Annotated in this window: 45 protein-coding genes, 1 tRNA gene and 1 other RNA gene; 25 read left to right on the top strand and 22 right to left on the bottom strand. The window is 59.1% G+C overall.

The window, feature by feature from the left end; translation table 11 throughout:
* Positions 1–264 precede the first annotated feature (264 nt).
* Entirely contained in the window at positions 265–966 is a 702-nt protein-coding gene (gene cysE / locus ACTQXO_RS05455; protein ID WP_441033618.1) for a serine O-acetyltransferase, read from the bottom strand.
* Positions 967–1,189: 223 nt separating this feature from the next.
* On the opposite strand from cysE, the gene ACTQXO_RS05460 reads away from it, so the two are divergent.
* Positions 1,190–1,837: a VTT domain-containing protein gene (locus ACTQXO_RS05460; RefSeq protein ID WP_154517831.1), complete on the top strand. Its 648-nt coding sequence runs from the start codon at positions 1,190–1,192 to the stop codon at positions 1,835–1,837.
* A 90-nt stretch (positions 1,838–1,927) separates the two neighbouring features.
* Here the strand turns inward: ACTQXO_RS05460 and ACTQXO_RS05465 are convergent, their stop codons facing one another.
* Complete coding sequence (locus ACTQXO_RS05465) at positions 1,928–2,740, bottom strand: DUF6591 domain-containing protein (protein ID WP_441033622.1); 813 nt, start codon at positions 2,738–2,740, stop codon at positions 1,928–1,930.
* Positions 2,741–2,908: 168 nt separating this feature from the next.
* Between ACTQXO_RS05465 and ACTQXO_RS05470 the strand changes: the two genes are divergently transcribed.
* Complete coding sequence (locus tag ACTQXO_RS05470; RefSeq protein ID WP_441033625.1) at positions 2,909–3,532, top strand: hypothetical protein; 624 nt, start codon at positions 2,909–2,911, stop codon at positions 3,530–3,532.
* Between the two features lie 12 nt (positions 3,533–3,544).
* Complete coding sequence (locus tag ACTQXO_RS05475; RefSeq protein ID WP_441033628.1) at positions 3,545–4,741, top strand: SPFH domain-containing protein; 1,197 nt, start codon at positions 3,545–3,547, stop codon at positions 4,739–4,741.
* Positions 4,742–4,811: 70 nt separating this feature from the next.
* On the opposite strand, the gene ACTQXO_RS05480 is transcribed toward ACTQXO_RS05475, so the two are convergent.
* Positions 4,812–6,455 carry a serine/threonine protein kinase gene (locus ACTQXO_RS05480; RefSeq protein WP_441033631.1) on the bottom strand — a complete coding sequence of 548 codons (1,644 nt, stop codon included), beginning with the start codon at positions 6,453–6,455 and terminating at the stop codon, positions 4,812–4,814.
* Between the two features lie 132 nt (positions 6,456–6,587).
* The gene (locus ACTQXO_RS05485; protein WP_441033633.1) at positions 6,588–7,040 is read right to left on the bottom strand and encodes an XRE family transcriptional regulator; all 453 of its coding nucleotides are present in this window, start codon (positions 7,038–7,040) and stop codon (positions 6,588–6,590) included.
* A gap of 333 nt (positions 7,041–7,373) precedes the next feature.
* On the opposite strand from ACTQXO_RS05485, the gene ACTQXO_RS05490 reads away from it, so the two are divergent.
* The gene (locus tag ACTQXO_RS05490; RefSeq protein WP_427728837.1) at positions 7,374–8,426 is read left to right on the top strand and encodes a branched-chain amino acid aminotransferase; all 1,053 of its coding nucleotides are present in this window, start codon (positions 7,374–7,376) and stop codon (positions 8,424–8,426) included.
* Between the two features lie 558 nt (positions 8,427–8,984).
* Here the strand turns inward: ACTQXO_RS05490 and ACTQXO_RS05495 are convergent.
* Positions 8,985–9,536, bottom strand: a complete 552-nt coding sequence (locus tag ACTQXO_RS05495; protein ID WP_441033637.1) for a LemA family protein — start codon at positions 9,534–9,536, stop codon at positions 8,985–8,987.
* Between the two features lie 211 nt (positions 9,537–9,747).
* Between ACTQXO_RS05495 and ACTQXO_RS05500 the strand changes: the two genes are divergently transcribed.
* Positions 9,748–10,332 (top strand): TetR/AcrR family transcriptional regulator, encoded by a 585-nt coding sequence (locus ACTQXO_RS05500; RefSeq protein WP_441033640.1) that lies wholly within the window; start codon positions 9,748–9,750, stop codon positions 10,330–10,332.
* A 2-nt stretch (positions 10,333–10,334) separates the two neighbouring features.
* Here ACTQXO_RS05500 and ACTQXO_RS05505 read toward each other — a convergent pair.
* Positions 10,335–10,424: transfer RNA gene (locus tag ACTQXO_RS05505), tRNA-Ser, on the bottom strand.
* A 51-nt stretch (positions 10,425–10,475) separates the two neighbouring features.
* Here ACTQXO_RS05505 and tadA point away from each other — a divergent pair.
* The 6 genes from tadA (at position 10,476) to bilS (ending at position 19,192) form a co-directional block, all read left to right on the top strand.
* Positions 10,476–12,257 carry a tRNA adenosine(34) deaminase TadA gene (gene tadA, locus ACTQXO_RS05510; protein WP_441033643.1) on the top strand — a complete coding sequence of 594 codons (1,782 nt, stop codon included), beginning with the start codon at positions 10,476–10,478 and terminating at the stop codon, positions 12,255–12,257.
* Between the two features lie 202 nt (positions 12,258–12,459).
* On the top strand, positions 12,460–14,142 hold the full coding sequence (locus ACTQXO_RS05515) for a vWA domain-containing protein (protein WP_441545526.1): 1,683 nt from the start codon (positions 12,460–12,462) through the stop codon (positions 14,140–14,142).
* A gap of 206 nt (positions 14,143–14,348) precedes the next feature.
* An RNA gene (ffs, locus tag ACTQXO_RS05520) (signal recognition particle sRNA small type) lies at positions 14,349–14,444 on the top strand.
* Positions 14,445–14,785: 341 nt separating this feature from the next.
* A complete protein-coding gene (locus ACTQXO_RS05525) occupies positions 14,786–16,669 on the top strand; it encodes an ABC transporter ATP-binding protein (RefSeq protein WP_441031948.1) in 1,884 nt (627 codons plus the stop codon).
* Complete coding sequence (locus ACTQXO_RS05530; RefSeq protein ID WP_441031950.1) at positions 16,670–18,529, top strand: ABC transporter ATP-binding protein; 1,860 nt, start codon at positions 16,670–16,672, stop codon at positions 18,527–18,529.
* Between the two features lie 111 nt (positions 18,530–18,640).
* Positions 18,641–19,192: a flavodoxin family protein BilS gene (gene bilS, locus ACTQXO_RS05535; protein ID WP_441545527.1), complete on the top strand. Its 552-nt coding sequence runs from the start codon at positions 18,641–18,643 to the stop codon at positions 19,190–19,192.
* 311 nt (positions 19,193–19,503) lie between these two features.
* Here the strand turns inward: bilS and ACTQXO_RS05540 are convergent, their stop codons facing one another.
* Positions 19,504–21,804, bottom strand: a complete 2,301-nt coding sequence (locus tag ACTQXO_RS05540; protein WP_441031954.1) for an LTA synthase family protein — start codon at positions 21,802–21,804, stop codon at positions 19,504–19,506.
* 213 nt (positions 21,805–22,017) lie between these two features.
* Between ACTQXO_RS05540 and ACTQXO_RS05545 the strand changes: the two genes are divergently transcribed.
* From ACTQXO_RS05545 to ACTQXO_RS05560, 4 genes are all read left to right on the top strand, one after another.
* A complete protein-coding gene (locus tag ACTQXO_RS05545; RefSeq protein ID WP_441031956.1) occupies positions 22,018–22,887 on the top strand; it encodes a nitroreductase family protein in 870 nt (289 codons plus the stop codon).
* Positions 22,888–23,045: 158 nt separating this feature from the next.
* Entirely contained in the window at positions 23,046–25,073 is a 2,028-nt protein-coding gene (locus ACTQXO_RS05550) for a KUP/HAK/KT family potassium transporter (RefSeq protein WP_427719648.1), read from the top strand.
* Between the two features lie 187 nt (positions 25,074–25,260).
* Positions 25,261–26,886 carry a sensor histidine kinase gene (locus ACTQXO_RS05555; RefSeq protein ID WP_441545528.1) on the top strand — a complete coding sequence of 542 codons (1,626 nt, stop codon included), beginning with the start codon at positions 25,261–25,263 and terminating at the stop codon, positions 26,884–26,886.
* A gap of 4 nt (positions 26,887–26,890) precedes the next feature.
* A complete protein-coding gene (locus ACTQXO_RS05560; protein WP_441031960.1) occupies positions 26,891–27,604 on the top strand; it encodes a response regulator in 714 nt (237 codons plus the stop codon).
* A 95-nt stretch (positions 27,605–27,699) separates the two neighbouring features.
* Here ACTQXO_RS05560 and rlmKL read toward each other — a convergent pair whose 3' ends face one another.
* A complete protein-coding gene (rlmKL, locus tag ACTQXO_RS05565) occupies positions 27,700–30,258 on the bottom strand; it encodes a bifunctional 23S rRNA (guanine(2069)-N(7))-methyltransferase RlmK/23S rRNA (guanine(2445)-N(2))-methyltransferase RlmL (RefSeq protein WP_441031962.1) in 2,559 nt (852 codons plus the stop codon).
* Positions 30,259–30,333: 75 nt separating this feature from the next.
* Between rlmKL and ACTQXO_RS05570 the strand changes: the two genes are divergently transcribed.
* Positions 30,334–31,164, top strand: coding sequence for an HAD-IIB family hydrolase (locus ACTQXO_RS05570; protein WP_441031964.1), 831 nt, complete (start codon positions 30,334–30,336; stop codon positions 31,162–31,164).
* Between the two features lie 42 nt (positions 31,165–31,206).
* Here ACTQXO_RS05570 and ACTQXO_RS05575 read toward each other — a convergent pair whose 3' ends face one another.
* Positions 31,207–31,998, bottom strand: a complete 792-nt coding sequence (locus ACTQXO_RS05575) for a DeoR/GlpR family DNA-binding transcription regulator (RefSeq protein WP_195838607.1) — start codon at positions 31,996–31,998, stop codon at positions 31,207–31,209.
* A gap of 348 nt (positions 31,999–32,346) precedes the next feature.
* Between ACTQXO_RS05575 and ACTQXO_RS05580 the strand changes: the two genes are divergently transcribed.
* From ACTQXO_RS05580 to ACTQXO_RS05600, 5 genes are all read left to right on the top strand, one after another.
* Complete coding sequence (locus ACTQXO_RS05580) at positions 32,347–33,057, top strand: transaldolase (protein WP_117564350.1); 711 nt, start codon at positions 32,347–32,349, stop codon at positions 33,055–33,057.
* Positions 33,058–33,066: 9 nt separating this feature from the next.
* Positions 33,067–33,513 (top strand): PTS sugar transporter subunit IIA, encoded by a 447-nt coding sequence (locus ACTQXO_RS05585; protein ID WP_154517874.1) that lies wholly within the window; start codon positions 33,067–33,069, stop codon positions 33,511–33,513.
* Positions 33,514–33,588: 75 nt separating this feature from the next.
* Positions 33,589–33,864, top strand: coding sequence for a PTS sugar transporter subunit IIB (locus ACTQXO_RS05590; protein ID WP_022094539.1), 276 nt, complete (start codon positions 33,589–33,591; stop codon positions 33,862–33,864).
* Between the two features lie 71 nt (positions 33,865–33,935).
* Complete coding sequence (locus ACTQXO_RS05595; protein ID WP_117635569.1) at positions 33,936–35,327, top strand: PTS ascorbate transporter subunit IIC; 1,392 nt, start codon at positions 33,936–33,938, stop codon at positions 35,325–35,327.
* 324 nt (positions 35,328–35,651) lie between these two features.
* Positions 35,652–36,356 (top strand): transaldolase, encoded by a 705-nt coding sequence (locus ACTQXO_RS05600; RefSeq protein WP_441031968.1) that lies wholly within the window; start codon positions 35,652–35,654, stop codon positions 36,354–36,356.
* 224 nt (positions 36,357–36,580) lie between these two features.
* Here the strand turns inward: ACTQXO_RS05600 and ACTQXO_RS05605 are convergent, their stop codons facing one another.
* The 4 genes from ACTQXO_RS05605 to ACTQXO_RS05620 all read right to left on the bottom strand — a co-directional run bounded on the left by ACTQXO_RS05605 (position 36,581) and on the right by ACTQXO_RS05620 (position 43,298).
* Positions 36,581–38,728, bottom strand: coding sequence for a Tex family protein (locus ACTQXO_RS05605; RefSeq protein ID WP_441031970.1), 2,148 nt, complete (start codon positions 38,726–38,728; stop codon positions 36,581–36,583).
* A 344-nt stretch (positions 38,729–39,072) separates the two neighbouring features.
* Positions 39,073–40,992 (bottom strand): ABC transporter ATP-binding protein, encoded by a 1,920-nt coding sequence (locus ACTQXO_RS05610; protein WP_441031972.1) that lies wholly within the window; start codon positions 40,990–40,992, stop codon positions 39,073–39,075.
* Complete coding sequence (locus tag ACTQXO_RS05615; protein WP_441031974.1) at positions 40,985–42,799, bottom strand: ABC transporter ATP-binding protein; 1,815 nt, start codon at positions 42,797–42,799, stop codon at positions 40,985–40,987. Before ACTQXO_RS05615 ends, ACTQXO_RS05610 begins: the two co-directional genes overlap by 8 nt.
* Positions 42,792–43,298, bottom strand: coding sequence for a MarR family winged helix-turn-helix transcriptional regulator (locus ACTQXO_RS05620; RefSeq protein ID WP_154518326.1), 507 nt, complete (start codon positions 43,296–43,298; stop codon positions 42,792–42,794). Before ACTQXO_RS05620 ends, ACTQXO_RS05615 begins: the two co-directional genes overlap by 8 nt.
* A gap of 485 nt (positions 43,299–43,783) precedes the next feature.
* Here ACTQXO_RS05620 and ACTQXO_RS05625 point away from each other — a divergent pair, with 485 nt between their 5' ends.
* Both ACTQXO_RS05625 and ACTQXO_RS05630 read left to right on the top strand, forming a co-directional pair.
* Entirely contained in the window at positions 43,784–44,608 is an 825-nt protein-coding gene (locus ACTQXO_RS05625; protein ID WP_441545529.1) for a PfkB family carbohydrate kinase, read from the top strand.
* Positions 44,601–44,930, top strand: coding sequence for a TIGR04076 family protein (locus ACTQXO_RS05630; RefSeq protein WP_441017131.1), 330 nt, complete (start codon positions 44,601–44,603; stop codon positions 44,928–44,930). The genes ACTQXO_RS05625 and ACTQXO_RS05630 overlap by 8 nt, the downstream gene beginning before the upstream one ends.
* A gap of 170 nt (positions 44,931–45,100) precedes the next feature.
* Here ACTQXO_RS05630 and ACTQXO_RS05635 read toward each other — a convergent pair whose 3' ends face one another.
* The 9 genes from ACTQXO_RS05635 to ACTQXO_RS05675 all read right to left on the bottom strand — a co-directional run bounded on the left by ACTQXO_RS05635 (position 45,101) and on the right by ACTQXO_RS05675 (position 54,274).
* A complete protein-coding gene (locus ACTQXO_RS05635) occupies positions 45,101–45,547 on the bottom strand; it encodes a low molecular weight protein-tyrosine-phosphatase (protein WP_117743459.1) in 447 nt (148 codons plus the stop codon).
* Positions 45,548–45,708: 161 nt separating this feature from the next.
* Positions 45,709–46,908 carry a tyrosine-type recombinase/integrase gene (locus tag ACTQXO_RS05640; RefSeq protein WP_441545530.1) on the bottom strand — a complete coding sequence of 400 codons (1,200 nt, stop codon included), beginning with the start codon at positions 46,906–46,908 and terminating at the stop codon, positions 45,709–45,711.
* Between the two features lie 78 nt (positions 46,909–46,986).
* The gene (locus tag ACTQXO_RS05645) at positions 46,987–47,592 is read right to left on the bottom strand and encodes a hypothetical protein (protein ID WP_117734894.1); all 606 of its coding nucleotides are present in this window, start codon (positions 47,590–47,592) and stop codon (positions 46,987–46,989) included.
* A gap of 63 nt (positions 47,593–47,655) precedes the next feature.
* Positions 47,656–48,177 (bottom strand): Rep family protein, encoded by a 522-nt coding sequence (locus ACTQXO_RS05650; RefSeq protein WP_117743461.1) that lies wholly within the window; start codon positions 48,175–48,177, stop codon positions 47,656–47,658.
* Positions 48,178–48,346: 169 nt separating this feature from the next.
* On the bottom strand, positions 48,347–49,612 hold the full coding sequence (locus tag ACTQXO_RS05655; RefSeq protein WP_441016964.1) for a hypothetical protein: 1,266 nt from the start codon (positions 49,610–49,612) through the stop codon (positions 48,347–48,349).
* A gap of 126 nt (positions 49,613–49,738) precedes the next feature.
* A complete protein-coding gene (locus ACTQXO_RS05660) occupies positions 49,739–49,954 on the bottom strand; it encodes a hypothetical protein (protein WP_117743463.1) in 216 nt (71 codons plus the stop codon).
* Between the two features lie 154 nt (positions 49,955–50,108).
* Complete coding sequence (locus ACTQXO_RS05665) at positions 50,109–50,432, bottom strand: hypothetical protein (protein ID WP_117734898.1); 324 nt, start codon at positions 50,430–50,432, stop codon at positions 50,109–50,111.
* Positions 50,433–50,793: 361 nt separating this feature from the next.
* Positions 50,794–52,332, bottom strand: coding sequence for an ATP-binding cassette domain-containing protein (locus ACTQXO_RS05670; RefSeq protein WP_441016970.1), 1,539 nt, complete (start codon positions 52,330–52,332; stop codon positions 50,794–50,796).
* A gap of 1,192 nt (positions 52,333–53,524) precedes the next feature.
* Entirely contained in the window at positions 53,525–54,274 is a 750-nt protein-coding gene (locus ACTQXO_RS05675; RefSeq protein ID WP_117757480.1) for a MurR/RpiR family transcriptional regulator, read from the bottom strand.
* A gap of 298 nt (positions 54,275–54,572) precedes the next feature.
* On the opposite strand from ACTQXO_RS05675, the gene ACTQXO_RS05680 reads away from it, so the two are divergent.
* Together ACTQXO_RS05680 and ACTQXO_RS05685 are read left to right on the top strand one after the other, a co-directional pair.
* Positions 54,573–55,898 (top strand): 6-phospho-alpha-glucosidase, encoded by a 1,326-nt coding sequence (locus tag ACTQXO_RS05680; protein WP_441545531.1) that lies wholly within the window; start codon positions 54,573–54,575, stop codon positions 55,896–55,898.
* A gap of 82 nt (positions 55,899–55,980) precedes the next feature.
* A complete protein-coding gene (locus ACTQXO_RS05685; RefSeq protein WP_441545532.1) occupies positions 55,981–57,543 on the top strand; it encodes a PTS transporter subunit EIIC in 1,563 nt (520 codons plus the stop codon).
* Positions 57,544–57,671: the final 128 nt, after the last annotated feature.

Below are 57,671 nucleotides of genomic sequence, written 5' to 3' on the forward strand. Positions count from 1 at the left end.
CGGTGAGCCCGGCGCCGCGAAGCGCCCTGGCCCTCTCCACCATTCTCCTACTGTATGCCATGCGGACTCCGTTCCGGACCTCAACGGTCCAACTTTTTGTCCGCAGTCCCGTTGCCGCGGGACACTTGTCGTCAGGTATATTTGTCCCAAAAATTAAGAAAGCGGGGGATTGACAACGTGCAATCCCCCGCTTTCTGCTTTACGGCCACGTCTCCGCAGCCGGCATCATGTGCATACCGCCCATGGCCTCCGCAACAGGAGCGGCTACCGATCTGCTAGCTCGCGTACCAGGGCCTTGAGCTCGGCCACCTCTTGCTCGAGCTCTGCGACGCGGCGAGCGTTCTCGGTGATGCCCTGACGGTTGAGGGCGGACTGCTCGGCCGCGTCGTCGGGCATGTATTCACGGTGCTGCTTGGCGTCAAACGTCTCCTCAAACACGCGGCAGCCGTTGCGCTTGATGATGCGCCCCGGCACGCCCACGACGGTGCAGTTGTCGGGTACGTCCTTGACTACCACGGAGTTGCCGCCGATTTTGACGTTGTTGCCGATGCGGATGTTGCCGAGCACCTTGGCGCCCGTGCCCACGGTGACGTTGTCGCCCAGGGTGGGGTGGCGCTTGCCGGTCTCGTTACCGGTACCGCCGAGCGTGACGCCCTGGTAGAGCACGCAGTTGTCGCCCACGATGGTGGTTTCGCCGATGACGACGCCCATGGCGTGGTCGATAAAGAAATGCTTGCCGATCTGTGCAGCGGGATGAATCTCGACCCCGGTGATGTGGCGGGTGATTTGCGAGAGCACACGGGCGAGCGAGCGATGACCGTGCTCCCACAGCCAGTGCTCGGGCACGTGGTTCCACTTGGCGTGCAGGCCAGGATAGGAAAGGAAGATGACCAGACCGTTTTGCGCGGCGGGGTCCTGCGCCTGGACGGTCTTGATGTCCTCGCGAATGGTATTGATAAAGCTCACCGGCCGCCCTCCCTTAGCGCCATGGCAATGCGATTCAATAAAGTATAGCGATTCGCTAGGGATTAGGAAGAATAATCTTGGCGGCTTTGCATGACAGGTGTCAGTTATGCAAACTTGCTGGTAATGGAGTCATGCTTTTGTGGGGTTGCGCACGAGGGGGCACCGCAACCGTATACTGGTCAACTTGGACGTATCCGCGCCCACAACTGAGAGGTTTTACTTCATGGGTTTCATCAATTTTATCGCCGAGCTGCTCAAAGACCCGCGCACCGCGATTGCCAGCTGGATCGCCGCCGGCCCGCTTATGGCCTACGGCTGCGTGTTCCTCATTATCTTCGTTGAGACAGGCGTGGTGTTCTTCCCGTTCCTTCCCGGCGATTCTCTGCTGTTTGCTTCGGGCTTCTTTGCCCATAACGGTGGCTTTAACATCGTGGCCCTGCTGGCCGTAGCATGGGCTGCTGCCATCCTGGGCGACCAGTGCAACTTTATGATCGGTCACTTCTTTGGCAAAAAGATCATCGCTTCGGGTAAAGTCAAGGCCATGACGCCCGAGCGTATCAAAAAGTCCGAGGACTTCTTGGACAAGTGGGGTCATCTGGCCATCTTCCTCGGCCGTTTCTTCCCGTTTATCCGCACCTTTGTGCCCTTTATCGCCGGCATGGGCGGTATGCACTGGCGCAACTTTGTCATCTACAACGTGCTGGGCGGCATTACCTGGTCGACGGTCTTTACACTGCTGGGCTACTTCTTTGGCGGCATCCCCTTTGTGCAGGAGCACTTTGAGTTGCTGATCATTGGCATCGTAGCCGTGTCGATTATCCCGACTGTAGTCGGCCTGGTTAAGGCTAAGCTCGGCAAACAGAACGCGTAGGCGTCTAAAACCGATTGGTGCAAAAAGACCCGCCACTTGGATGACGGGTCTTTTTTGTTGTGGGAACGATATGTGGCGTTGAGTGCGAGGCTATTGGACCTCGCTCAACTTCTGCAGCACACGCCCTTGGACCTCAAGGTAATAGGCCTGGTCCTCGGCGGAAAGCGAGCTTTCATCGACGCTGTCAAATTTCTGCGACCACTCGCTGTACTGCTGCATCATCGATCCGTAGTCGGCAAGCATCGATGCGGTGTCGTCTGAATTCTCGTACTTTTTCATGAACTCGACGTAGCTGTTCATAAACTGCTCGTAGCCGTCCATCATGGCACGGAAATCGGACGAGGATGTGGCTGGGGCGGATTCGGCCTGTGACCCAGTGGCTACCGCATCGGTGTCGTCGGCCGCGTCTGCCTGTTCGCTGTTGTCCTGCGGCTTCTCGAGCTCGATGTCGAGGGACTTTGAGCTGCTGTAGTAGGACAAGGTCAGTTTTGCTCCGCTGGGTGCCGTTGCCTCAAAATCATCGGTGCCTTCGCCCGAGAAATCGGTATAGCCAGCTTCTTTGCAAGCTTCGACGTAGCTATCGTAGTCTGCTTGTGAGACCTCTTTCAGCGTTGCCGAGAAAGATTCGGAGCTGTTCTCGTATATCTCGCCCTTGTTTGTCTTGGGCTTGGGCAGTTCGGTTGCGAGACCGCTGCTGGGCCAGGTGAATGTTTCGACGGTTTTTGAGGGGCCCGTAGAGCTGCAGCCGCTCACGCACGAGCTGATACGTGCCAAGATAATCAGGATAACAAGCACCGCCAGAACGATCGGCCATTTCTTCTTGCCTTTGGGCGGCTTGCCGTCGGGTGTCGACACCGTTTGGGGGACGCCATTATCCCCGCTGCCCGAAGCTTCCCAATCCATAGTATTTCCTTTCCTTGATATGGATGACGCTGTTTCGAATTGTGCCTGTGGGCTGCGGGGATTTCATCAGCTGCCAACTGAATCCGGTGAGAAATTCAGTTGGCAGCTGATGAAATTATTTGCCCGGTGTTTAGGATGGGAGGAAAACGTTGGACGGGAGATGGCGGCGTGGACGAGTACAATCTGGCACCCGGCGAACTCATCATCATGCAGACCTCGAATGTGCGCTTGGGCGTTGGCTCTGGTAGCGAGGCTCTCGATGAGATCGTGCTTACAAATATGAATCTAATCTTGGTCGCAACGGTCTCCGAGGGGCTGTTTAAAACTCGACGCTATCTCAAGCGCTGCCCGCTCGATTCGATTCTGTGTTCGGCAGATGTTCCCCAGGCTATCGCAGCGCGTGTGAATAGTACGCCGGTGCTGCGAGTCGCATTTTCGGAGGAGACCGTTACGGTGAGCTTTACCGAAGGCGGCAAGCGCCTTACCGACCGTTGGGCCGAAAGCGTGCGCCGCGCGGCGGCGGGCAACATCGATGCCATCGATACTTCAGAGCTTCCCTCGGGCACTGCGGCAGAGATTGCAGATTTTGTAGACGGTGCCGTGGGCGTTGTCGGGGCAGTTGGCGACTCCATTGGCAGTGCCTTGGGTGCTTCTCTGAAGGCGCAAAAGCCTCATGCCGAGAAGATGGCCGCAAAGGTGACAGCAAAGTGTCCCGGATGCCATGCGCCCGTCGCGGGGCGCAAAGGCCAAGGCGTTGTTTGTTCGTACTGCGACACCAAGTTTGTGCTGTAGGGTGAGGTAATCGTGGGTATTGTAAATGTTGCGATTGACTCGCTTGGCGGCGTCCTTGCCGATCAATGGAAAGATATTGTCACTGCCAGTCATTTTGACGAGCACGTTGTTGTCGCTCCGGGGGTGCGTAAGGTTGGGCAAAACGGGCGTGGCGGAAACTACGGATCGAGTGACGTTCTGTCCAACGGCTCGCTCATTTTTGTTCCCGAGAACACCGCGGCGTTTATTTTTAGTCAGGCGGGCATCGAGCAAGTTATAACGGAACCGGGCGGTTTTGAGTATCGCGACGGCGAAGCGTCGCTTTTTGATGACCACGACCGTGAGGAGCAGGGTGTCCTCAAAATGGTCCTCGGACAGGCAGCGCGTCGTGTCGGCTATGCTGGTATGTCACCGTCGCAGAGGCGTGTGGCGTTTGTTAATCTGCGTGAAATCCGCGGCATCAGGTTTGGCACGCGTGGACCGCTTGCGTATAACGACTTGTTTTACGGCGCGGATCTTGAGGTCTTCGCGTATGGTCAGCTGTCGCTGCAGGTAGTGGATGCCGAGCGTTTTATCAGGAATTTTCTTCCTGCGAACGTCTATAGCTATTCGTTTGACGACCCGCGAGCACGGAGCATGCTGATTGCAGAGTTTCTGGCTTCGCTCATCGTGGCCACGAATGCCATGTCGTTCGAGGTCCGAATTTCGCAGCTGCCGTCACACGTCAACGAAATTCGCCATATGATCCTGGACGAGGGCGATAACGCGGGGTCATGGCAAGATCGCTTTGGCATCAAGCTTGTGCAAGTCGCCATCGAAAACATTGAATTCTCCGATGAGTCGCGCGAGCTTATCAAGAGCTATGCGAAAAAGAAGCTGGATGTTAGCGCTTACGAGGGGGTTTCTAAGCAGGCAGCCGATGTGGCGGCTCAGCAGATGATTGCCGAGGGCGTACGCGAGAACGGGTTTGGCGCCGCGGGCGGCATGGTGCTCGGCATGGGGCTGGCGGGAATGCTCAACCCCCGTAACGCTTCTGTAGAAGGCGGCGCGGGCGCGGTCTGTACGCCGGATACGACGGAGCCCAAGGAGGCGCCAGGGGGTGGTGCCGAGTCCGCGCGGACGCTTGAGGACCAAATAGAGGCCGTAAAGAAATTCAAAGAGCTTCTCGATGCCGGGATTTTGACGCAAGAGGAGTTTGATGCCAAGAAGCGTGAGATTTTAGGGCTGTAGAAGTATGGAAGGGCCGGCGCGATGCCGGTCCTTCTTTGTGCTGCGGAATTATTCGCGGTGCCCTCCGGTTCTACCACTGGGCGGCGTAGATATCGCAGCTTGCGTGCGTGGGCGGATTGTGGACATCGACCGAAACGGGGGTCGTGGAACCGACGGAGGGGCAGTCGCAAAAACTGTTATAGCCGGCAACGATGTTGCCCTGCTTATTGCGCAGGATAGCCGATAGGAACACCTGGGTCTTATCAAAATCGCTCGGAGCGCTTTGGAGTTTGAGCTTTGCCAAGAATGACTGCATGCCGTCTGCCCCAGCGGATTCGGTGCTATCGAAAATTTCGTACACCGGTGCTTCGGTGGCGCTGGCAAGTGCAACGCCGCTGGGTGTGACTGCCTCGAACTCAACGCGCGCGGGAGCGGTGCCATTTCCCGTCTGATCGCCAAAGTAGACGGTCTGGCCGGGCTCGATGGCGCTGTAGGTTTTCTCATCCGTAAAGATCAGGTTGTCGTCCGCATCGTATCCGGAGACCTTAATGGTGGGAAATGCGATAGCGGCAGGGCCGTCGGAGTTTTTAAGGCCGATGCCAAAATGGACGTACCCGTGCCCATCAACCGACCAGCCTGATTCCGCGATCGAGAGCTCGGCGGACAGGAGGCTGGCGTCGCTTGCCGTATTTGCTTTTTTGGATGTCGAAACGCCGTCAGACTGGTCGGCTTGCGATGAGGACGTGGGCCCGTTGTTGCTTTCTCGGTCGGCGTGGAATGTCGAGATGGCAATCGCGCCGACTGCCATCAGCCCGGCAAGCATCGCGGTGACAAGTGTCAGTTTTAGCAACAGGCCGCCAAAGGTCCGCGTCCTGCTTTTGCCTGGGTTGCGCTTAGGCGCATGCGTACCCGCTGCCATTTGGGCATGGTCGGCCTGCCCATCTGTGCCAGAAGATGCCCTGTCGTTTCCCGGTCGAGACAAGCCGGCGAGCACTTCTGCCATCTCGGTCGCAGACTGGAACCGCGCGCTTGGCTCAAACGAGCAGGCGCACGTGATGGCATGGGCGAGCGTCGCGGGTGCATTATCAAGATTCTTCTTAAGAATTTGCTCGTAAGCCTCGTCATCGGGACGGACACCCGTAAGCGCAAAGCCAAGAACGCGTCCGATGGAGTAGACATCACTTCGCGCATCGGTCTGGGCAAAGCCGTATTGTTCGGGCGAGGCGAACCCCCAAGTTCCGAGGGAAGTCGTGTCCTTGCTTGCCCCTTCGACGCGCATGCGGGCAATACCGAGGTCGATGAGGTGCGCGCCGTTCGCGGCAACCACGATATTGTTGGGGGAAATGTCACGGTGGACGATGCCATGTCTGTGGAGCTCCTCGGCCGCCTCGCAAAGCTCGATGCCAAGCGATGTCGTCTCTTCCGGCGTCAACGGCCCATCGGTTTCGATAGCTTTGGAAAGCGACCGACCTGGCACAAAGTCGTAGACGACAACAAAGTGCTCGGGTAGTTCGTAGGTCGCCTCAACGCGGGGAAGGCGGGGCGAGCTGCATTCTGTGAGTGCCGACCATACATTGCGGCGGGCAAGCTCCTGTCGAATCTTCTTTCGCACGAAGGGACCGGCTCCGTCAATCGTGACGAGTTCGGTAATGCCGTCTTCGCCGCGCGCGAGCACCTGCTCGACGCGATAGGTGTCGTCAAGGCTCATGGCATGCATGAGCTGGTTGTCGTTCAAGCCGTCCTCCCTTCATGGTAGCTGGGCAAATGCCCCAAAAATAATATGCCAACGATTGTTCTGTTTGTTCAGTTGGCAACTGAATCGCGTATGGAGCCGATAGAGCCGCGGGGCTCGCGCGGACGTGGGCGTCTATTTGAGCGGGTTGGTTCCCAGAAGCGTTTTTTCACCCAGGCGGTAGAGCTCGTCGTCGGTGCACGCTCGGCTCATGCCGCGTTCGATGCACCAGATGACGATGGCGTCGCGGCGATCCTTGCACCAAAGCTCGGCGACGCTGTCGAGTCTCAGAAGGCGCTGCGTCTCTCGAAGCGTGCAGCCGATGCCGAGTGCCAACATGATGGCGTGGTCGCGGCCGGGGCGGCTTTTGCCGGCAAAGATGTCGTACACAACGGTCGGGTTAAGGCCCGAGTTGCGTGCGACGTCCGAGCGCTTGATGCGGCGCTCGTCGATGAGGCGGCGCAAGTACGAGGGAAGCGTTTGGTCGACGGTTTCGCCTTCGTCCAGATAGGCGTCGATGCTCGAACTGGCCAACAGCCGCTTGAGCAGGTCTTCCGTCAAGTGTTCGCGTTTGTTCTGAGTTGCCAAGGGGGCTCCAATCATCGTCTCGACTTAGAGTATATCGATAGGGCGGTCGCGGGGCGCATGGGGCGAGTGGACGCCGCGGCTTGGAGGACGCCTATTTACCCTGGTGAATTCCGAAGCAAATGAAAATACTTTACTTAGTTAAAGAAAAACGTTTTATCCGACGCGCGCGGGGAGTACAATCTCGTCCATGCGAATCGACGTGCCATCGGCTTCGATGTTGCCCGCGTGTCCCGTCCGGCTCTACGCTCCGGGCGTGCGACGTTGCGACACGGTCGGCCTCGGTCCTTGCGTGCGGGTTCGCGAGTATGCAACTGTGTATGTAAGGAGCGACATATGACTGTCGAGAAGAAGGATATCGATTGGGGTAGCCTCGGCTTTGGCTACATGAAGACCGATTACAGCTACGAGGCTCATTGGAAGGATGGCGAGTGGGACGAGGGCGGCCTGACCACCGACCACACCATGCATGTCTCCGAGTGCGGCGGCATCTTCCATTACTGCCAGGAGGTCTTTGAGGGCCTGAAGGCCTACACCGCCGAGGATGGCAGCATCGTCTGCTTCCGTCCCGACATGAACGCTGAGCGCATGTATAACTCTGCCCAGCGCCTCGAGATGCCCCCGTTCCCCAAGGACAAGTTCGTTGAGGCCGTCAAGCAGGTCGTTTCTGCCAACGCCGCCTGGGTTCCGCCTTTCGGCTCCGGTGCGACCCTGTACGTGCGTCCGTTTATGATTGGCTCTGGTGACGTGATTGGCGTGGCTCCTGCTCCTGAGTACACGTTCCGCATTCTCGTGACTCCGGTCGGTCCGTACTTTAAGGGCGGCCTTAAGCCCGTTAAGCTGCGCGTTTCCGAGTATGACCGTGCAGCCCCGCATGGCACCGGCAACATCAAGGCCGGCCTGAACTACGCCATGTCCCTTAAGCCCACGATGGAGGCCCATCGCGAGGGCTATGCCGAGAACCTGTATCTTGACTCCGAGTCTCGCACCTATGTCGAGGAGACCGGTGGCGCCAACGTCCTGTTCGTGAAAGAGGACGGCACCCTCGTCGTTCCGCAGTCGCACACCGACTCGATCCTGCCCTCCATCACCCGTCGCTCGCTCGTTCAGGTCGCTCAGGACCTGGGCATGACCGTTGATCAGCGTCCCGTCGAGTGGGCCGAGGTCAAGGCCGGCACCTTTGTCGAGTGCGGTCTGTGCGGCACCGCTGCTGTTATCTCCCCGGTCGGCGAGATTGACAACAAGGTTTATGGTGCCGACGAGACCGTGACCTTCCCGGCTGGCTGCACCGAGATCGGCCCTGTTATGAAGAAACTTCGCGAGACCCTGACTGGTATTCAGTCTGGTGCTGTTGAGGATAAGCACAACTGGGTTTACACCGTCGCGTAAGCTGTCTTGTATGTTCGGCCCGAGGGCGACCTTTCTTTCCGGCGCGTCCTCGGGCATGAAAGAACCCCCGCTGCGCACTACGTGCGGCGGGGGTTCTTTCGTCCTGCGGAGTGCGCCTGAGTGTGGGCTCCATAAGGAGCTTGGCCCTAGTGACCCCGCGCAGTTCTGTAGGAAAACCGCGCACCAGGAAGAGGTGCGTGCGCGGTTTTCCGGTTGCCGCTCGCCTGGGGTGGGACGGGGCGTACATTTTTGGGAGTTTTCAGCAGCCGGGTGCGCATGCATACGGGATTTTGGGCGAAAGTCAGGCGCCGTGAGCCGCATCCTGTAGAAAATGAGTGATCCCTGAGGTGCTGAGGGCTCAGAATCAGGGTTTTCAACGCGGTTTTGTGGGCCCGTTCCTGTTCCTTTGGGCTCCAGGATGCTGAAAACTCCAAAATTTGCACGCCGCCCTCTGGGGTACCTGTGGGCAAAAAGCAACCGTCCCGCCGAAGTATGCATTCGACGGGACGGTTTATGCGGTTTATGTATATAGCCGATTCAGGATGCGTTGCCAACTTGTTAGAACTTGACGGTCGGGGCCTGGCGGGCGGCTTCAACTGCCTCGAAGCCCTGACGCTCCTTAAACTGGAAGATGCCGGCAAAGATAACGGCCGGGAACGTCTGGATGGCGTTGTTGTAGCTGAGCACGCAGTCGTTGTAGCTCTGGCGCGCGTAGCTCACCTTGTTCTCGGTGTCCTCGAGCGTAGCCTGGAGCTGCATAAAGTTGGTGTTCGCCTTAAGGTCGGGGTAGGCCTCGGCCACGGCAAAGAGCTGGCGCAGTGCACCGGTCAGCACGTTGTCGGCTTCCATTTTGGCCTCGGGGGTGGTGGCGCTTACGGCGGTGTTGCGCGCGTTGATCACGGCAGCGAGCGTGTCCTGCTCGTGCTTGGCGTAGCCCTTGACGGTCTCGACCAGGTTGGGGATCAGGTCGTTGCGGCGCTGCAGCTGCGTGTCGATGTTCTGCCAGGCGTTATCGATACGATTGCGCTTGGTAACCATGTTGTTGTAGATGCCAGCGATGGCGCAGCCGATCACAACGACAACAACGATACCGATGATGACGGGAAGCATGATGTCTCCGTTTCGAATGGCAGCGGCGTTTTGCGCCGGCCGTTGTTGGTATAACGTATCTAGTATACCCGCAACCTTTGGCGGTGCCGAACTTTCCGGTAAGCGTTTTGTTTCAACCAGGGAGGGGGCGCCAATATCGAACGGGTGGTACAGGTGTAAGATATGCGACAAATTACGGAATGCTGTCTACGCCTTGAGGATGGTGATACGGATGGACCTTCGCATCAAGAAAACCTATCGTGCCCTGTTCGACGCCTTTACCGAGCTTTTGGAAGAGCATCGGTTTGAGGATTTGACGGTTGCCATGCTTTGCGACCGGGCCCTGATTCGCCGCACGACGTTCTATAAGCATTTTCGCGATAAAAACGATTACTTTGCCTTCTATATCGATGAGCTTATGACGGGCTTACCGCAAAACCAGACCGACGCAGCGGACGCGGAGCCGCTTGTGGATGTACGGGCACTTCGCCATGAGGTCTTTGACGATGCCATGAATATGGTACTGGCGCATGAGCAGCTCATGGATAACCTTTTGGCGAGCAGCATGTCGGGCATGCTGACCGGCATGATTTGCGACCGCATCGCGCATTCCATCCGTGAGCGCGTGATGAGCTCGCTTGCCGAAGACGCCCTGGCGCCCGTTTCGCTCGAGACGACATCGGAATTTATCGCCGGTGGCATTATTCGAGTGTTCACAAATTGGTGGGAATCGGGCCACGATCTTGAGCGTCGACCCGAGATATCCGATGTGGTCGATGCGCTGTTTGAGCGCACCATGACGCCGGTGAATCACTAAGGTGGCGGAGAGAGGGGGATTCGAACCCCCGGAACGCTCTCGCGCTCAACGGTTTTCAAGACCGCCGCATTCAACCGCTCTGCCATCTCTCCGTGAGTCGTAATGATAGCATCGTTTTGAATTTGCAACAGGGAAGGCGAACGATGACGATCACCGAAATCGACGAGAAGTTCATGCGCGAGGCGCTGGCGGAGGCGCGCGCCGCTGCGACAGTGGGCGAGGTGCCGATTGGTGCTGTGGTGGTGCGTGCGGGTGAGATTGTCGCGAGGGCGCATAATCGCCGTGAGCTCGACCAGGACCCTTCGGCACATGCCGAGTTTTTGGCCCTGTGCGCCGCCGCTCAGACGCTTGGGCGTTGGCGCCTTTCCGATTGTACGGTCTACGTGACGCTCGAACCCTGCTGCATGTGTGCGGGGCTTATGGTTAACGCGCGCGTGGGGCGTTGCGTGTATGGCGCGGCCGACGCCAAGGCGGGCGCGGTGGGCTCGCTGTATGACCTCAATGCCGATTCGCGCCTGAACCATCGGTTTAATGTGACCGCCGGCGTGCTGGCAGACGAGTGCCGTGAGGTGTTGAGCGGCTATTTTGCCGGTTTGCGCGGTGTGGATGGCGCCGCGTGCGGCTGCGGTCTAAGCCTTGAGGCGCATGCCGTCCATGCCGAGGCACTTGCGGGCGTTGGGAATCTCGCCGACGAGACGCTCAACTTTGGTCCTGTGCAGCGCCGGCCCCGCCGTGTGCTGTTGGCGATCGATTCCTTTAAGGGCAGCGTTTCGAGCGCGCAGGCGGAGGAGGCCGTTGCCGAAGGCGTGCGCCGTGTGTGGCCCGATGCCGAGGTGCGCGCATTGCCACTGGCAGATGGTGGCGAGGGAACGCTCGATGCCATCGCCGCGCGCGGTGGCGAGCTCTCAACCTGCGAGGTTACAGGCCCCTTGGGCGACCGCGTGTCTGCTCGGATGCTGGTGGACGGCGAACACGAGTCGGCTGTAATTGAGATGGCCGAGGCGGCGGGCATCGGGTGCTCGCCTTGCACGGAGTCGGCGGCGTTGGCGGCCACAACCTATGGCGTGGGCGAGCTCATGCTTCGCGCGATTCGTGCGGGTACAAAGACGATCTATATTGGCTTGGGCGGCAGCGCCACCAACGACGGTGGCGCCGGCATGCTTCAGGCGCTGGGCGCGCGTGTGGTCGATGATCAGGGCTGCGATATCGCCTCTGGTCTTGCGGGTCTCGAACACGTGGTGAGTATCGATTTGGCACCAGCACTTCGGGCATTGAATGGCGCGCGTGTCGTGGTGCTTTCCGATGTCGAGAATCCGCTCGTGGGACGCCGGGGCGCCCTGGCGGTGTTTGGCGGGCAGAAGGGCCTGCCGACGGATGACGCCGAGGCGCTCTACAAGTACGACAGCTGGATGGTCGGCTATGGTCGCCTGCTCGATGCGGCGATTGTCGAGGCGCGTGAGCAGGGGCTATTGCGTGTGCCCGAGGGCGCGCGGACATTTGGATCGGTGCTTGGCGTGCCTGGCGCGGGCGCGGCAGGTGGCTTGGGCGCGGCGTTGCTGGCGCTTGGTGCCGAGTTGCGCTCGGGTGTGGAGACGGTGCTCGATCTGATTGGGTTTGACGAGTGCGTGCACGATGCCGACTTGGTCATTACAGGCGAGGGCAACATGGATGAGCAGTCTGCCGCCGGTAAGGCGCCGGTGGGTGTGGCCCGTCGTGCGAAGCGATATGGCAAGTCGGTAGTCGCCGTCGTGGGCGGTCGTGCCGACAACCTGGATGCGGTGTATGGGCAGGGTGTCGATCTGGTCCTGCCGGTCTGTCGCAAGCCCATGAGCCTTGAGGAAGCGCTTGGCATGCAGGAGGCTGTAGCCAATTTGGCGTGCGCAGGCGAGGGGGCTGCCCGAGCATATGATCTTGGTCGCATATAGATATAAATATCCAATCTGATTTGCCTGTTCAGCTCGTTTTTTTTTGTAAATATATGTAAATGACGCTGGCATTTTACGGTCTATACTATTGCTGTATCACTGGTGTCGTATCCACCCGTCTGCAAACGGGAATTACATGAAAGGGGTCAGGATGCGCAGATTAGGAAGTGCGCTTAAGCGCGCGGTTGCGGTTGGTGCGGTGTTGGCACTGACGTTAGGCATGGCCACTCCGGCGACCATGTCATTCGCAGACGATACCGTGGGGGGCTCCGGGCAATCGTCCACGTTAGAGCAGAATCAGAAGACGGCGACCGAGCTTGACGAGAACCTGGAGACCAAGGTTACCCTCTCGTTCCCGGGCAAGCGCGAGGCCGAGCCGTCCGACGTTGTGTTTGTGCTCGATAAGTCCGGCGCCTCAGCGCAGATGGACATCTACAACCAGGCGAAGGACTTCCTGGGCCAGATCAGCCAGAAGGCCAAGGCAGACGGCCTGGATATCAAGGTCGGCGTAGTCCTCTTCAACAAGGTCGGTAACATCCAGCAGCCGCTGACGGATGTTGTCACGGGCTATGATGATATCCTGAACGCAATGAACTCGAGCCTGCATTCGGGCACTAACATGGATGCCGGCCTTCTTGCTGCAAAGAGCATCCTCGACGCGGATACTGCCGTTAAGGCCGAGAACAAGCACGTCATCCTTATTAGCGACGGCGCAACCTACCTTTACTGCAAGAATGGCGATTACACCAAACCGTATACGAGGTCGTTTGGCAATCCAAAAGAGCAGAAGAATCCAGAGACCGGCGCTGCATACCCCTATGGATCGAACAAGATGGGCGGTATCTGGGAGTATCAGTCTCGCCAGGACAATCTCAATAACGCCTGGAAGAAGTTCTCAGACGGCTCCACTAACTTCATTTTCTCGGAGGCCATGAAGGACCCCGAGAAGCTCGGCGAGTATCTTGAGTACTATCGCGATCAGTACGAGAACTCTGACAAGAACTGGGCCCAGTACGACTACGAGTACACCGACGCCGCCGCCAATAACGGCACCACGAACCCCATCCCCGTCGACGTGAACGCGCCGTGCAACATCGACGTCGCGTTCTGGAGCACGGACGACGCGTTCCAGTCGATGGCCAAGGCCGGCTACGACATGAACGTCTACTACAAGAACATCTCCGACTTTAATGATGGCCAGGTATTCCTGCAGTACCTCACCAGGAATTCCAACAACGGCCAGCTCGACACCGACTTCAATAAGCTCAAGGCCAAGCTCGTGGACAAGATCGCTGCCGACTCGACTGTCGAGGACCTTATTGGCAACAACTTTGACTTTGTGAACGATGCCAGTAAGATCAGCCTGAATGTTGCGGGCGAGGACCTTGCGCCCGAGAAGATCGACGAGACCACCTATGGCTTTGGCAAGCGTGCGGACGGCACCTATCGCTTCACCCTCAAGTACACGGCAGGGGAGAACGAGAAGCTCGTCTTCACTCTCAACGAGGTCGCGGTGCCCGCTAAACCGGTTGTCCTTACGTACAGCGAGGTATTGGTGAATAAGCCCACCGAGGCCGGCACCCATACTCTTAAGGTCAACGAGAGCGCGACTCTGCATCCCGTTGACGGCAACGGCATGCCTGGCGATGCGTATGAGTTCCCGGTTCCGACGGTTACCTACACGGTTGCTGCTCCCGAGCCTAAGCCCGAGCCCGAGGTTAAACCCACGAAGCCGAGCGATAAGAAGCCCGTCAAGACGACGAAGGGCGAGAAGGGCGCTATGCCGATGACGGGTGATACCTTCTCAATTCTGCCCGTCATTGGGCTGGTCGTAGCCGGTGCAGCCGTTTGCGTTGCCGGCATTATCCTCAAGCGCCGTAATTAGTAACGGCGTTGACGTCGAACGACGTTTCGCTTCCCAGCGCTTACGCAACGCTTGAGTGCTCTCTGCGAAGCAACTGATGGGGCGCGGTCGCACACTTGCGACCGCGCCTTTTTGCTGCCGTGCACTCATGTGGTTTTCCTTTTGACCGTGGGGCATCTTGCTCTGCTAGACGGGAGCAGGTAATATATATCGAGCGCCTAGCGCGTTCGATGGGTTCGGATGACGACATGTTCCGAATCTGGTCAGGTCCGGAAGGAAGCAGCCATAAGGAGCCTCTGTCGGGCATCCGAATCCATCGAGCGCACGGGCGCTTTTTGGTGCCGCGATGCGGTCCCGGTGCCGACGGGCTGTTTGGTAGTCGAGCGATCCCGCAGGCAAAGCCGAGGACCAGCGAGACACCAAACAGCCCGCCGGCACCGGGACCACTTTGTCCAAAAATCACCCGTAGAGGGCGCATTTATCTGAAGAATTGAATCCCGTGTCTTGCGGCGCTCGCTGGCGTTGCCAAAACATCGGCTGCTACATGCCTTGGGCGCTAGTGACCGTCGCCCTTACATCTGTAACGAGTTGCTTACGCATCTCCAGGGCTCGCCGTACTATCATGAATCAGATTGAAGAGAGATGATGATAGGGAGCGCCTTCTATGATTGAGCTGCTCAGGCGTTTTGGTGGTAAGTTTCTCCGGTATATGGTGATTGGCCCTGCGTGTAAGTTGATCGAAGTGATTTTTGACCTACTTACGCCGCTGGTGATTGCCCAGATGATCGATAAGGGTATTGGCGCACGCGATGTCAACGCCGTCGTCCACTACGGTATGGTGCTCGCCGCCATGGCTGTGATCGGCATCTCGTTTACGCTCGTCTGCCAAAAGATGGCGGCGCTCACCTCGCAGGGCATGGGCACCGACATTCGCGGCGCACTCTACCAGCACATCAATAAGCTGAGCTATGCCGAACTCGACCGCTTTGGCACGCCGTCGCTCATTACGCGCATCACCAACGATGTCAACCAGGTGCAGCTTGCCGTGGCGCTGGGCGTGCGCATGCTCATTCGCTGGCCCTTTTTGGCGGTGGGCTCCATGTGCGCGGCCCTTGCCATCGACCTTAAGCTCGGCGTGATCTTTTTGATTTGCACGCCCGCCATCGGCTTGGTGTTTTGGTTTGTCATGGCGCGCTGCATTCCGTATTACAAGCAGCTGCAGGCAAAGCTCGACCGCATCGCGCTTGTCTGCCGCGAGGGGCTTTCGGGTGCCCGCGTGGTCCGCGCGTTTGTGCGCGAAGACCACGAGCGCGAGCGCTTTGCCCTAGCCGCCGATGAGCAGGCGCATGTTGCCATCGCGGTGGGCAAGCTCTCATCGATCCTTAACCCCGTCACGTTTTTGATGATGAACCTGGGCGTGTGCGCCATCCTGTGGGTGGGCGGCATCCAGGTCAACGTGGGCGAGCTTACGCAGGGCCAGGTTATGGCGTTCGTCAACTACATGACGCAGACGCTCACCTCCATCGTGTACGTCGCCAACCTGGTCGTGGTCTTTACGAAGGCGAGCGCCAGCGCGTCGCGCATCAACGAGGTGCTCAATTGTGAGCCGAGTATCACCGACGAGGGCAACCAGCCGGTCGCGCTGCCCAAGCCGAGCGAACTGGCGGGCGGCTCGGCTCCAGTCCCCGCGCTGAGCTTGAGCCATGCGAGCTTTTCGTTTGGCGCCGGCGCTGTCAACGCCGTCAACGATGTGACCCTGGAACTGCCGCTGGGCAAAACGCTCGGCATTATCGGCGGCACGGGCAGCGGCAAGTCCACACTCGTCTCGCTTATCCCGCGCCTGTACGATGCGAGCGCCGGCAGCGTGAGCGTGATGGGCGCCGACGCGCGCACCTGGCCGCTCGACCAGCTGCGCCGTGTGGTCGCGACCGTTCCGCAACGTGCATCGCTGGTGAGCGGCACCATCCGCAGCAACTTGACCTGGCGCGATGAGGCGGCAACCGACGAGGAGCTTTGGGCGGCGCTCGATATGGCGCAGGCCAGCGAGTTTGTGCGCAACAAGCCGCAGGGCCTCGATGCCCCGGTCGAGGCGGGCGGCAAGAACTTCAGCGGTGGCCAGCGTCAGCGCCTGACCATCGCACGTGCCTTAGTGGGCTCTCCGCAGGTTCTGATCATGGATGACTCCGCCTCGGCGCTCGACTTTAAGACCGACGCAGCGCTTCGCCGTGCCATTCGTGAACGAAGCGTGTGCGGTGCCGCCGAGGGCGGGCTGCCGCTGACGACCATCATCGTGAGCCAGCGCGTCTCGACCGTGCGCGATGCCGACGTGATTTGCGTACTCGACCACGGCTCGGTCGCGGGCTTGGGCACGCACGATGAGCTGTATGCAAGCTGCCAGCTCTACCGAGAGATTTGCCAGTCGCAGCTTCGCCGCGAGGAGCTCGAGGGTCAGCAGGGGAGTACGGCGCCCACGCCCGCTCCAAGCCCCGCGCCCGTCCCAGGCGCCCCGACCGCCCCCGCATCCGTCTGCGCAAAGGAGGGCTGCTAAATGAATCCCTACACATCCTCCGGTTCGGTCGCCACGATGACGGCCAACGTGTCCGGCAACGATAACCTCAACGACCTGGGCGACGGTCCGCGCCAGCCCGGCGATCCCGAGCGCTATCCCGTGGGTGCGGTGACCCGCCGCCTGCTGGGCTACGTCCGTCCGCACCGCATTTCGTTTGTAGCGTCGTTTGTGAGTGCCGCCGCTTCGGTGATCTTGCAGCTCTACACGCCCATCCTCGTCGGCGAGGGCATCGACCTGATTGTCGCCGCCGGGCAGGTGGACTTCGATGCGCTGCTGCCGCTCGTTACCAGACTCGCGCTCGTCGTGGTGGGGGCCGCGGCCTTTCAGTGGCTGCAGGGCTACTGCGTAAACCGCCTGTCCTACGAGACGGTGCGCGACATGCGCGTGGAGGCGAGCGACAAGCTCAGCCGCATGCCGCTCAGCTTTATCGACAGCCACGCCCACGGCGACCTTATGGGCCGCGTGGTTAACGACGTCGATCAGGTGGGCGATGGCCTGCTGCAGGGCTTTACCCAGCTTTTCACCGGCGTTATCACCATCGTGGGCACGCTCGCGTTTATGCTTTCCATCAACCTGACCATGACGCTCGTGGTGGTGCTCGTCACGCCGCTTTCCATTTTTGCAGCCGGTGCTATTGCCAAGCTCTCCAACAAAAGCTTTACGGCACAGCAGCGCATCCAAGGCCAGCTCGGTGGCCATATCGAGGAGTACGTGGGGGAGCAGAAGCTTGTCGACGCCTTTGCCTATGGCTCCAACGCGCAAGCGAGCTTCGATGCCCTCAATGCCGAGCTCTACACCGCGGGCGAGCGCGCGCAGTTTATGGGTTCGCTCTCCAACCCCGGCACGCGCTTTATCAATAACATCATCTATGCCGTGGTCGCTGTGATCGGCTGCGCGGGCGTGATCACGGGCGTGCCGGCGGCGCTTACGGTGGGCGGCGTGCAGATCTTTCTGTCCTATGCTAACCAGTACACCAAGCCGTTCAACGAGGTCACCAACGTCATTACGCAGATCCAGGCGGCGTATGCCTCGGCGCGCCGCATGTTTGCGCTGCTCGATGCGCGCGAGCAGGAGCCCGACGCGTCGGACGCTATAGAGCTTGCCGCACCGCAGGGCGAGGTCGCCTTTGAGCATGTGGACTTTAGCTACGTGTCCGACCGCAAGCTGCTGCAGGATATCTGCATCGAGGCCAAGCCTGGCATGCGCTTTGCCCTGGTCGGCCCTACGGGCTGTGGCAAGACAACGCTCATCAATTTGCTGCTGCGTTTTTATGATATCGATGCCGGCCGCATTGCGGTCGATGGCCGTTCCTCGCGTGACTACACGCGCGCAAGCCTGCGCCGCGCTTTTGGCATGGTGTTGCAGGATACGTGGCTGTTCGAGGGCACGGTGGCAGATAACATCGCCTACGGCTGTCCCGATGCCACGCGCGAGCAGGTTATCGAAGCTGCCAAGCGCGCGCATGCGCACAAGTTTATCGTGCAGCTGCCGCAGGGCTACAACACGGTGATTGGCGAGGACGGCGGCACGTTTAGCCAGGGTCAAAAACAGCTGCTGTGCATCGCTCGCGTCATGCTCACCGACCCGGCGATTTTGCTGCTGGACGAGGCGACCTCGAGCATCGATACTCGCACCGAGCTGCAGGTGCAGGCGGCATTCGACGAGCTCATGGCCGGTCGCACAAGCTTTGTGGTGGCGCACCGCCTGAGCACCATTCGCAACGCCGACTGCATTTTGGTGATGCGCGACGGCGAGATTATCGAGCGCGGCACACACGACGAGCTGCTGGCGGCAGACGGCTTCTATGCCGATCTTTACCGCAGCCAGTTTGCCCAGTAGGGGCCACCGATTAGCGGCAGGTGGTTTACATCTGTCATGTTGGTACTAAGATATTCATCTAATAAATTGCATTAGTGGCTTTAGTTTTGGGGGAAACGAGGCAACGTGACTATGACGTGCTCTTTGGTGGTTAACAGCAAGAGCGGTAATACCAGGATGGTTTCGGGCGCGATCAAGCGCGCTCTGCAGGCTGCGGGTGTTGAGTTTGTCCATGCCGCGGCGTTGAGCGACGATGCGGATGCAGATCAGGTTGCGCTCGAGGCGCAGGGCGCCTGCGCGGCCGACACGGTGCTCGTCGGTTTTTGGTGTGACAAGGGCGCGTGCACGCCTTCGGTCGCGGCGTTGCTCTCCACCTTGCACGGCAAGCGCGTCTTCTTGTTTGGCACCTGCGGTTTTGGCGCCGACCAGAGCTATTATCAGCAGATTATCGATCGCGTGACCTTCAATTTGGCAAATGATGCCGAGCTTGTAGGCTGGGCGATGTGCCAGGGCAAGATGGGCCCTGCGGTCAAGCGGCGCTACGAGGCCATGCTCGAGCAAGATCCCGACAACGCCCGCGCTAAGATGCTGCTCGACAACTGGGTTGCCGCGAAGGACCATCCGACCAAGGAGGATCTGGACAACATGGCGGCAGCCGCCAAAAAGGCCGTGCTGGGCGAGTAGGTCTATCGCTGCCGCGCGTGCGAAATAATACAGAAGCGAAAGCCTCGAAATCCTCGAGGCTTTTTTTGACACTCGCGGGTGCAACCGTGGCAAGCGTTTGGCGAGCGCAGTTTCTCTTCAGCCCACTCAACCCGCAACGGGTGAGGGGCGACGGCAGGCGGAGGTACGGGAAAGGTCTGTCGCGAGTTCCGCACGCAAAGGGGGCCACTTAATGTGGCCCCCGTCTTGCGCAGGACTGTTTGAGCAGCAGACCTTTCCCGTACCTCCGCCTGCCGTCGATTCGGGCCCCCGACCCCGTTACTTGATCCCCGCTACTTGATCTTGGTCGTACCCGGTGCCAGGTTGGGGTCGGTCTCGTTGGCCTCGGTCTGGAGGTGCTCGGTGTACACGTTCTTGCCGTCGCGGAACATCTCGTAGTACTGCATCTTGGCGTAATCCTCGCGCGCCTTGGTGGCCGCCGCGGCGACGGCGTCTTCGCCGGTGACGTTGGAGGAGAGCGCCCAGCGCAGGCTAGCGTCCTCGTAGCCCACCGAGTTGATGGCGGGCAGCGACTCGCGCAGCGTCATGTGCGCTTTCTGGTAGTCGGTCAGTGGTGCGCCGATCAGCTGCATCAGCTGGGTGGACAGGTAGTTGGTGGACAGGTCGTCGACCTCGCTCGTCTGGTCGCAGCCGGCAACGTCGTAGTTGGCCCAGATGATGTAGTCGGTCTGCCACAGGCGCTCCTGATGCGTAGCGTCGTCCTCGCCGGTAAACCACTTATCGTTGAACTTGGACGGGAAGAACGGCTGATGGTCGCCCCAGAACACCACGACCACCTTGCGGTCGAGATTGCGCAGGGCATTGAGGAAGTAGCGCAGTGCCTGGTCGGACTGCTCGATGCACGAGACGTACTCGTCGACATCGGAGAGTGTGCCGTCCTCGATGGTCTTGGCGTCCAGATCGGTCGTGTCGATGTTCAGGTGCATCTGCTTATCTGCCGGCAGCAGGCCCGTATCGTAGCCCGAGTGGTTCTGCATGGTCACGTCAAAGATGAACTGCGGGTCGGCGTTCTGGTTGAGCAGCTCAAGGATTTTGTCGTAGGTTGCCTGGTCGGTCACCATGCCGCGCAAGGTGTCGGCTCCCTGGAAGTCGTTGATAGACAGGAACTGGTCAAAGCCAAAGTCCTTGTAGACGTTCTCACGGTTCCAGTTGGTTGCGTGGTTGGGGTGCATGGCCGTCGTGGAATATCCGAGCGACTTGAACTGCTCTGCCAGGTTTCCGGTCGTTTCCATGTTGTAGATGGTGTAGGGGTACACGCCCGAGCCCAGGTTGGCCATGGAGTTGCCGGTCATAAACTCAAACTCGGTATTGGCGGTGCCGCCGCCGTAGGCGCTCACGTAGAGCTTGCCGCGGCTGAGGCAGTCGGACAGGTTCTTAAAGTACTGCGGGCCCTCGTAGCCGGCGTGCATCTCCTGATAGATCGAAAGATCCGAGAAGGTCTCGTTCATAATGGCGATGACCGTGGGCTTCTCGCTATCGAACTGCTCTTGGGCGGCGGTACGGGCGTCGCTTGTGGCGGCATCGGACTTGTCATAGGCCTTGGCATACTTTTTGAGCGTTGCCTTGGCGTCGTCGGCGGAGTAGTTGGCGGGTTTGGGCGGCTTGATGGACTGTGCCGCACTAATAAAGGCAGGCAGATAGCCCTCGCGCCAGTAGCTCTCGAGCGGGCGCCAGGTGTAGACGGTGATGCCGAGGGTGTTGTAGTAGTCGATAAGCGTGACATGCGCGGTCACGCCGCCCAGGCACAGCACCGCCACGAGCAGGTTGGTGAGCAGCATGCGCTTGGCGTTGGCGGCGCCCTTCTGACGGTGCGGTGCTACCAGGCCGGCGTACTCGCATAGCAGCATGGCGATGGCGGTAAAGCCCATGGACAGCACGCAGAACAGCGAGATCGAGTAGGTGTAGCCGTTGCCGGCGACCGCGGCGGCGGTGGAGATGGCCGAAAGGTCGCCCGGCTGGATGGGCATGGATTTAAACGTGATGACGAAGAACTCGGCAATGCCCAGGATAAAGAGGGCGAAGGCCAGGGCGGCGGGAGCTGCGCCGCGGCGCTGGAACAGGAAGAACAGGCCGACCATGAGCGTGGTGATGATGGCCCACTCGAGCAGTATGCACAGGGGGTAGACCCAGGTAAAGTCGTGGTTGGACGAGACCTCCATGCCCAGCAGCGCAAAGACGCCGGCGAGCAGCAGGCACAGCACGGCGGCGACGAGCGGTTTGCCCACAAAGGCGCCGCGCAGACGGGCGAGCTTGCCGGTGGGGGCGGGGGCGTCGGGCGCGGCGAACGCAAAGACGCGCGGGGCGATGCGGTTGCGTGCGATGCTGGCCCAGGCGCAGCCGGTGAGGATGGCATTGGTCAGAACGAGCATTACAAAGGCGAGCGGCTCGTTTTGGGCGACGAGGCCCATGGCGCCCCAAATGGTCAAAAAGACCTGGAACAGACCGAAGGCGACGCTCCATCCAAGAGCGCCCTTGGCAACGGTGCCCGACTGCGCGCGAATGGCCTTGGCCTCGCGCAAGACAAGGAAGACGGTCGCCGCAAGACCGACGAGCGAGATGGCGGCTGCGAACATGCTGAGACTCCTCACAAACTTAAAACTACGAAAGCGGGGGTTTACCCGATTGATACCAAGATATGCGCTGCGATTGGTGGCTGCGCACAACAACCAGCCATATTAGCGCGCATGTGTGGCGGTGTGGCGCAATGTAGTGGCGACCTGCGCGATAATGGACGGGAATTACACGGAAACGTAAAGGCTTCTTAAAGAAATGGCGAGGTTAAGGCGATGAACGAGCAGGTTTGTATGACGAGTGCGGGCGACGTGGGCGCTGGCATGGGCGCGGGCGGCTATCCGGTCGAGACCACGGGCAACGCGGTGCTGGACATTTTGGAGCACCGTTCGTCCACGCGCGCTTTTGCGCGCGATGACAACGACCGTCCCGTAGCGGTGACCGACGAGCAGCGGGCGGCGATTCTGCATGCGGCGAGCCGCGCGCCGTCGGCAGGCGCCATGATGATGTATTCCATCGTGAGTATCCGCGAGCAGACAACGCTCGATCGCCTGGCCGACCTGTGCGACCACCAGCCCATGATCGCCAAGGCGCCCTGGGCACTTATATTTGTGGTCGACTATGCCAAGTGGATCGATCTGTTTGAGCACGTGGGTTGCTTTGAGCCCGAGTTTGTCGAGCGCACGGGCAAGGCGCCCCGCCGCGCGCCGGGTTTAGGCGACTTTGCCATCGCGGCGCAGGATGCCGTGATCGCTGCCCAAAACGCCGTGGTCGCCGCCGAGGCCCTGGGGCTGGGGAGCTGCTATATCGGCGATGTCGTCGAGAACGCCGAGGAAGTTGCTGCGCTGCTGGACTTGCCGCCCTATACCATGCCGCTGTCGATGCTCATCATCGGCACGCCCCGCAAGGAGCGCCCGGCGATTGCGCATCCCGTGGTGAACCTGGTGCACGAGGAGCGCTATCGCCGCGCCGATGCCGCGACCATGGATGCGCAGGTGGCCGAGATGGACACGATGTTCCGCCCGCATGCCCGCGAGGTGGGGGAGCGCGTCGTGGATATCTACACCCGCAAGCACACGAGCCCCTTTATGGCCGAGATGAGCCGATCCATGGAGTGGTGGTTCAAAAACTGGCTCGGAAAATGACGAATGTGACAAAGGGACAGTCCCTTTGTCACATTCCATATCGCCGCGGTGGCCTAAAGGCCGTATAAATGTTTATCTAGCTGGGAAAACAGTGCATTAAAACATGGGACGATTATCTATAATTCCCTCGAACGTTAAAGTTGGGAGGAAACCGGCTTATGGAACAAAAGGCCAAGGAGGCAGCCTCGCACGCTGCGATTCCTGTGAGCATCTCGGCGATGCTCGTCACGCTGGGCGTGGTGTATGGCGATATCGGCACCAGCCCCATGTATGTAACCAAGGCGCTCGTTGCCGGCAACGGCGGCATCGGAAGCGTCACGGAGGAGTTCGTGCTCGGCGCGCTCTCGCTCGTCGTGTGGACGGTCACGCTGCTGACGACCGTCAAGTACGTGCTCATCTCGCTGCGCGCCGACAACCATGGCGAGGGTGGCATCTTTGCTCTGTACAGCTTGGTTAAGCGCTGCGGCAAATGGCTCATCATCCCCGCCATGCTGGGCGGCGCGGCACTGCTCGCCGATGGCATCCTCACGCCTGCCGTTACCGTGACTACGGCTATCGAAGGCCTGCGCACCATTCCGGCAGTCCATGCCGTGCTGGGCGACGATCAGGCCCGCGTCGTGGCCATCACGCTTGCCATCATCATTGCGCTCTTCTTGGTGCAGCGCATCGGCACGGCCAAGATCGGCCACGCCTTTGGCCCCATCATGACGCTGTGGTTCCTGTTCCTGGGCGGCACGGGTCTGTTCTTTGTCTTCCAGCACCCCGCCGTGCTGCTGTGCCTCAACCCGGTGCGCGGCATCGCCTTTTTGTTGAGCCCCAACAACCATGCGGGCATCATGATTCTGGGCAGCTGCTTCCTCGCCACCACCGGTGCCGAGGCGCTTTATTCCGACATGGGCCACGTGGGCCGCGGCAACATCTACGCAACATGGCCGTTCGTTAAGTGTTGCTTGCTGCTGTCCTACATGGGCCAGGGCGCGTGGCTTATCAACAACGCCGGCAACCCGGAGCTCATGGGTATCGCCGACCTCAACCCCTTCTACCAGATGCTTACCCCGGGCCTGCGTCCCTTTGCCGTCGGCCTTTCCACCGTCGCGGCCATCATTGCCTCGCAGGCGCTCATCACCGGCGCTTTCTCGTTGGTGTCCGAGGCCAGCCGCCTGGACCTCATGCCGCACATGCAGGTCTTCTACCCTGCCGAGACCAAGGGCCAGCTCTATATTCCCATGGTCAACAACGTCATGCTTGTGGGCTGCGTCATCGTGGTGCTGCTGTTCCAGAGCTCGGCGCACATGGAGGCCGCCTACGGCTTGGCGATTACCCTGACCATGATGTGCACGACGCTGCTGCTCTTCTTCTACTTGCATGTTGATCGCGGCCTTAAGGTCGTCCCGTATATCTTCGTTGTGTTCTTCCTTATGCTCGAGGGCTTCTTCTTTGTGAGTTCGCTCACCAAATTTTTCCACGGTGGCTATTTCACTATTCTTATGGCTATGCTCATCATGGGCGTTATGCTGTGCTGGTACAACGGCACGGCGGTCGAGCGGCGTCAGTTTACGCTGCTGCCGCTGCGCAGCTATCTGCCGCAGCTCAAGCGCCTGCGCGACGACGATCGCTATGAGCTTATGAGCGACAACATCGTGTACCTGACCAAGGACACCAATACCGACTACATCGACCGCGATATCGTCTACTCGATTCTGGACAAGCATCCCAAGCGCGCCCGCGCCTGGTGGTTCGTGAACGTCGAGACCATGGACGAACCGCATACCTTTGCCTATTCGGTCGAGACGTTTGGCACCGACTATGTTTTCCGCGTGCATCTGTACCTGGGCTACAAGGTTAACCAGCGCGTGAACGCCTACCTGCGCCAGGTTGTTCAGGATCTGGCCGCCACTGGCGAGCTGCCGCCGCAGATGCATGACTACTCGGTCTACAAGGATCCGGGCAACATCGGCACGTTTAAGTTCGTCATGATCCGCAAGCTCCTGGCGCCCGAGAGTGACGTGGAGCCGAGCGAGCGCACGGCCATCACGCTCAAGTACATCATCCGCCGCTTTGCCGGTACGCCGGCGCGCTGGTACGGCCTGGAGAACTCCAACGTGAGCTTTGAGTATGTGCCGCTGTTCACCAAGTTCAAGGCTGTGAACAAGATGCAGCGCTTGGCCCCCAACGAGCGCCCGTAGTCGCCGACAGGTTGCATGGAGTTGGCCTTCGATGGACAGGAGTGTGCGTCCTGCTCGCGCACGTGCTGTTTGTCTAACGACCGCAGACTGCAAAGGCTATACACTTGGAACCACCACAAGGGAAACCACCACAAAGGTGCTGTCCCTCTGTGGTGGTTTTTGTTTTTAAGAGAGGGGCGGGGTGCCGATGGACGTCCGTGCGGACGGCGATATTGCCGATAGCTTTTGGTGGCGGCGCACAACGCTGACACGTCGCAGCCCTCTGTATGACGCCTGCGTATCGGCGGGGCTGCTGGTCGCGGCGACGATTGTGGGTGCGCTGCTCGACCATCCTGGTCTCGCGCCGAGCATCATGATCGTCTATGTGTTCGCCGTGCAGCTGTGCGCATTCTTTACCTGGAGCCGCCTGTATTGCTTGCTGAGCTCGGCTGCCGCCGTAGCGCTCTATAACTTCTTGTTTGTCGACCCGCGCTGCTCGCTATCGTTTATCGACCGCGTCTATCCCGGCATGTTCTTCATCATGTTTGTGGTCTCGCTTGTGTCGAGCTCGATTGCGTTGGCCCTGCGCCGCGCCTTGGCACAGGCTGCCGCCAGCGACCGTCGCACGCATATGGTGCTCGAGACCAACCGCATGCTGCAGCGGTGTCCCGATCAGCAGCAGATTGTGCATGCCATGGCAACGCAGCTGGCGCGTCTTTCGGGCTGTCCGGTCGTGTGGTACAGCGCCGACGCCGACGATGATGACTTGCTGCCGCGTGCGACGTACACGGCCGTGGGTGACGCCGCGCCGGTGCACCAGCTGACGCCCCAGATGCCGCCGCGGCTCTCGGCGTCCGCCTATGTGGGAACGCCGCTCGATGCCACCTATGGCGGCTCGGCGTTTTATGGCATCTACCTGACGGTTTGCACGGGCGACGGCCTCGTGCGCTCGGGCGACCCCGCCTCGGTGGTGGGCGTGCTGGCTATCGTTGCCGAGCCCGACGTGCTGACGCACGAGGAACGGACACTTGCCGACGCCATCGTGAGCGAAGGCGAGCTGGCACTCGATCGCGCCCGCGCCATGGAGGCCCGCGAGGAGGCGGCGGTGCTCGCCAAAAACGAACAGCTGCGCGCCAATCTGCTGCGCTCCATCTCGCACGATCTGCGCACGCCGCTTACCAGCATTTCGGGCAATGCCGACGTGCTACTCGACCAGGGTTCGACCGGCACGGCTGTGCTCGATAGCCAGACGCGCCGCGGCATGCTCCTTTCCATTCGTTCGGATGCGCAATGGCTCAACGCCACCGTCGAGAATTTGCTCGCCATCACAAAGCTCGAGGGCGGCGGCATGCATCTGTCGACCACGCTCGAGCTCATGGACGATATCGTCGAGGAGGCGCTGCGCCACGTGAATCCGGCCGTACGCGAGCACGATCTTAAGGTGGTGCCGTGCGACGAGCCGGCGCTCGTCAACGTCGATGCGCGCCTGATGGTGCAGCTGGTGGTGAACCTGGTGAACAACGCTATTGCCTATACGCCGTCGGGCTCGCATATCGTGATCTCGATTATGGCGAACGATGGAAAGGTGGCATGTTCCGTCGCCGATGACGGTCCCGGTATTGCGCCCGAGGAGCAGGGCCGGATCTTTGAATCGTTCTACACTGTCAACCATGGGTTGGCTGATAGCCATCGCAGCGTGGGCTTGGGACTTTCGCTCTGTCGATCCATTATGTTGGCGCATGGCGGTAGCATAGAGGTTGCCGCGGCGGACCCGCACGGCTCGGTCTTTACGATTGGGCTTCCCGCCGCCGACGTTTCGTTTGATAAGGAGTAACGCTGTGCCGAACTCTGCCATGAAACCGCTCATCTTGGTCGTTGAGGACGACCCCGCCGTCCGCAACCTTATCGTTGCCGCGCTCGAGGCGCACGGCTTGCGCCATATGGCCGTGGAGACCGCCCATGCCGCCATCGCCGCCGCCTCATCGCAGGCACCGAGTATTGTGCTGCTCGATCTGGGCCTGCCCGATATGGACGGCGTCAAGGTGGTGGAGTCGGTGCGCGCATGGTCGGGCATGCCGATCATTGTGGTCTCGGCGCGCAGCGAGGATGCGGACAAGATTCGCGCACTCGATGCCGGTGCCGACGACTACCTGACCAAGCCGTTTTCGGTCGAGGAGCTGCTCGCGCGCATTCGCACGACGCTCAGGCGCCTTTCGTATACGCAAACGGGCGGCGTTGCCTCCGAGGGCTCGTTCGATACCGGTGAGCTGCATATCGATTTTGATGCCGGCATCGCCACGATGGATGGCGAGGAGCTGCATCTGACGCCGATCGAGTACAAGCTCTTGTGCCTGCTGGCGCACAACGCCGACAAGGTGCTGACGCACCAGTTTATCCTGCACGAGATTTGGGGCACGGCAACTAAGAGCGACCTGGCGAGCCTTCGTGTCTTTATGGGCACGTTGCGTAAGAAGATCGAGTCCGATCCGGCGCATCCGCGCTATATCCAGACGCACGTGGGTATCGGCTATCGCCTGGTCACCCAAGGCTAGATCGCCAACCACCATCCCAATATGAGTTGCGGTGAAATACGGTCTAAATTTGCCTAATTCCAGGCAAAACAGTCCGTATTCCACCGCAACTTGGTTTATCTGCCCTTGGGCTTGCTGGCGTAGAACTTCTTCTTTTTGGGCTTGCCGGCGCAGGCAGGCTTGCCGTCGCCGCGCGACCCTCGGTCTCCGGCTTGCGCGTGCGCGGGCGCCGTTGCGCGGGGCTTGCGGGCCTCGGGGTTGCGCAGCTCTTCGGTTCGCTCTGCAATCTCCTCGGCGCTAAAGCCGACTTCGGCCATGGCGTCCTCGATGGGCAGGCGGCGCACGATATAGCAATGGTGCACCTTCTGGTTGCGCGCAAAGTCCTCCGGGATGGTCTGCGCCGTAATGTCCTCTAGCACGACGCCCGCGCGCGCGAGCTTGCGCGTCTCGGGGCGGAAGCCGCGCAGGTTGCAGCTAAAGATGGCGTGGCCGCCCTGTGCGAGCAGGCGCGATACGCCGGCCAAAAGCTCAACATGGTCGCGCTGGACGTCCCAGGTGCGGCGGCCCATCTTTGATGAGTTCGAAAACGTGGGCGGATCGACAAAAATCAGGTCCCAGCGGTTGCGCGTCTGGCGCTGGACGCGAATCCAGGCAAGCACGTCGTCGCGCACAAAATGATGCTGCGGACCAACAAAGCCGTTCTGGCGCATATTGCGCTCGGCCCAGTCCAGGTAGGTGTTGGAGAGGTCGACCGTCACAGTTTCCTCGACGCCGCCGTCTGCCGCATAGCAGGTAGCGGTGCCGGTATAGGCGAACAGGTTGAGAAAGCGCCGCGCCTGCTTGGCGTGCTCGCGCACCAGGTTGCGGGTGACGCGGTGATCCAAGAAGATGCCGACGTCCAGGTAGTCGTCAAAGTTGACGGCAAAGGTAAGGCCGCCCTCCTCGATGAGCGGCAGACGACGGCGTGCGATATTGGCGCGCTCGCCCGAGCCGCCCTTGCCGGCGCCCTGCTTGCCGTACTGCGAGCCGCCGCGCGAACGCATGCGGGCCTTGGCGTGCACGTGCTCGGCGGGAACATCTAGGATGCGCGGCGCGATGGCCAGAATGTCGAGCATGCGGGCCTGGGCAAGCGCGGGATCGATGGTCTTGGGCGCGGCGTATTCGGCGATGACGAGCCAGCGGCCCGGCGTCTGCGGGCAGCCCTCGTATAGATCGATGGCGGCGGAGTAATCGGGTAGGTCGGCATCGTAGACGCGGTAGCAGCTCACGCCCTCGCGCTTTGCCCACTTGCGGCGCAGACGGGCGTTCTTGCGCAAGCGGTTGGCGAACTGCTCGGACTCGGGGATGAGCACGGGCAGCGGCTTGCCGTCGCCCAGGTCGAGCGTGGCGGCAGGTTCGGGCATGGGGGTGCTGGCGGCTTCGTCCACGGCGTCCGCGGTCTGTTTCTCGGCGTTTGCGCTGGTTGCAGCCTCGAATGCCGCGGCGGCGTGGTCGAGCGACGGCCAGACTTCGACGGTCGCCTCCTCGTTGTTGGGCATGACGGCGATCGAGCGCTCGGGCTCGGCGTGGAGCGAGCGGGCCAGCAATCCATCGCGGGTGAGCGCGGCGACCGGCGCCGCGGCAAGCTCGGGCGCGCGGCGCAGCTCGCCGACCAGCGTCATGGCGTCGTGCATGAGCGAAAGCGGTGTCTCGGTCGTATCCGCGACCACGGCGGCGCCGGCGACAGCGCCTGCATGGTCCAACACGGTGGCTGGCTTGGCAGCGCAAAAGTCGACAAAACGCTTGTAGCCGGCGCACTTGACCATGCGCTCGGCAGTCTTGCGGGCAGCGGGGTCAATGTCCACGGCGACGATGCGCGCCTGGCGCTCGCGTGCTGCTGCCTCGCGCTCGCGTGCCTCGGCGAGCAGCTGCTCCCATAGGGCGGCGTCGTGCGGCTGCCAGCCCTCAAAGCCCCAGCGCTCGCGTGCAGCGCCCGGGGCGCGGTCGGTCAGAATGTTCACGGCTTCCAGCAGCAGGCCGCCGCCGGCGCACGAGGCGTCGATCAGCGTGGGCAGGGCTTCGTTCTCGTAGTCATCGGCTGTGAGCTCGCGCTCGCACAGCGCGGTCCAGCCGACCTGCGCCAGCACCAGGGCGGCGTAGTCGGGACGCAGCACGTGCGCGCCCTCGCCGGCGCGGGTCGCTGCGGGCGGCAGGCGCTTGAACAGCGGGTCGCCCGAAAGGTCCAGGCTTATGCTCGCGCGGCGCTGACGCAGCGAAAGCAGCAGGTGAACATCGGGATCGGCGGCATCGACATCGGCGCGACGGCCCGTGGTTTCGGCCAGGCGGTCGCACAATGCGTCCTTGGCGCGCAAGGCAGAGAAGCGTGTGTTGCGCAGCTGCTCGGTCACGCCGCGGGCGGTGATGGCGATGGTTGCGCCGGGGCGGATGATGTTCTCCCAGGCGATGTCGTAAACGCTATCGTACAGTTCGTCGGCATCCTGCGCCTCAAAGCGCCCAAGAACCACGAACACGCGGCTCGCCAGGCGCGACCACAGACAGGCGCGGTAGCCTTCTTCGAGCTCGCCCTCAAACGTAGCGCGGCCCTTCAGCCGGCGGACATGCGAAAGCCCGAGGCGTTTAAGCTCATCGGCGAGTGCGGACTCAAAGCCCTCGGGGCAGCTTGCGTAAAATTCCATGGGTGACCTCTCTGGTTGCGTCGCTCCATTATATGATGGATGCTTCGTTTGCCCTCATCCCCGAAAGGAACCCATATGATTGATGCGTGCCCCGATTCCGCCGTGCTCTTTTTTGACGTGGACGGCACGCTGACGTCGTTCGATCCCGACGATATGACCGATAAGGACTTTTCGGCGGTTCACCCCTCGCAGACGGTGGTTGAGGCGTTCCGTGCACTGCGCGATGCAGGGCACAAGGCATTTATCTGCACGGGTCGCCCCCTGTGGCTTATCGCCGATAGCCTGCGTGCGCTCGACCCCGCGGGCGTCGTGGCCATGGCAGGCGCCACGCTCGAAGTCGAGGGACGCGTGGTACACGAGGACTGCTTTGACGAGGACGTTATCGAGGAGCTTGCGCGCCGTATGGCCGCGGCAGGGATTGAGGCCTTTTTCGAGACCAACGTGGCTACTTTTGCCCTGGAGCCTGTGGGCGTTGAGCAGTCGTCTCTGATCGGCACTTCTGTGGTGCACAGCACCGAGGAAATGCGCGTCGACGGCAGTCTGCGCGTGGGCAAGGTATGCCTCAGTGTGCCCAGTTTGGCTCGCGTAGCCAATGATGACGGCTTTATCGATTGCGAGTTTGAGCTGTGCAACACCGGTGGCCAGAATCGCGAGCTGAGCCCCAAGGGCATCAACAAGGGCGTGGGCGTGGCGCGAGCGCTGACGTATCTGGGCCGCGAGGGAAATGCGCGCACCTTTGGCTTTGGCGATTCGGGCAACGACCTGGGCATGCTCGCTTCGGTCGAGACGGCTGTCGCCATGGGCAACGCCATGCCCGAGGTCAAGGCGGTCGCCGACTACGTGACCGACGATGTCGCACACGACGGCACCGTCACAGCGATGCGGCATTTTGGGTTGATTGAATAAATGGCCGGGTCGCCCGCAGGGGGGGCGACCCGGCCATTTGAGCTATTTTGCAATATAGAGCTTGGGATGGCTGCGACTGCTCTCGATCGCCGCCGTCATGATACCCTCGTCGTCTCCATCAACGATGATGCCATCGAGGTCATCGATCTGCGCGGACTGATAAAAACTGGTCTTGTTGAACTTTCCCTGGTCAACCATCATGTAACTCTGGTTTGAGTTGGTCAGGTACATATGCTTGATCATGGCTGAGAAGTCGTGCTCGACGGTAAAACCGTGGTCGGGGTGGAATCCGTCGGCACTGACAAACGCCTTGTCGGCATGGAGTTTGCTCATGCAGTCGAGCGTTAGTGCGCCCGCGAGATAGAGGTGGCCCTTGCGCACGGAGCCGCCCAGCAGCACTACCGAAGCATTGGGGAGATTAAAGCTGGCATAGTTCGCGATTGCAAGATCGCCGGTGATAATGGTGATCTCACGCTTGTCCATGAGGGCCTTAGCGAAGTAAAAGCCTGTGGTGCCGATATCAATTACCAGAACATCGCCATCATCAACAAGAGTTGCCGCGGTTGCGGCGATGGCCTCTTTGGCCTCGACTTGGACATTGATACGCTCCTCGGGATACGAGATTGCGTTGGAGCGAGAAAGCGATACCGCTCCGCCGCGTACGCGACGCAGCTTGCCTTCGGATTCCAGCGAGACGAGGTCGTGTCGTGCGGTGACTTCCGAAACCGAAAAACGGCGAACGATGTCGGATACCGAGATATTTGGCTTTTCGGCCAGCCAGTTCATAATAAATCGCTGACGCTCGGCCGGTGAAAGGTCTGAAGTAGATGCCATATGCCGCTCCTTTTGAACGAAAGGCAAAAGATACGCCTTTCGTAATCGAAATATAACGTATCGATATGAAAAGGACAAGGCAAAATCGAATGAATCAAATGAACGGAATGGCATGTCCCAAATGCATGCGTAGCAGATAGTTTACACTTAAATAGCGTGTAGAGGGTCTTGTTCTGAAGGTGCCGCCCAAAAGAAGTACGTTCACACCCGATATTCGACCGTTCACGGAAAGATGACAATTGAGCTTTCGATAGCTTTTGAAATGGTTTATAAAAGAAAACCGAAAAGCTTTTGAAACAAAGAAGAAGGCTTTCGATAGCAATAGTGCTAGATGAGAAAGGACCGAACATGGCGATCAAGGTGTTTGCCGACGGCGCTAACCTCGAAGGCATGCTTGACATGCATGACAATGGTAACGTTCAGGGCTTCACGACCAATCCTTCCCTTATGAAGGCCGGTGGCGTGACTGACTACCGCGCTTTTGCCAAGACGGTTCTTGAGCACATCACCGATGTGTCGGTCTCTTTTGAGGTATTTGCCGACGACGAGGCGGGTATGGAAGCCGAGGCCCGCGAGATTGCAACCTGGGCAGACAACGTCTACGTTAAGATCCCGGCACTCAACACCAAGGGCGAGTCCACTGCCGCGCTGGTCAAGCGCCTTTCTGCCGACGGCATCAAGGTGAATGTCACCACTATCTTCACGCCTGAGCAGGTCGACGAGTTTGTCGATGCCGTCTCTGCCGAGACCCCCTCTATTCTGTCCATCTTTGCCGGTCGCATTGCCGATACCGGCGTCGATCCGCTGCCCCTCATGGCGGAGTCCGTAAAGAAGGCTGCCGTCAAGCCTGCTGCCGAGGTTCTTTGGGCGTCTACGCGCGAGGTCCTCAATATCTTCCAGGCGGAGTCCGTTGGCTGCCAGATCATTACGGTTCCCAATGCCCTTCTTGCCAAGCGCAAGAATTTCGGAAAAGATTTACTCGAGTACTCGCTTGATACGGTCAAGGGCTTCGCCCGCGACATTCAGGCACTTGGTTTCCATATCCTGCCCGAGGAGTAGGGGGCGAGCATGCTGACCGATCTTCTTAAGCCCGAGCTTGTTGCCTGCCACGTCGAGGCCTCCGATTGGGAGGAAGCGATCAAGGCATGCGGTAAGCTGCTAGTTGACGCCGGCAAATGCGACCAGAGCTATGTTGACGCCATGATTTCGTCGGTTCACAAATTCGGCCCCTATATGGTCTTGGAAGAGGGCATTGCCATGCCTCACGCTCAGGCCGATGGCAATGTGAGCGAGGCCGGCATCTGCATTGTCACGCTTGACCCTGCCGTTGCATTTGGACATGAGGATTTCGATCCGGTTCACGTGCTCGTGGGTATTTGCGCACCCGACCCCAAGGCTCATCTTGGCTGCTTGGCGGAGCTTTCGCAGATGTTCGAGGACGAGGACTGCGTTGCCAAGCTCAGCGCATGCGATACGCCCGAGCAGGTTTTGGAGACCATGCGTTCATTCTTTTAGGCCTTAATGGCACGGCGATGCGTCGCCGCTTTTGGATAGACGGAAAACCGTCACGTGTAGGAGAGGAAGGTTGCCATGCATATCATCACCGTATGCGGAAACGGCATCGGGTCTAGCCTGATGCTCGCTGGCAAAGTCGAGGAGCTTTGCGAGGAGGAGGGCATCAAGGCCGACGTTGAGTCTATGGACCTGAACGGTGCTTCTTCCGCAAATCCGGATCTGTTCATCACCGTTAAGGAGCTCGCCCCCGAGCTCCACGGCAACGTTGTGATCGTTCGCAGCTATGTGAACAAGAAGAAGATCCGCGAAGACGCCCTTGAGGCAATCAAGGCGGCCGCTGCTAACGCCTAAAGCGGCATAAAAAAGGGCGGTTCCCTGTGGAAGAGGGAAACGCGCCCACGTTAGAGAGAAAGGAAGCGCAGATGCAAGCCATCCTTCCCATACTTGAGTTTATCCAATCGATTCTGACCAAGCCAGCGTGGATCATGGGTCTGTTTGCCTTTGTGGGCCTTGTTGCGCTCAAGCGCCCTGCCCACAAGGTGATGACGGGAACCCTGAAGCCCATTCTTGGTTACATCATGCTGTCTGCTGGCGCCGCTGTTGTTCAGGAGAACCTTGCTCCGCTGGGGACCTTCATCGAGACCGGTTTCCACATCACCGGCGTCGTGCCTAACAACGAGGTCGTCGTTTCGATGGCTCAGAGCGTCCTTGGCGTTCAGACCATGATGATCCTGATTCTCGGCTACGTCGTAAACATTATCATTGCCCGCTTTACCAAGTTTAAGTACATCTTCCTGACGGGCCATCACAGCATGTTTATGGCTTGCCTGCTGTCTGCCGTTCTGCAGGCATCTGGCTTCCAGGATGTCCAGCTTGTCATCGTGGGCGGCATGTTCCTGGGCCTCGTGAGCGCTATGCTTCCCGCCGTTGGTCAGCGTTTCACCGAGAAGGTTACCGATGGCGATGAAATCGCCATGGGCCACTTCGGTTCACTCGCCTATTACATCTCCGCTGCAGTCGGTACGCTTTTTGCTAAGGACGCCGAGGAGAACAGCACCGAGAAGATCGAGGTTCCCGAGAAGTTTGCCTTCCTGCGCGACACCACCATCTCCACGGCTCTTACCATGGCCTTCTTCTACCTGGTTACCGCTTTTGCCGCTTACATCGCAGACCCTGCGGTCGTTACCAAGACCGCTGGCGGCGACAATGTGATCGTCTATGCCCTGACTTGTGCCCTGTCCTTCGCCGTCGGTGTCACTATCGTCTACAACGGCGTCCGTATGATTCTCGCCGACCTGGTCCCGGCTTTCCAGGGCATCTCCAACAAGCTGATCCCCGGTGCCATCCCCGCCGTCGACTGCGCCGTCTTCTTCCCTTATGCTCCCACCGCCGTCATCCTCGGCTTTGTCGCTTCCTTTATCGGTGGCGTTGTCGGTATGTTCATCGTGGGCGCTACCCTGGGCATCTTCATCATCCCGGGCATGGTTCCCCACTTCTTCTGCGGTGCTACCGCCGGTATCTACGGCAATGCCACGGGCGGTCGCAAGGGTGCAGCTCTTGGCGCTTTCGTCAACGGCCTGCTCATCACCTTTGCCCCTGCTCTGCTCCTGCCCGTTCTTGACGTCTTTGGCTTCAAGAACACTACGTTCGGCGACTTCGACTTCTCCGTCATTGGTATTACGCTCGGCCGCGCTGCCGAGGCCTTCGGTACCACCGGTGTCTACGCGATTCTCGCCGTCCTTCTGATCGTCGCCTTCGTCCCCAACTTCATCCACACCAAGGGTGCTGTGATCAACCACGTTGAGGAAGAGTAATCCAGGCATACGTTAAGCCCTAATCGGGCGGAGCTCCGATAACCGGCTCCTACACGGAAGCGGTGACGTCTCAAATGAGGCGTCGCCGCTTTTTGTTTTGGAGCGGTTGTGAAAACGCGCCGGTGAAGCGCTGTTTCAGCGCCGCGAACGGAAGCAACCGCGATGATTAGCAAAAACGTTTTGCCGCTGGGGCGTCGATATAAAAATGGTAAAACCGCAAAACCGTTCGCCGAGAAGATAAAAAACCGCAGTTCACGCCTTGATAAACGTAGGTAAAGTGTTTAACAGTTTATCGGCCGTATGCAAACGAAAGGAATCAGTCAGATGGCAATCAAGGTGTTCGCTGACGGTGCAAACCTCGAGGGCATGCTCGACATGTACGAGAACGGCAACGTTCAGGGTTTCACGACCAACCCGTCCCTTATGAAGAAGGGTGGCGTGACGGATTACCGCGCGTTTGCCAAGGAGGTTCTGGCCCACATCACCGATGTGTCCGTCTCGTTTGAGGTCTTTGCCGACGACGTCGAGACCATGGAGGTCGAGGCGCGCGAGATTGCTACCTGGGCAGATAACGTCTACGTCAAGATCCCGTGTGTGACCACCAAGGGCGAGTCCACCGCCGAGCTGGTGCGCAAGCTTTCGACCGACGGCATCAAGGTCAACGTTACCACCATCTTTACGCCTACGCAGGTCGATGAGATGGTCGAGGCCGTTGACGCCGAGACGCCGTCCATCATCTCGCTTTTTGCCGGCCGCATCGCCGATACCGGCGTCGATCCCATTCCGTTTATGACGGAGTCGGTCAAGAAGGCCGCCGCCAAGCCCAACTGTGAGGTCCTGTGGGCGTCCACGCGCGAGCTTATCAACATTTACCAGGCCGAGGCCTGCGGTTGCCAGATTATCACGGTGCCAAATAGCATCCTGGCCAAGCGCAAGAACATCGGCCGTGACCCGTACGAGGTCTCGCTCGATACCGTGCGCGGTTTTGCCAAGGATATCGCCGCTTTGGGTTTCCATATTCTGCCCTAAGCAAGGGTACCCCCTGCAGCGACGTGCAAAATCGCGAGTTTTCAGCATGGTAAAGACTTTTACCAGCTGGTTGAAGCGCGGAACGGCCCCCGTTTTGGCCCTAAAACGCCAAAACGGGGGCCGTTTTTGCTTTTATGGCCCTCTGAAGCGCCGCGGGGCTATCGGGAGATGCTGAATACTCGCAATTTTGCACGCCGCGAAGAGGGGGACGTCCGCTTTGGCGGCTATTTGCCCTGCACCATGGTGAGGGAGATTTTCTTGCGGTCGCGATCGACCTTTTCGACCCACACCTTGACCGTGTCGCCGACGCGCACCACGTCGCTGGGGTGCTTGACAAAGCGGTTGGCCAGCTTGGAGATATGCACGAGGCCGTCCTGGTGCACACCCACGTCGACGAAGGCGCCAAAGTCCACAACGTTGCGCACCGTGCCCTTGAGTTCCATGCCGGGTTCCAAGTCGTCGATGGAAAGTGCTGAGCGGCTAAAGACCACCTCGGGCGCGTCGTCGCGCGGGTCCCGGCCAGGCTTCTTGAGCTCGTTGACGATGTCGATGAGCGTGAGGATGCCGCAGTTCAGGTCGCTTGCCAGCGCCGAGATGCTGCCGATGCGTCGCTCGATGTCGGGCACGCCGCCGCGGCTGAGCTCGCTTGCCGCCACACCCGCACGCTCCAGGACGGCCGTGGCCACCTCGTAGCTTTCGGGGTGGACGCTCGTCGCATCGAGCGGGTTCTTACCGCCGCTGATGCGCAGGAAGCCCGCGGCGTTGAGATATGCCTTGGGCCCCAGCTTGGGGACCTTCTTGAGCTGGCGGCGATCGGTAAAGGCGCCGTTCTCCTCGCGGTAGGCCACGATGTTTTTGGCTACGCTCGGCGTGATGCCCGATACGTATCCCAGCAGGCTCGCACTTGCGGTGTTTACGTCGACGCCCACGCGGTTGACGACGTCCTCCACCACATATCCCAGGGTGCGCGAAAGCTCGGTCTGGTCAAGGTCGTGCTGGTACTGGCCAACGCCGATGGACTGGGGCGGAATCTTGACGAGCTCTGCCAGCGGGTCTTGCAGGCGGCGGCCCAGGCTCATGGCGCCACGCACGGTGACGTCCAGGTCGGGATATTCCTGACTGGCGAGCTCGGAGGCGGAGTACACCGATGCGCCGGCCTCGTTGACGATGGTGTATCGCAGTCCAGGCGCCTGCTCGGCGATGAACTCCGAGACGACTTCTTCGGTCTCGCGGCTGGCGGTGCCGTTGCCGATGACAATGGTGTTGACGCCGTCCTTCTTGACGAGGCGGGCGAGCTCACGCTTGGTGCCGGCGACGTCGTGGCGCGGCTTGGTGGGGTAGACCACGCCGTGGTCGAGTAGCTTGCCGGTCTCGTCCATGACGGCGACCTTGCAGCCGGTACGGTAGCCCGGATCGAGTGCGAGCACACGGGCACCGCGCACGGGGCGTGCCGAGAGCAGGCCCTCGAGATTCTTGGCAAAGACGTTGATGGCCTCGGTCTGCGCTCGGACGGTGAGTTTGGCGCGGGCCTCGCGCTCCAACGAGGGGGCCATGAGGCGCTTGTAACCGTCGGCGATGGCGGCTTCAAAGACGGGCGCAAACACGCCCTGGCGTCGGGGCCAACGACTGCCGAGACGCGCCGTGGCGGCAGTGCCGTCGACGTTCACGCGCACGCGGAGCTTGCCCTCGCGCTCACCGCGGTCGATAGCCAGCACGCGGTGGTTGGGAATACGGCGCAGCGGCTCGTCATAGCTGTAGTACGGCTCGTAGGGAGTCTTCTCGGTGGGGTCGGTGGCCTCGACGACGATGTCGGCGGTGTTCTGCGTAAAGGCGCGCAGGTCGGCGACGTTCTCGGGGTCCTCGGCCACCGTCTCGGCCACGATGTCCGCCGCGCCGGCAAGCGCCTTTTCGGGCGTGTCGAAGCCGGCCTCCTCGTTGACGTATGCCGCGGCGGCGTCGAGTGCGCTGCCCTTGGCCGAGGCCTGCATGATGATCATGTTGGCGAGCGGCTCAAGGCCTGCCTCGCGGGCCTTCTGCGCGCGAGTCATGCGCTTTTTGCGGTAGGGCTTGTAGAGGTCCTCGACACGCTGGAGCTGCGTGGCCTCGCGAATCTGCTGCTCGAGTTCGGGCGTGAGTTTGCCCTGGGCGTCGACGAGCAGGATGACGTCCTCTTTACGCTGCTCAAGATTGCGCAGGTAGGACAGGCGCTCGTCGAGTGCGCGCAGGGCGACGTCGTCCATGCCGCCCGTGGCTTCCTTGCGGTAGCGCGAAATAAAGGGAATGGTGTTGCCCTCGTCGATGAGCTTGACGGCTGACTCGATGTTGGCGGCCTTAAGGTTGAGCTCGCGGGCGAGCTGGGCGATAAGATCCATGGGACTCCTTGCGTTTAAGGTGCGTTTGCAGCACAGGGCTACCAAGGATACCACCCGACGTTCTGCCAAAGCAGTCTTTTTGGGACGGGGCTTTTTTAGCTACGGGACTGCGAACGGGAGACGGTGGAGTCCCTCCTTACAAAACGAGGCCCTGGCCAAACGGCCAGGGCCTCACCACTTCTTTTCAGGCTGCGAGAAAAGACCGTGTACGCAGGCGCTCCCCGAGGGAGACGGGGGTGTTTGCTCCGCGCGCAGTTTCGCAGCGAAGCGAGAATGTTTGAGCACGGAGTAAACACCCCGTCTCCCTCGGGGAGCTCCGTTGGGAGCGTAGGGGATGTTTTGAGCTACTCCAGCTCAAACGCTCCGGTATAGAGCTGGTAGTAATATCCGCGCTTGGCGATCAGCTCGTCGTGGTTGCCACGCTCGATGATGCGGCCGTGATCCAGGCAGATGATTGCGTCGGCGTTGCGCACGGTGGACAGGCGGTGCGCGATGACAAACGTCGTGCGGCCCTCCATGAGCTTATCCATGCCCGCTTGCACGATGGCCTCGGTGCGGGTGTCGATGCTCGACGTGGCCTCGTCCAGAATCATTGCCGGCGGATCGGCGACGGCAGCGCGTGCGATCGAAATCAGCTGGCGCTGGCCCTGCGACAGCTGGGCGCCGTTGCCGGTGAGCATGGTGTCGTAGCCGTCGGGCAGGCGGGTGATAAAGTCGTCGGCACCCGCGAGCTTGGCCGCCGCGATGCACTCCTCGTCGGTGGCGTCCAGGTTGCCGTAGCGGATGTTGTCCATCACGGTGCCGGTGAACAGGTTCACGTCCTGCAGCACAACGCCCAGCGAGCGGCGCAGATCGGCCTTGCGGATCTTGTTGACGTTGATGCCGTCGTAGCGGATCTTGCCGTCGGCGATGTCATAGAAGCGGTTGATGAGGTTGGTGATGGTCGTCTTGCCCGCGCCGGTGGCACCGACAAACGCGACCTTCTGGCCCGGCTTGGCAAACACGGACACGCCGTGCAGCACCTCGTGGTCGGGCGTGTAGCCAAAGTCGACGTTGTCCATGACCAGGTCGCCGCGCAGCGGTACGTACTCGATCTCGCCGGTTGCACGGTGCGGGTGTTTCCATGCCCACATGCCGGTGTGGTGGTCGGCCTCCTCGAGCTGCCAGGTATCGGGGTTGACCTGCGCGTTGACGAGCGTCACATAGCCTTCGTCGCCCTCGGGCTTCTCGTCGATGAGCTCAAAGATGCGGTCGGCGCCGGCGAGACCCATGACCACGGCGTTGATCTGCTGCGAGATCTGACCGATCTGTCCGCAGAACTGCTTGGTCATGTTGAGGAACGGCACTACGACGGCGATGGAGAGCGCCATGCCCGAGAGGCTCAGGTTGGGCACGCCCAGCGCCAGGAAGATGCCGCCTGCCAGTGCGACCAGCACGTAGAGCAAGTCGCCCAGGTTCCCGAGGATCGGCATGAGGATGTTGGCGTACATGTTGGCCTTCTGCGAGACCTCGAAGAGCTTCTCGTTGCGCTCGTCAAAATCGGCCTCGGCAGCGGACTCGTGACAGAACGCCTTGACGACTTTCTGGCCGTTCATGACTTCCTCGATATGGCCCTCGACCACGCCGAGCTCGGTCTGCTGCGCGATAAAGAAGCGCGCGGAGTTGGAGCCGAGCAGCTTGGTCATAAAGGTCATAAAGGCGACGCCGGCAATGATGACCAGGCACATCCACACGCTGTAATACAGCATGATGAAGAACACGGTGACGATGACGATGATCGTCATGAGCAGGTTGGGCAGCGATTGGCTGATCATCTGACGCAGCGTGTCGATGTCGTTGGTGTAGTGGCTCATGATGTCGCCGCGCTGGTGCGTGTCGAAGTAGCGAATCGGCAGGTCCTGCATGCGGTTGAACATCTTTTCGCGCAGCTTCTCGAGCGAGCCCTGCGTGATGACGGCCATGGCGCGGTTCCAGAAGAGCGAGGAGGCGACGCCCACGGCGTAGATGCAGCCGAGGGTGGTCACGAGCTTCAGAATCTTGGGCTGCGCGGCCGTCCAGTCGCCCGACTGCCACGATTCGCTAATGACCTGCAGCGCGCTCTGGAGAAACGTCGCGCCGATGGAGTTGATGATGGCGCAGAGCACAACGCCGGCGACGACGAGGGGCAAAAGCACCGGGTAGAAGCCAAAGAGCATCTTGATCAGGCGCGACATGGTGCCGCTCTTGCGGTTGAGCGCGCGCTCGGCGGTGGTTGCCTTACTCATGTGCCTCGCCTCCTTCCTGGTTCTGGGCTTGCGTTGCGGATGCCTCGGTGTCGGCCTCGACGGCCCCTTCGCCCTCGGCAGACATCTTGTTTTGCGAGGTAAAGGTCTCGCGGTAGATCTCGCTCGTCTTGAGCAGCTCATCGTGGTTGCCGATGTCCTTGATGCGGCCGCCCTCCATGACGATGATGCGGTCGGCGTCCTGAACGGAGCTGATGCGCTGGGCGATGATGAGCTTGGTCGTGTTGGGCAGGTAGCTCGCCAGGCCCTCGCGGATCTTGGCGTCGGTCTTGGTGTCGACGGCGCTCGTGGAGTCGTCCAGGATCAAGATCTTGGGGCGACGCAGCAGGGCACGCGCGATGCACAGGCGCTGCTTCTGGCCGCCGGAAACGTTGGAGCCGCCCTGCTCGATCCAGGTGTCGTAGCCCTTGGGGAAGCCGTCGACAAACTCGTCGGCGCAGGCCAGATGTGCGGCCTCGCGGACTTCCTCGTCGGTGGCGTTCGGGTCGCCCCAGCGCAGGTTCTCGGCGATGGTGCCGCTAAACAGCACGTTTTTCTGCAGGACCATGGCTACCTGGTGGCGCAGCGCGTCCAGGTCGTAGTCGCGCACGTCCACGCCGCCGACGCGCACGGTGCCCTCCGTGACATCGTACAGACGGGCGATCAGGTTCACGAGCGTCGACTTGGCCGAGCCGGTGCCACCGATAATGCCGATGGTCTCGCCGCTCTTAATATGCAGGTCGATATCGTCGAGCGCCTGGCGGCGGGCATGCTCGGAATACTTAAAGCTCACGTGATCGAAGTCGATGGAGCCGTCGGCAACCTCGTGCACGGGCTCGGTCGGGTTAGCGATCGTGGGCTCGGCGGCCAGCACCTCGGTAATTCGGTGCGCCGACTCATCTGCCATGGTCACCATGACAAAGATCATCGACAGCTGCATTAGGCTCATCAGAATCTGGAAGCCGTAGGTAAAGATGGAGGAGAGCTGGCCCACATCGAACAGGGTGCCCTGGCTCGTGATGATGAGCTTGGAGCCCAGGTAGATGATGACGACGAACGCGCCGTTGACGCAGATGTTCATCATGGGGTTGTTGAAGGCGAGCAACTTCTCGGCGCGGGTGAAGTCCATCTGGACGTCGCGCGCGGCGGTGGCGAACTTCTCCTTCTCAAAGTCTTCGCGCACGTAGCTCTTGACCACGCGCATGCCGGTGACGTTTTCCTCGACGGACTCGTTAAGGGCGTCATACTTGTGGAACACACGCGAGAAGATGGGGCGCACCTTATAGATGATAAAGAACAGGCCAAAGCCCAGCAGCGGAATGATGACCAGGTAGACCATGGCGACGCTGCCGCCCATGGCGTATGCCATGGTAAAGGCAAAGACCAGCACCAGCGGCGAGCGCACGGCGATGCGGATGAGCATCATAAAGGCCTGCTGCACGTTGTTGATGTCGGTGGTGAGGCGCGTGACGAGCGAGGAGGTCGAGAACTCGTCGATGTTGGCGAAGCTGAACGTCTGGATCTTGTAGAACAGGTCGCGACGCAGGTTCTTGGCAAAGCCGCAGCTGGCATGGCTGCAGGTGATGCCCGCGGCGGCGCCAAAGGCGAGTGACGTCAGTGCGATGAGTACGAGAAGGCCGGCGGTGGGCAGCATCTCGGTAACGGCGGTGCCGTCCTTGATGGCGTCGATCATGTCGGCGGTGATAAACGGGATCATCATCTGGCAGATTACCTCGCCAAGCACGAGCAACGGCGTGGCAACGGTGACTTTCATATAGTCGCGGATGCTGCCCATGAGGGTTTTAATCATCCAGTTCCTCCCAGGTTTTGCGGATTTTATCGAGCATTTCGGCGAGCTGCTCGCGCTCGTCGTGGGTGAGCGCGCTAAAGGCCCGTTCTCTAAAGCGGATGCGGGCCGCCTGGTCGATTCGGGCGTTTTCCCGGCCGGTTTCGGTCAGGCGAATGGTGAGTTGCCGTCGATCCTTGGGGTTACGGCTGCGCTCAATGAGGCCGTTGAGCTCGAGCTTGGACAGGATCTCGGAAAGCGACCCCGGCTTGAGGCCGAAGTGCATGCCGAGTTCCTGCTGCGACATCTCGCCGCCGGGCTGCTTGGCCAGTAGGCAGATGATGGGCGCCTTGCCGGACACGCCTCCGCCATGAAAATGCATGTAATGGCCGCAAAAGCCCAGGTTATTGAGGATGCGCTTGGCAAGCTTGTCTTCCGAGCTAACCGCTTCGGATACATCCGCCGGCTGTGACGGGTCGCCGCCGGGCTCGTGCGAACAAAGGCTAAGAGGTTCATCGCACATAAATTAGTGCTGCTCCTTTCTTTAGTTAGGTAGTGGAATTGTTTTGTGCCTAACCAATTTAGGAGCGTGAGAAATCAATGTCAAGGTACCAAACTAGTGGTTACGGCGTTTTGCCAAACGCCGTAACGGCTCGACGCTGCGCGGGCCGCACCTGTACAATCTGACGTTCAACTTCAAGGGCGCGACCAGAAGGTCAGCGCCCTTTCGTTTCACGTCACCTTGTCTCAAATGCGGCCCGCTCGCTGTCGTTGCCAAAACATCGACGTTGCCCTTTTGGCACTTGGGACGTTCTTCTTGTGCCGGCAGCTGGGGACACTCCTTGTCAAGGGATTGGTACAAAGGGGGACAGGCTGCCCTCTCATTTCCGAAACCTTTCCGCAACAATGTAGCCTCCACGGCGCCGGCGCCCGCCTGCCGTGCTCCCTGCGCTACACTTAGTCGCACTGTGGCGCCGTTGCGCCGCGCCCGACCCAAGGGGGACACTCATGAAGAACACTCAGCTGTTGCTGATCAACGATATGTGCGGCTACGGCAAGGTCGCGCTTTCCGCCATGCTGCCGGTGCTGTCGCACATGGGTTACCGTATCCACAATCTGCCGACGGCACTTGTGTCCGATACGCTCAACTATCCCAAGTTCTACATCCACGACACCACGGAGTACGTGCGTCAGAGTCTTGCCATCTGGGAAGAACTCGGCTTTGAGTTCGACGCCATCTCGACCGGCTTTATCGTGACCGAAGAAGAGACGCGCATCATCTCAGACTTTTGCCACCGCCGCGCGCAAAAGGGCACCAAGGTATTCGTCGACCCCATCATGGGCGACAACGGCAAGCTCTATGCGGGCGTGCCCGAGTCCACGATTGGCCTTATGCGGCACCTGCTGGAGTGCGCAGACTACGCGGTGCCCAACTATACCGAGGCGTGCCTGCTTGCCGATAGGCCTATTGCCGAGCAAATTACGCCCGAAGAGGCCCACGCCCTTGTGGACGCCATGCGCGCGCTGGGCGCCAAGTCGGTGGTCATTACGAGCGCTGTGGTCGACGGCACGAACGCCGTCATCGGTTACGACCACGTGGCGGGGGAGTACTTCACGATTCCCTTTGAGCTTATTCCGGTCTATTTCCCGGGCACGGGCGATACGTTCTCGGCAGTGCTCGTCGGCCGCGTTATGGCAGGTTGGAGTCTGCAGCACGCAACGGCCGATGCCATGCGTGTGGTGGCCGAGCTTATCGAGCGCAACGCTGACCAGGAGGACAAGTCTGCCGGCCTGCCCATCGAGGCCTGCCTGGATGTGATCGACCATGAGTAGCGCCAGCGAAAGCGGCCCCGAGCCCGCGAGCGAGGGCAAGTTGCTCGGCGCGCCACGCGGCAAGCGCCCACGTATCCGCATTAGCTGCGTGGACCAGCTGGGCACGTGCCGCTGCCACCATGGCCACACGCCCGGCGACGTCTTCGACTTCGACCGCGATCGCGGCAAGATGTGCTCCATGGCCTGCCATGTGGGCTTTCCCTATATCGACATCCTGCGCTACGGCGGAACCGTGCCCGGCAACGAGCCCGGTACGGCAAAGTTCTGCTGCCCCGAGGTCGATACGTTGAACGTCTGGCTCGCCGAGATCGTCGACGAGTAATCGAGCGTGGATTTTCTCCCACCAAGATAATGAGCGTGGATAATCTCCCGTTTAGAGCGCCGTTTTGCGTTCAAAGTGGGAGATTATCCACGCTCAATTTGTATGCGGGAGATTATCCACGCTCATTTTATGCCGATGGCGTGGCTCACGCATCCGCGCCGCCCGGGCGCCTACAGTTGCTCGAGCATGGCCGTGCAGCCGGCGAGCACATCGCGGTAGGTGGCATCGAAGTTGCCGGTGTACCAGGGATCGGCGACGTCGCCGGGGCGATCGGTCCAATCCAGCAGCCGCGAAATCTTGCCGTCGGCATCGTCGCCGAAGATGCGACGCAGGCCGCGCGCGTTCTCGGCATCCATATAGACGATGTGGTCCCAGTCACCATACTCCGCGCGACGAACCTGGCGCGCGCGGTGCGCAACGACGGGAATCCCGACCTCGCGCAGCTTGGCGACGGTGCCATGATGCGGAGGGTTGCCAATCTCCTCGGTCGAGGTCGCGGCAGAATCAATGACGAACTCCGCCTCGCGCCCAGCACGGCGCACCAGCTCGGCAAACACCGACTCAGCCATCGTCGAGCGACAGATGTTCCCATGACAGACAAATAGGATTTTGCGCATTGGCTAAAACCTCTCGAATATCAGAGTTTTCGCAGATAATCGCACTGCTTTTTGATCCCTCGTCAAGGACAGAATATCAAATTGATTCATAAATGAGCGGATTATTCTTCTTTCCAGCGTCGTAAGAATTGTCGTAAAGAACGAGGGTTTACGACTTGTTGTCACAATGTTGACCGTCCTTTGCATCCAATTTTCAGCATATCCTCTCTGACGTCGTCGAAATCAAGATGGGTGTATGTGTTAAAAGTCACGTTGATGCCGGAGTGGCCCATGATGCATTTTAGCTTCGCAGGGTTCATTCCCCTGCGTGCCATCTTCGAGCAGAAGGTATGTCGGCAGACATGTGGTGTGATTTTGGGAAGCTCATCCTTGTAGATGCGATTATGTTTCTCTATCGCGTGGTGGAAGTACTTCTCCCAGTGCAGGGCAACACGCGGCATCTCGTTTTTATCAAGAAACAGAAAACCGCTAACACCGTCAACGACCGGCTCACTCGAAGGCTTTAGACGTTGCGCAAGGATACTCCTGAAACACTCTGTCACGGCTTGAGTCATGGGAACATAGCGGATCCCGCTCTCCGTCTTGGGACGTTCGATGTAGTATCGCATGTTGCTGGTCCGCTGAAGTTGCTTGTTTACCCGAATGCTTCCGTTTTTGAAATCAAGGTCTTCGACGGTAAGACCGCAGAATTCAGAAATGCGCAGGCCCGTATTTAGAAGGATGTAGATGGCGTCACGATAGCGGTGAAAGTGTTCATCGCCCTCCACGAAAGCAAGAAATCTGCGTTCTTGGTTAGTGGCCAAGGCCTTGCGTGTAACCATGTCGTTTGTCAGTATCGTTGCGAGCTCGAAATAGAAGGGATTTCGGCGAATCAGGCTGTTCTCCTCTGCCAGTTGAAACGCCGGTCTCAGAACACCACGGATGCTATGGATTGTGCTATAGCGCTTGCCGTGGATTTTTTGCAGGTTGATGAGCCATTCCTTGGCATCAAGGGAGGTGACACCGCATATTCGTCGCGAGCCGAATTCATCTGTAGCAAGAAAATTGAGGATTGTCTTGTAGGCGGCTCGAGTGGATTGTTTCACGGCAGTCTTTGTTTCAGTGTAACGAGATGCGAGTTCGTAGACTGTCATATTGTTCGGCGCGACCTTATCAAGCAGATCGCGCTGGATCTCATGCTCCAACGCGCGCAAGCACGGACTGGCTTTCTTCCCCTTCGGAGTTAGATCATGAGTTGTCAAGGTCCACGAGTAGACGCTCCGCGTTTTACCTCTTGCATCCACATACTTGAAGCAGTAACGGCCGTTTTTTCTCTGGCTTTCCCCGCGTCTGAGGATTCGCCCTTTGCTGTCTTTTCTCACAGTCACTAGCAGGCTCCTTCCTGTTCAGAAAAGAGCCCCGATGCGATATTTCAAGATTATCGCACGGGGCCCGATTGGTTAAGCTGTCAAGTGCGAAACGGTGTCGAGAAGCTCTTTATAAAGAGCGTTGGCGCAGGACGAGGGGGCGAGTCCTCGCGCATAACTCGAATATGGGTTTGTACGAGAGGAACCTTCGACCGGCCAGTATCCGTCGAGATCGTGCCTAAACTCAGAGAGACAGATCTCCCTCGTCTGCATCTCCGCAACGACGGAGAGGCGCCTCTCAAGTTGACCAAATCCGTCGACATCGTTTTGCGGACGATAAGTCGCGGATCGGCGCATCTGTTCTCCATAGAATTCCAAGGGGCTGTAGGGCGTCGTGACGATTACGAGATCGGCGGCTATCGCTTTGTCGGAATATCGGGACGGTGCCATCACCTCATGCTCCATCGCATAGGGATCCGTGATGCGAAGCAGGTCGGCGTAGGGGATGGATGAGGGACGAAGTTCGTCAAGAATCACCGTGTGCTTGCCCTCATACCCCTGAAAGATGTCTCTCGTAGATCCAGAGACGAAGAACGGTTCGCCCTTCCGCTTCGCATAGAGCTTTGCGAGGGTGGACTTCCCCGTTCCAGCAGGCCCGAAGATCCAAACTGATTCCACCCTTCTTTCGCCCTTGAGCATCAACCCCCGCCATTCCCGGGCCTGAACCTGAAGGCGGCGTGCATAAACGTCTTCGATCTGACGCTATGTCCGGGCATATTCGGATCCGGAGAGCTGAGAGATCAAGGACTCCTTGTCGATACGACCTTCGAGAAGGTCATCGAGAAGGACTTTGATGCTGCTATGGGACCTCGTTCGAGCAACGCGCGACTCAATAGAAGCAAGTAGCGCTGGGTAATCGAAATTGGAGCGCACGATTTTGGGGTCGTACTGATGCTTGGATCGTGCGCCATCCGTTCTGTGGCACAGGTAGGAAAAACCGTTTTCCACACCTGCCTTCCAAGCCTCGATGCGCTCAGGTTTATCTCCAAGGAGCTTCGCGATGCTATTGAGCGAGCGCGGATTCTGGAACTCCATCATCACGTGAAGATGCGCGGCTGCCGGACGTCCCGCGTCCGTCGTGTCGCTGTCGTGCACGATGCCCGCATAGCGCTTCGGGGCGAGTGTTTCGATTCTTCGGTACATTTCGTCCACAAGACGGGGCAGGTGATCGAGCTGCTGCTCGTACATCATCGCGCGGGTCTTCATGGGCAGAGAATTGGTCATGGTTCCGAGTCCTTTCTCGTAAATGAGCTATTTCGGGACGATTTTGGAACGCGCCCGAGGGTGCGCCTTGGGATAACAAGCTCCCCAAGGCGCATAAATGAGCAGAATTTCAAGTAATGGAACAATCGACGGGGTCCGCTTTTGCTGCGCGAAGCGGACCCCGCGGTGGTTATTCTCTGAAGTACAGGTCAAGGAGCCGCCCAAGCTCGCGGTACACGGGGAAGTCCATGATCGGAAAATGCACAAAGCCGATGCGGTCGTGCGCCCCGTCCGTACTGCTGAACCAAGCGTCGCCCGGGGAGAAGGTGCGAGGTGCACCGAGGTCGAGCAGGCGTTCCGCGCCCCATATGAGCCGCGCCTCGGGAAGCGTCGGCTTGAAGAGGACGCGGGTGCTGCACGCCGAGCGCAGCATCGACGGCAAGCCCCCCTCCTCAACAGACGCCTCGGCGATCGAGATGATGGCGTAGCAGCCCGCGCTCGCCCCCATCGTTACGATGCGCTTCACCAGCCCATCAAACGTCGCGAGGCAGTAATCGGGGTCCTCCTTGCTCGCGCGCTTGGGAAACAGCGTGCGGAGTGCCACGTACTCATCCATGAAGAGAAGCGAAACGTGAAGCCTCGCATCCCACCAGTGCACGGCGTCTCCCGTCTCTGTCGACCTGTCGTTGAGGAAGCTCTGTCGCTCTTTGATGCTGTCGGCGAACCGTGATAACGCAGACAGGATTGCGCGAGCGTCCCTGTCAGCATTCAGTGAAACCACGCGAGGAAGTCGGGAGGGCTCGGCCTGCTTGGGGTCTATGATGAGGACTTGCGATCCGTGTCCGTCAGGACCAGCCAACAGGGCTTGGAGCAAGAGGGCGATCACGCCCGTGGTCTTTCCAGCGATGAGCATGGAACCGGAGGTGCGGAGGTCGATGCTCGTGCCGTTTTGAACGCGGAATTCGTAGGCGTTCGCCGGGCACAAATCCTCGACACGCGATGCCTTGATCTCTCGATGCAACGTCACATCTTCAAGGAAGAAGGTCACTTGATTGCATGCGACGTCTGCTTCGGCAAGTACGACGGCGTAGCGGGAGAACCTTCCGCGAAGTCGGGAGCTAATGCTAGGTCCCATCTTCGATATTTCTTCTGCCGTTGAGGATGAGGTTGAGATGGCGAGCTCGAACTGTCCAGGAGCCGTCTCTTTGCAAGAGATGTCGGGAAGAAGCTCGCCTTCTCGCAGGTGTAGAGGATTCCCGTAACGTGGATCAAAGAGCCCCTTCCTAATGCGTGCATGCAACCGTGTTGATTCAGATAGCATGACGTAATGTGTGATCCCTCCCGCAAACAACATGGTCCCAGCGAGGCTAAGAGTGGCCGCTGCGGAGGTAAGGTTGCCGCCAAACGCCATCACCGTACTGGGCTCTATGGCGATGGGCGCAAGAATGGTGTTCACGAATAGCCCGATGCAATAAACGCACGCGGCGACCGCAAATAAAGCGACCCCCAGCACACAAAGCTTTGCGCTGGGGGTCGAATACACGATCGCCGGTGCGCCACTGGAGTAACGCACCACAATCACCTAGCCCTTCGCGGGGATGACGGTAATGCCGTCCGCCGTGATGGACAACTGGTTGCGATAATCACCGTAAACCTTTGCGACCACGCCGGTGGGAATGACGTGCTGATTGACGGGAATCTCGATATCGTTCGAAACCTTGATGGAAAGCTTCTCGAAACGATTGCTGACCACCTCGCCTTCGTTTTGGTGATACTGCGTGTTATCGGTTGTGATCACCACGTCGATCTTGGTGCCGCGATGCTCTTTGGTGTTTTAATCAACCCATTTACCACCTCCGACACAAAGGAAACGCTTGCCTTTCGCAAAAGCTTCCCAATCGAACTTCATAAACTGATTCAATTTCCTCATACTCGAACTCCTCTCAATCCAATTATTTGCTGACTCCGCGTTGCGGCTCGCCGTGGACATCGAGATAGAGGCGCAGGACGTTGCGCAAGATCTCCTCGACATTTCTTGTTGCGGCATGAAGATCATCGTCCCCAAACATTGCCCCATGGAGCTTCGTGTGGGCACAAAGAATCTGGCGATACATGACGCGAGAGAACATCTCTTCGGCCTTCAGGGCATGTCGAACAGCTCGTTCAGAACAAGTCGGCATGCTCGCCGAAGACTCCTTTATAGACGACATTGCCGTACTGGTTGTTGAGATGGAGCCGCATTCAAACGGTCCGCGCATGATCTTCGGTCGGGTCATACACACCTCTTTCCTAAAATTGGATATTACCGACGATTCGTCAACCGTCATCGAGCACTCGGTGAGCACATCATGCCATAAGCTTCTGAGCTGGGATTATTTCGCAAGGACCTGTCGTTCTCGACGTCCTCTGATGAGAAGAAGTGGGGCGTAATGATGACAAAGTATTCAATCACGGAACAAACACAATTTAATAATCACCCAGATGGGGCAAATATGGACATCCAGATATTGAATCGTCGGTATCGTTGGTGTCGCTGAGCCTTCAGGCTGAGGGGGATGGGCCATTTGCGCTGAGTTGCTTGCAAAACGGGGGAGGGGATATCAGAAGAAGGCGGCTTGCAGAAGACATGCCTGAGCGCTAGAGGAGGGGCTGACCAATAGTGTGCTCCTCTTCTGGGGCCAAATCCAAGCGGAGGGGGCATGAGGCCGAGAGGAACTGCTCGTCATGGCTCACCAAAACAAGCGCGCCGGGAAAGGCGGAAAGCGCTCGCTCGAGTGCCTCCACCGAGTGCAGGTCCAGGTGATTCGTGGGTTCGTCCATGACGATGATTTCGGGGGCATCTAGTATACCGCGGGCGAGCATGAGCTTCCGCAGCTCCCCCGGGCTGATGTTCTCGCCGGACAATATTCGTTCGGGATCCGAATTGAGTTGCGCAACGATCGAAAGCAGGGCTCCACGTTCGGCTTGGGGCAGGTCCTTGATTTCCGAGAGGAATTCAATTGAGGATGAATCGTCGACTTCCTGAGGGATATACAGCGTGCGAATGTCCAATCCCGTGGCCTTGCGGCCTTCCAATATCTCCAGGATATGCTTGACCAGTGTTGTTTTCCCCGCTCCGTTGGGGCCGCTTATGCCCAGATGATCGGTATTTCCCAGATAAATCTCGGGAACCCGCAAAGATTGCCTCGGGCCGCACGGTATGCGATCTGAGCTGACGTGAATCAGTGTTTTGCGCGGGCTGGGTTGCGCTTCCATCCACAAGGTGCTTTCGTAGCGCTTTTCGACATGGTGGGCGTCGACGGCGGCTTGCGCGCGCTGGATTCGGGAGTCCATGCGCGAAGCGAGCTTGCCCGCAACGCCGTCTCTGCCAGTGAGAATGGCGAGTTTGATTCGTGCTTTCGCGTCGTGATCCTTCGGATCGACATGACGGGCGCTTCTCTTGGATGCGGACCGTGAGGCGTTTTCAACGCGCCTGATATACTCAGCCTTCATGCGCTTTTCTTCGGATCGCGCAATCGATTTGGCCCGCGCCGCGCTTTCGCGCTCCAGATTCGCCTGCGAGCGAGCTTGGGAGTAGTTGCCGGGGCGCATGGTGACGTGCCCCGACTCAAAGCACAGGCAGTCATTTGCCAAGGAGTCGAGCAACGCACGGTCGTGCGAGACGAGGAGGCCAATACCCTTGTACTCGGCGAGTGCTTTGCAAATCTGCCTTCTGCATTCTGCGTCCACATGGTTAGTCGGTTCATCCATTGCCAGAAGATCGGGATTCTGCCAAAGCGCGACGGCTATTTGAATTTTCTTCTGCTCGCCACCGGAGAGCTCGGAAAAACGCCAGAGCATATCATCGGTGATGCGGAGCATCCTTCTGAGGTGCGTGGTCGCCGGGGCGAAGTCGCACGCAAAATCGAAGAGCATGGGCGGTTCGACTCCGGCTTCTTGCGCGCAATATGCGGAGACGAGACGCGGTGAAACGACGCCGCGATCTGGAATCAGAAGTCCGCACGCAATGCGGACGAAAGTTGATTTCCCGCACCCGTTGTCTCCGACGATGCCGTGCCAGCCGGGGGCAAATGTCGCCGACACGTTGTCGAGTGCGGGCATTGCGCTGCCAGGATATGCATAAGTAATATGGGAAAGAACGAGGGTGGTGGAGCTGTTCAAATTGGTTCTTGACATTGTGCCTCCTCGGCATGGGAGGCCGCGTTTTGCCGCATATGCTCTGATTGGCTCGTTCCGACCAACGTGAACGCCCGTCGACTCGAGTCAAGCTGAAAGAAAATGAGTCGACGGCAATGCTCGCAAAGGTAGTGTTTAGGATATACGAGGATCAGTGAAAAGACGATACGACAAATGTGCAGCCAGATTTATTCTTGGATAGATGGCAATTTGCAAATTGGCGTCGATATGTATCGTCTACAGCTTCACGAATCCTTTTCCTTTCCGGGGCGCTGGCTTGGCATATGGGCCTGCGCTGAATTCTTCCGTAGAGTCTAACAAAGCAATAATGCGGACGCAAGGAGGCGTTGCGTCTGAAAGCACGCCATTGCGTTGGACGCTTGAAGGGGTTTGCAAGTCGATTGAAAGAATACTAGTGCATCCGCTTCTTGTAACTAGCATGCGATGGTGGGCGTCGTTGTTAGCGCCGGGCGATTTTAGCCGCTAATAGTCAACCGATTTTGACCAATCCCGGTCACCGAATAATGGCCACCGTGCCTCCCCGCCGCCACTACGCTGGTGGCGCCAACACGCCGCCCTCGACAGGCTGCTCGACAAGGCGTCGGTGTTCGTGATGCGGGGCCCGAGCTACCGCGGCAGGGGGCTCGACACGTACTCGGTGGAGGCCGTCCCCCAGGCGGTGAAGGTGAGGGGGATCCAGCCCGAGGGGATGTAGGAATGCGATAGGAAAGTCATAGATGCGGGCGTGTTGGCCAAAATGGGTCGGCCGGGATTGGTCAATCTCGGCCGACTATATTTGGCTAAATTTTTCCGACACTAACATCGTGAATGTTGAGCGAGGTCATCGACTTGATTTTTCTGGTGTTTGAGATATTAGCTTTCGCGATTTACCCTCCAAATTGCAGAGGTTTGAGACGACCGGAAAGGAATGCTTATGCTCGATTCTCCGTTCTTCAGCTACTGGGGAAAGGCGAAAGGAGTTGCTTTTCTCCATCACGGCAATATCGCATCGGGGCTCAAAGTCGTAAAAACGTCGTAAGGTACGCGATATGGTTCGCCGGGATCCTAACTAGCTAGGCATTTTTCTGAATCTGCAGATGTTCCCATGACAGATAAACAGTACGCGTTGCATAGGGCGATACCTTTCATATAGAAGGCTGCTAAAGAGTCGAAGCCGGGCGCATACCAAGTTTTATTTCTTGGCCAGTTTGAAGTAGCGCTCAAATATCAATTCGAAAACGTAATAGAACATCAATCGACTGTCGAGGTCCATGCTGCCCAAGCGGATTTCTTTTTGCACGGTGTAGATAGGGTAGTCGGCTAGTTTCGAGAGGGAATTTCGAGAAAAGCCGGTGAGCGTGACAACCTTGCATCCGCGCGTTTTGGCTATCGATGTGGCGTCAATAGACACCTGCGTCTCGCCGCTTACGGAAACGCTGAAGACCAGGTCGTTTTTGCCGAGGAGTTCTGCGTAATGCCTCATGACGTGGCGTTCACTGAGCGTGTCGGTATTCTTGCCCATTATTTTGAGCTTTTCAGCCATCTCGAGGCACGGGTATTTCGAAAAGCCCGAGCAGAAGAAGACGATATGCGAGGCGTCCTGGATAAGACTCACAACCGAATCGATGACCCGGTCGTTAAGCAGATCTTTGGTCTGTACGAGCTGGGTATCAAGAGGAAGTGCCTCGATAGTGAATCGATTGCGATCGAGCGAGGCGGAATACGATTGTTTGAGCTCCGTAAACCCCGAGAAGCCAAGTTTATGGGCAAGCCTGACGATTGTATTGGGAGCGACGAAGAACCGTTCGGCAACGCTCTTAAGCGTGACATCGTCAATATCATCACGCAGCTCGATGATGTAGCGCATGATCTCGCTTTCGAGATCGTTGAGCTTGCTCTCGCCAGCTCGCACATGATCATAAAAAGATTCTTGATCTTTCATAAGATGTTTCAGCCCCTCGCACCTCGCCGTACATATGGTACCGCTTTGTGTAGCCAGGTGAGAAATCGGTAATCGGTCAAGATTGCCTATTGCCCATGAACTGGGCAAACGCGCGTGTCTGCCTACACATATCTGTGTCGTGAGCGAAATCATGTGTCCCCGTTTCGCATTGGCCCACACGGGGACTTGCAAACGACCTTATGTCGCAAAATACCAATCGAAACGAAGCAAGCCGAGGACAGCCGCGGAGCCCAAGGTCTTCGAGAACACCGATCAGCCAACCCTGGAGGGACGGAACATGAAGGATAAGCTCAATATTGTGATCGTTGGCGGCGGCTCCACGTGGTGCCCTGGCATTCTTAAAGCCCTGACCAAGCACATGGACATTCTGCCGCTGAACCGCGTGATGCTCTATGACATCGATGCCGAGCGCCAGCGTCCGATCGGCGAGTTTGGCAAGATCCTCTTCGCCGAGGAGGAGCCCGGTGTGGAGTTTGGTTACACCACCGATAAGGACGAGGCTTACACCGACGTCGACTTTGTGCTCTGCCAGATTCGTACCGGCGGCTACGAGATGCGTAGCAAGGACGAGAAGATTCCGCTGCATATGGGAATCATCGGCCAGGAAACGGTGGGCCCTGGCGGCATGGCTTACGGTATGCGCTCCATGAATGACATGGTTGAGATCGTCAACGACGTTCGCGCCCATAGCCCGGAGGCGTGGATTATCAATTACACCAATCCGGCTGCTATTGTGGCATATGGTCTCGAGCGCGTTCTGCCCGATGAGCATCGCGTTCTCAACATCTGCGACCAGCCTGTCAACCTCATGCGCTCTTACGGTCGCCTGCTCGGTCGCGATATGAGCAAGACGGAGCCCGTGTACTTTGGCCTCAATCACTTTGGTTGGTTCAAGCACATCTACGATGAAGAGGGCCATGACCTCGTCCCGCAGATTAAGGAGTACACGAAGAAGAACGGCTTCCTTCCTGCCGATGCCGAGCAGCGTGACCAGTCCTGGCTTGATACCTACGCCATGGTCAAGGACATGCTCGAGGACTTCCCCGACTATCTGCCCAACACTTATCTGCAGTACTATCTGTATCCCGAGTACAAGGTCGCTCACCTCGACCCCGACTACACTCGCTCCGACGAGGTTATCAACGGTCGCGAGAAGCGCGTGTTCGCCGAGTGCGAGCGTGTTGCCAAAGTCGGCACCGCAAAGAACTCCTCGGTTGTGCAGAACGATGCTCATGGCGATATGATCGTGGAAATCACCTCGGCCATTTATCGCAACACCAATAAGACCTTCATTGTCATCGTGCCCAACAACGGCATTATCGAGGGTATGCCCGATGACGCCATGGTCGAGGTCGCGGCAAGCGTGGGCGCCAATGGCCCGCAGCCCTATGCTGTTGGCAAGATTGGCACCTTCTATCGCGGTCTTATGGAGAACCAGTACGCCTATGAGCGCCTGACTGTTGAGGCTTGGATGGAGGGTTCCTACGAGAAGGCCCTGCAGGCACTCACGCTTAATCGTCTGGTCGGTGACGCAAAGAAGGCGCGTAAGGTGCTCGATAAGCTCATCGAGGCCAATAAGGATTACTGGCCGGAGCTTAAGTAGCTAGTTCCATAGCGTTTGATAACTGTTATGGGGCGTGTGGGTTGTAGAACTGCACGCCCCGTTTCTTTAAGAGGGGTATCCCATGAACAAAGATGAGCTGCTGGCAAAGTTCCAGCGCCTGGGCAAAGTCCTCATGACGCCTGTCCTGATCCTGCCAATCGCCGGCATCCTTCAGGGCTTTGGCAATGCCTTTACCAGCCCCACCCTTACGGCAGCTGTTCCCTGGCTTGCTGCTCCGGGCTTTGCGATTTTCTTTTCGATTCTTAAGGCCGCAGCCGGCATCGTTATGAGCAACATCCCGGTTATCTTCTCGATTTGTCTCGCCTATGGCTTCGCCAAGTCCGAGAAGGCTACCGCGGCGCTTTGTGGCTTTTTGGGCTACATGTGCATGAACTCCGTGATGGGCACGTTCCTTACGGCGACTGGCGTTATCGATCCCGCCAATCTTACGACGGGCCAGAGCACGATCCTCGGTATCACCACGCTCGACACGGGCGTTATCGGCGGTCTTCTGGTGGGTGCAATCGTCGCATGGCTGCATAACCGTTACTACAAGATTGAGCTGCCTGCCGTGTTCTCCATCTTCAACGGCACACGCTTTATCCCGGCGGTAACGCTGCTCTCATGCAGTGTCCTCGCATTGGTCATGTCCTTTGTTTTCCCGTTTATCCAGAACGCTCTCGGCGCGCTGTCCGAGTTCATCAAGACTACGGGTGCCTTTGGTGCATTTGTCTACGGCTCTGGCGAGCGCATGCTCCTGCCTTTTGGTCTGCATCACTTTGTCTATTTACCGTTCTTCTTCACGTCGCTCGGTGGCGTCGAGACCATCGACGGCCAGACCGTTCAGGGCGCTATCAATATCTACAACGCGATCCTGGGCTCTCCTAGCACGCCGTTTAACATCGAGGTCAGCCGTTTTGTCATGAACGGTAAGGTTATCTTCGCCATGTTCGGCCTGCCCGGTGCTGCACTCGCCTTCTACAAGACGGCGCTTCCCAAGAACAAGAAGAAGACCGCAGCGCTCATGATTGCCATCGTGGTGCCTTGCATCCTCTCCGGCATTACCGAGCCGCTCGAGTACTCCTTCCTGTTTATCGCGCCCATCCTCTACGTGTTCCACGCTCTCATGGCTGGTCTTGCCTATGCGCTGACCTATATCCTGCAGTTCAACGTGGCCGGCTCCGCATCCTTTGGCGGCCCGCTCTTGTCGTTGATCTTTAACGGCATTATGGGTGCAGCCAAGGGCTCCAACTGGCAGGTTATCCTGTTCCTCGGCCCCATCTACTTCGTGGTGTACTACTTCGTCTTCAAGTTCATCATTCTTAAGAAGGATCTAAAGACCCCTGGCCGTGAGGAAGAGTCTGGCGATGAGGCCGAAAAGGCTCCCAAGACCGTGATCAGCGACCTCATTCCCGCCATCGTTGAGGCAGTGGGCGGCGACAACAACATTAAGTCTGTCGAGGCCTGCTTCACCCGTCTGCGCATCCAGCTCAATGACTGTGACAAGGTGGTTGATGACGCCGAGTTTACCGAAAAGCTCGAAGCGCGTGGCATCGTGCATGTTAACGGCGGCGTGCAGATTGTCTACGGCAACATGGCATCTAACTACGCAACCCAGATGCGCGAGCTGCTGGGTATGGAGTAAACGCCCCACATATCTATAAAATCCAGTATAAAAGGCGGCGGCAGACAATGTGTCTGCCGCCGCCTTTGAGTTGCCCCACGCGCATTTCGTGTATTTGAAATACACGAAATCGCACTGTCGGAGCTTGC

Source organism: Collinsella sp. LCP19S3_D5 (assembly GCF_052121415.1).
Classification (GTDB): Bacteria; Actinomycetota; Coriobacteriia; order Coriobacteriales; family Coriobacteriaceae; genus Collinsella.

Excerpts from the sequence above, each read along its gene's own strand:
- ACTQXO_RS05460 (WP_154517831.1), top strand. The coding sequence starts at position 1,190 with ATGGGTTTCATCAATTTTATCGCCGAGCTGCTCAAAGACCCGCGCACC.
- ACTQXO_RS05465 (WP_441033622.1), bottom strand. The coding sequence starts at position 2,740 with ATGGATTGGGAAGCTTCGGGCAGCGGGGATAATGGCGTCCCCCAAACG.
- ACTQXO_RS05490 (WP_427728837.1), top strand. The coding sequence starts at position 7,374 with ATGACTGTCGAGAAGAAGGATATCGATTGGGGTAGCCTCGGCTTTGGC.
- ACTQXO_RS05495 (WP_441033637.1), bottom strand. The coding sequence starts at position 9,536 with ATGCTTCCCGTCATCATCGGTATCGTTGTTGTCGTTGTGATCGGCTGC.
- ACTQXO_RS05500 (WP_441033640.1), top strand. The coding sequence starts at position 9,748 with ATGGACCTTCGCATCAAGAAAACCTATCGTGCCCTGTTCGACGCCTTT.
- tadA (WP_441033643.1), top strand. The coding sequence starts at position 10,476 with ATGACGATCACCGAAATCGACGAGAAGTTCATGCGCGAGGCGCTGGCG.
- ACTQXO_RS05525 (WP_441031948.1), top strand. The coding sequence starts at position 14,786 with ATGATTGAGCTGCTCAGGCGTTTTGGTGGTAAGTTTCTCCGGTATATG.
- ACTQXO_RS05530 (WP_441031950.1), top strand. The coding sequence starts at position 16,670 with ATGAATCCCTACACATCCTCCGGTTCGGTCGCCACGATGACGGCCAAC.
- bilS (WP_441545527.1), top strand. The coding sequence starts at position 18,641 with ATGACGTGCTCTTTGGTGGTTAACAGCAAGAGCGGTAATACCAGGATG.
- ACTQXO_RS05540 (WP_441031954.1), bottom strand. The coding sequence starts at position 21,804 with ATGTTCGCAGCCGCCATCTCGCTCGTCGGTCTTGCGGCGACCGTCTTC.
- ACTQXO_RS05545 (WP_441031956.1), top strand. The coding sequence starts at position 22,018 with ATGAACGAGCAGGTTTGTATGACGAGTGCGGGCGACGTGGGCGCTGGC.
- ACTQXO_RS05550 (WP_427719648.1), top strand. The coding sequence starts at position 23,046 with ATGGAACAAAAGGCCAAGGAGGCAGCCTCGCACGCTGCGATTCCTGTG.
- ACTQXO_RS05555 (WP_441545528.1), top strand. The coding sequence starts at position 25,261 with ATGGACGTCCGTGCGGACGGCGATATTGCCGATAGCTTTTGGTGGCGG.
- rlmKL (WP_441031962.1), bottom strand. The coding sequence starts at position 30,258 with ATGGAATTTTACGCAAGCTGCCCCGAGGGCTTTGAGTCCGCACTCGCC.
- ACTQXO_RS05570 (WP_441031964.1), top strand. The coding sequence starts at position 30,334 with ATGATTGATGCGTGCCCCGATTCCGCCGTGCTCTTTTTTGACGTGGAC.
- ACTQXO_RS05575 (WP_195838607.1), bottom strand. The coding sequence starts at position 31,998 with ATGGCATCTACTTCAGACCTTTCACCGGCCGAGCGTCAGCGATTTATT.
- ACTQXO_RS05580 (WP_117564350.1), top strand. The coding sequence starts at position 32,347 with ATGGCGATCAAGGTGTTTGCCGACGGCGCTAACCTCGAAGGCATGCTT.
- ACTQXO_RS05585 (WP_154517874.1), top strand. The coding sequence starts at position 33,067 with ATGCTGACCGATCTTCTTAAGCCCGAGCTTGTTGCCTGCCACGTCGAG.
- ACTQXO_RS05590 (WP_022094539.1), top strand. The coding sequence starts at position 33,589 with ATGCATATCATCACCGTATGCGGAAACGGCATCGGGTCTAGCCTGATG.
- ACTQXO_RS05595 (WP_117635569.1), top strand. The coding sequence starts at position 33,936 with ATGCAAGCCATCCTTCCCATACTTGAGTTTATCCAATCGATTCTGACC.
- ACTQXO_RS05600 (WP_441031968.1), top strand. The coding sequence starts at position 35,652 with ATGGCAATCAAGGTGTTCGCTGACGGTGCAAACCTCGAGGGCATGCTC.
- ACTQXO_RS05605 (WP_441031970.1), bottom strand. The coding sequence starts at position 38,728 with ATGGATCTTATCGCCCAGCTCGCCCGCGAGCTCAACCTTAAGGCCGCC.
- ACTQXO_RS05610 (WP_441031972.1), bottom strand. The coding sequence starts at position 40,992 with ATGAGTAAGGCAACCACCGCCGAGCGCGCGCTCAACCGCAAGAGCGGC.
- ACTQXO_RS05615 (WP_441031974.1), bottom strand. The coding sequence starts at position 42,799 with ATGATTAAAACCCTCATGGGCAGCATCCGCGACTATATGAAAGTCACC.
- ACTQXO_RS05620 (WP_154518326.1), bottom strand. The coding sequence starts at position 43,298 with ATGTGCGATGAACCTCTTAGCCTTTGTTCGCACGAGCCCGGCGGCGAC.
- ACTQXO_RS05625 (WP_441545529.1), top strand. The coding sequence starts at position 43,784 with ATGAAGAACACTCAGCTGTTGCTGATCAACGATATGTGCGGCTACGGC.
- ACTQXO_RS05630 (WP_441017131.1), top strand. The coding sequence starts at position 44,601 with ATGAGTAGCGCCAGCGAAAGCGGCCCCGAGCCCGCGAGCGAGGGCAAG.
- ACTQXO_RS05635 (WP_117743459.1), bottom strand. The coding sequence starts at position 45,547 with ATGCGCAAAATCCTATTTGTCTGTCATGGGAACATCTGTCGCTCGACG.
- ACTQXO_RS05645 (WP_117734894.1), bottom strand. The coding sequence starts at position 47,592 with ATGCTCAAGGGCGAAAGAAGGGTGGAATCAGTTTGGATCTTCGGGCCT.
- ACTQXO_RS05650 (WP_117743461.1), bottom strand. The coding sequence starts at position 48,177 with ATGACCAATTCTCTGCCCATGAAGACCCGCGCGATGATGTACGAGCAG.
- ACTQXO_RS05665 (WP_117734898.1), bottom strand. The coding sequence starts at position 50,432 with ATGACCCGACCGAAGATCATGCGCGGACCGTTTGAATGCGGCTCCATC.
- ACTQXO_RS05670 (WP_441016970.1), bottom strand. The coding sequence starts at position 52,332 with ATGTCAAGAACCAATTTGAACAGCTCCACCACCCTCGTTCTTTCCCAT.
- ACTQXO_RS05675 (WP_117757480.1), bottom strand. The coding sequence starts at position 54,274 with ATGAAAGATCAAGAATCTTTTTATGATCATGTGCGAGCTGGCGAGAGC.
- ACTQXO_RS05680 (WP_441545531.1), top strand. The coding sequence starts at position 54,573 with ATGAAGGATAAGCTCAATATTGTGATCGTTGGCGGCGGCTCCACGTGG.
- ACTQXO_RS05685 (WP_441545532.1), top strand. The coding sequence starts at position 55,981 with ATGAACAAAGATGAGCTGCTGGCAAAGTTCCAGCGCCTGGGCAAAGTC.